This window comes from Thioclava sediminum (genome assembly GCF_002020355.1).
GTDB classification, from domain to species: Bacteria; Pseudomonadota; Alphaproteobacteria; order Rhodobacterales; family Rhodobacteraceae; genus Thioclava; species Thioclava sediminum.
The window spans coordinates 54774-110048 of record NZ_MPZV01000005.1 but is presented as its reverse complement, the minus strand read 5'-3'; the positions used below and the strand labels follow the sequence as shown (position 1 = coordinate 110048).

Sequence of the window (55275 nt, the reverse complement as noted above, 5' to 3'; positions counted from 1 at the left end):
CCTGCGCCCCAAGAAAACGTTCGATGTCCACGGCGGCTTCCTTGAACGTCGGCGCGCCTTGCACATCGCCTTCCGTGATGCCGTGGATTGACATGTTGACGGGATCAAAGAAGTCGTCCGGGTCTATGAGCGAGTACCATTCAGACGCGAGGGTGCCGTTCTCGAAGGCGGCGACTCCGATTGAGCAGATGGACGCCATGTCGGCGTTTGCGGTTTCGACGTCAATGGCAACGAATCTCATAGCGGCATCTATCCCTCATTGGTCGAGCTGGAAATGTAGCGATGCAGGTTTCGTTAGCCAACGCACTCTGTTGATCAGTCCAAGAATTTGCCTTCACCAAAGCCGCCATCCATACAGACCACAGAATCGATTCCTGCGGGCTCGAAGCCGTCATGCGGTGGCGCGAAGAAGGGCAGCCCTTGTTTGCTCCCCGCGCGACGTCCCTGCCGGCCCAAAGCGGACCTTGGGACTGGACGACCACGCTGCGGCGCAGCTTCATCGAAGCGGTCGTTCATACGTTGGACAGCATTTTTCGATGGTCAATGTCAGCTGTGCGGACATAGTAGTCGTTCGTCTCTACATCGGTTAGCTGCTCTATCCGATTGAACGCAAGATTGTCATATCAACTGGGAAGTTCGTCGATTCTTTTAACTGAGGCCAGACCGTCGTCCCAATTCGCGCGACTGGAGAGGCAAATATGCGCGGTGGGTCGTATGTCGATCGGGCTATCGAGTGAGCCTGCTGGGGCGACGAGGGAGCCATCATGCGATTGAGAGAACGGCAGTGCCGACCCGCAATCTGCACAGAAGCTCTTCACGTGTTGTGTCCCGGGAACGCGGAATACCCTGATGTTTCCCGTCCCGGACATCCAGGTGATCTCAGCCGTCGATGAAAACAGGTTCGCAGAATGAGCCGTGCCGCTATCTTTGCGGCAGCGCCCGCAATGGCACAGGAAGAAGCTCTCGAACTCTCCCGATATGCGAAACGTTACGGCTCCACACAGGCACTTTCCGTTCACCTCGTTATCCATTTGCAGTCCCCTCAACACGCTCCGACTGGGTCGTCTTCCGGCGCAAAGCCTCACAAGGAGCAACGTGAGCGTCAACAGCTCACGCAATCCGAAACGCCGATGCCCGACATGTCGACGGTCGGTGGGCGCATTCAGCGTCAAACGGAATAGCGCTGTGAAAGCTGACGTCTATTGCGAATTCACCCAACTCTTTAGGGTGATCGCGCCAGCTTTTTCGGCCCTGCCTTGGCTACAGCCTCAGATATCCTCGATCCACTTTCTTGGACCGGTCCCTCGCTGACGCAATTCATCCTCGGGATTGAACATCTTGCATGACTTCAAGGAAAGGCAGCCGCAGCCGATGCAAGCGGTCAGCGTCTTTCGCAATCGCTGAAGTTGGGCAATCTGTTCGTCGACCCGGTGCGTCCACTTCTCTGACAGCACCGCCCAATCGTCTCCGGTTGGAACATGGTCTGTTGGAAGCTTGTCGAGTTCGGTTTTGATCTCTTCAAGCGTCATGCCGAAGGTCTGAGCGAAACTGATAAAGGCGAGGCGCCGCAGAACGTGGCGCGGGAAGCGTCTGTGCCCGGAGCCCGCCCGCTCGGACGAGATGAGCCCGCGCTCTTCGTAGTAGCGCAGCGCCGAAGAGGCGATGCCGCTGCGGCGTGATATTTGATTGATGGTCAGCGTCGTTTCCATGGCTCGGTTGCTTCTCGAATTTCAGCATTGACCTCAAGTTAGCTTGAACTTTTAGAACGTCGCTCGTCCGACAGTCAACGGAGAGAAACCATGCGACAGAGTCACGCTTATCCTTCGGCTCAAAAGATGCAGGCTTTTCGCATACCAGGAGAGGTCGGCAGCCGGTGCGACCGTCTGACCGTGGGGAGCGCATCATGATGCCCGAGTCGCCCCCGCAAGCTTTGCAGCTGCGCGATGAACTTCATTGCTTACTTCGCCGCCATGGAGCGACGTCTGTCCTTCACGCCCTGTTGTGGACGTTGCTGCAGTCACGGCGGAGACCCAAATCGATCGCCACGACTACCCTTCGCTCGCATATCCGTAGCGACATTGGCCTGCCACCCGCACCGCCGGACGCGAAGCGATATGACGGATTGTGCTAACAGGAGATCAAGATGCCCATAGAAATCGACAACGGGACTGCCCCCGCGAAAAAGCTGGCGGACATGATTGAGTGTCACGGCCTCATCCTCTTCACCGAACACTACGAGGCCTGCGTGGAGTTCTATCAAACCAAGCTCGGCCTGCCACTCTGGTATGAAAAGCCGGGGCTGACCTGCCTTCGCTTCGGCGACGGATATCTGATGATCGAGACCGGTGGACGCGCCGAAGACACCCGGAAAGGCATTTCTCAGAACCCGGTTGCGTTGCGCTTCAACGTCTCAGACGTGAAGGCTGCGGCCCGCCTACTGGAGGCTCAAGGCGTCCCAGTCGAAGTCAAAATGCACGACTGGGGCACGACCGGCACGTTCCTCGATCCCGACGGCAATGTGTGCAGTCTGAAGAACGCCGACGATCCCTTCTTTACTGATGAGCAAGGGCAATGAGCTACCTGCACGTGGTGGCAGCCGTCAAACGTCCTGTCTCGTAAGGGCAGGACACCTATGGAAGGCGAGGTAACTGCGCAGGCACGAAAACACTGCCGCGCAGATACAGCAGCTTGGCGTGCTTGAAGAGCCACGCAGAACTGGGCGGACCGCCTTCGGCACCTTGCGGTCATTCGTCAGGCTGGCCATTGCTGCGGCGCAGGTTCGCCAGACCGGCCATTCGTCCATCGCGCAGCATTTCCACAGGATGGAGGTCGGCTGTGCGTACGAAGCTGCCGTTTGCGCATGCAGCATCTACGTTGGCTTCTACTGCAGTTGGATCGTTCAGCGGGGCCGGGTTAACGTCACTGGCACCGTTCCGCCAGCCTCTACGAAACACACGTCCTGCAGACCGGCGCGCCGCTTGCAGGCGACTGTCCGCACCAGGGTGCCCAATGCGTGGAGACGCGGACGGCGGAGTTGGGTGGCGGCAAGCCCGAGACTGCCGCGTTTACCGATCAGCTTGTAGCTCTAATCGAAAAAATGTCTTTGGCGTGCGCTTGATGGAAGACTGAATATTGAAGTGGCGGGTGCCCTGATCACTCCGCCTGGAGCGCATCGCGGAGATTGATTGACTCGTTGCTACCCATTTTGAAATGGTATCGAAGCGTCTTGCCCGCAAAATCATCCATGAGGTTTACAGCCAAAGAGGCAACTTCCTGAAACCTGACTGGGCGATCAATGACACGAGGCAAAACAGACGCGTCGGTATTCACGTGGGATATGTATTGGTTTCTGTGCTCTACCTTCAACTTGTTGGCCGCGTCTCGGTATTTTTTTACTTTCTCTTTGAGCGCCTTAGAGCGCTTTTGTTCGAGTAAGTTTTCCCGGTTTAAGGCGCTGAGTAGCGTTTGGAATGACCGGTTATTTTTCGAGTCATCGTCCAGCGCGGTTAGTCGCATTACGATATCGCGGACAGCGCTATCCAGCAGCATGAACTCGATCGACATATGCTCTCGCGACCATTGCCCAAGTCCCTCCAGCCTGGCCCTCACCTTGAAGCTGTAGATCAATATCATAAGCCAAAGAATGTCGTCTTTCAGGCCAGACAAGATTTCGGAAGAGCTATCAGATCTACTCGCCATTTTTCGAGATCGTTTCCTAGGCTTCAACGTTCCAACCTGACCCGCAGGCGCCGCGCCCGTTCACGAAAGGCTTCTTCACCGCCCTCGAGAATATCGCATACCGCTTTGCGGATCCCTGCATTTTCCAAGCCGCCCGCCTTATAGGTGATAGGCGGCAGCCCCCCGATCTGATGCGGGCCAACCTCTGCGACAATGATCTGATCCGCGTCGGTGTTGATAACAAGATTCGCGTTGTGGGTGACCATGATGACCTGCCGTTTGGATTTGGCGGCGATGAACAGTGAGACGAGTTCATCGAAGACAGACTTAGGATCGAGGTTTTCCTCTGGCTGGTCGATGATAAGTGGCCGGTCGTCTGCGTCGTCCAGAGCGAGGTACAGAAGTAAAAGCACAATCCCCCTCGTCCCAGGCGAGAGTTTACGGATGTCGATGCCGTCATAGACAATCTCATAGCGTACCGAGATATGGTCAGTCGCAAACAACCAGTGGGCAAACTCCTTGAGCCAGGCACGAAACTCAGCCTGCTGCGTTTGAGCAATGGGCGCGTGTCGGATCAAGTCTTGCAGGTACGTTGAGATGAACGCGGCCATCGCGGCTTGCACGTCCGCGGCCGTCCCACGCTCCCAAGCGGGCTTGAGCGCAGTGTTGGCCAACTGAATCAGCGATCCACGGCCATTGAAGGGACCGGCCTTTCTGCGGTCGAGAAGCTGCTCTTCCGCAATCGCTCCCCAGGCTTCGACATCAACGATACGGCGCACGGAAAAGCCGAGTTTTTGCAAGGTTCCCGATGAGGCTGCCAGACGGTTCATGAGTGGCGCGTAGAGACCGGCTAGCGCTGTTTGTTCATTGATGATGGCTTCAAACACACGGCCATAAGCCGCATCACGTTCGGCTTGCAGGTCTTTCTTGCGGGTCGCGGCGCCCTGCGCATCGGTGAGACGGACTTGCAGGTTCTGGAGAGCGCTGTTTTCCTGCCCAATGCGGAGTGAAAGCGCCGAATACTGATCCCGGACCAGCTTGTCCGCGCTGACCAGGGCTTCGAGCCGGGTCATCTCGGCTTGAAGGACGTTGAGGGTGAGCGTGGAAAGATCGGCGCTGTCGGCTATGGGTGGCGTGGGGATGCCCGGTGGCAGGGGAGGGCCATTAAGAGCAGCAATCTGCTGATCGGCCCATGTGACGTAGCCCGCCAGACTCTTGTCGACATCGCCTTTATACACCAGCAGGAATTCGTCCCACTGTTGATCGTTCATATGGCCCTGCTGATGGCGTTCCCTGGCCTGCCGCAACAATTCGGGCGCCTTGGTAGCTCGGGTGCTTTTCACCTCATCCTGCAGGGCGAGGAAGGTCCGCCGCTGATTGCCGAATCCCTGGATCTTGCCGCGTACCGCCTGCACCGCCTGACTGAGTTGCGTGTGCCGTTGTGCCTGAGCTTCGGTGCCCTTGACGACGAGTTTGGCGAGATCTTCATTGTAGCTTTTGATCAGGCCGGTTTTCTGTGTCACCTGCGCAGTCAGAGTCGCGACAGAACTTTCCTTTTCCAGTTCCGTGGCGATGCGATCGGAAATGTCGGCGATAGCTTCGGCTTCTCGCTCACGGGCTTGCTGGAAGCGACTTGTGCTGTGGCTGCGCAACTCGGCGAAGTCGATCGCACCGTCCCGTTGATCGTCGGAGTGGGATTCGAAAATCACCCGTTCGATCTCGGCGATGAGACCGTCCGAGAAGCCGCCGGAAGAGCAGAGCTCTTCCACGAATTGCTGCGACAGATATCGGGCGCGCGGAAAGGACAGATGATTGTTGGCGTCCCGACCATCGAGCGCGCGCGTGATGGTGGCGCCTCCGCCCCAGGTCAACGTGGCCGTCGCGTTGCCGACCAGCTTGCGGGCGCGGACAAGGAAGGAGGGACTAGCATTCTCACTGGCGCTCCATCCAGATGGCGTGATGGCATCGCATCCAGCAGCTATCATATCGGCGAGTGCCGTTTTTCCGGAACCACGAGCCCCGATGATCGCTACCAAGCCGGGGTTGAGAGGGATTTCGGGAGTCGCGGCCCAGTCTGCATCGGCGATGGAGATGTGCGAAATGACCTGCGAAGGCATAGCGGTTCGCGGCGGCTCCGTTCCAACGTAAGCGCGGCCTTCCGGATCGATGCAGGCTTGGCGCAGTGCATCGAACTCAAGGCCGCCCTTGATCCAAGAGAAGCGCTCTTCCGCCGGCTGCCCGACGGTTTTCTGGTCATGTGCGTCACTGCCATGCAGGCATGGCTTACAACCGTCATAGTCCTCGCGTAGATTCTCAACACTGACGCCCCTTTTGCCGAACCAAAATTCGCGTTGTGCTGGGCTGCTTGAGAAGATGATATGGGCGAACCGCTCGATCTCTTGGCGCATCGTCGCATCGGCCGCCTGCCGTATCCCAGAAGTTCCGTCTCCCGCAGCGCCGGCCACAGCGACCAGAATGTTGCCCTTGGCCCAGTCGCTGTCTCGTAGCACTTGGCGCAATTGCGCAAAATTGACCTTAAACTGCGTGGCTCCGTGGCGCAGTGCCGCGCCATCGTCAACGATGGCGGTGTCGGCGCGTTTGCCAAGAGCAATCAGGTCGTTGCGAGTACAGTTATAGGTGTCGCCATGCGCCTGGAACTGCAATCTTTGGAGGATGCGATGCAATTCGGCCAAATGATTGGGATCTTCCGGACTGACCAGCAGGTGGATATTTACGAATCCGGTCTTGGCGGCAATGTCGAGCCGCAGTTCGACATTTGGAAAGATTAGCTGGACGTTGGGCAAGCGCCCTGCCTTCTTGCGTCGCAACACCTCCTCATAGGTGTCTGTGACATAGTAGTCGGTGACAGCTATGGCACCGATTGCGGGCGTGCAGCTTTCCAGAGATGATAGGTAGGCCTCCCAAGGATCGCCACCGCCGAACTGATTGTTCAGGATTGTCCCCGGTGCATGGATGTGTGGCTCCCAACGCCGCCACTGCGAACCTCTGCCGATCATTGCCCCCCCGCGTGTGTCGGCAGAAATAGATTGTCTATGCACTGTCCGAATTCATTTGTTTCAAGAGATGTTTAACATCTGCAAGTTGCTTTATAATAATGCTTCCATCAAGCTTGTTGTTATTCGTCATCAAGATTTTCAAAAGCCTCAATAATTGCTCGCGATCGCCGAGGCAGGGAGGCTCCAAGTTCATCCGTATCGAGCGCGAACTTCCGGAGGTGAAATGTGCCTGGGACTTCACGCATCTCGAAAAAGCGAACGGGACGGTCCCGCTTTGCCAAGGACTGAACGACTGTAAATTTGACGGAGGATTTGCAGCGAATGCCGAAGACGACTTCTTCGAGTTCAAGCGGTGAATCCTGTGCGCCGCGTTTACCGATTAGGCGCCATTCCCGCTCATAACGCCAACTCGCAGCCTTGCGCAGCAGGACGGCTTCGTCGACGCGCTGTCGTGCGGCGCTGTCGTTCTCCATCATGGCTACATCGCTGGCCAGCACCTTGCGGCTGCCTCCATAGCGAATCTTATTGAGGTCGGCTTTCGCCTCGGCTGGAACAGAGTAGCCAGCACAAATCCCGTTATGCTGATCGCCATAGTGGCTCCACATCAACGGGCACGTGGCGCGGACCCCAAACGAAACGATGCCACGGTCGTAGCGGCGAAGCAGTTCGTCTTCGAGATATTGGCGCAGCAGCGATTGCAGGGGATCGGCTATTTCATAGCTGGAATCGGTTGCGTAATAGCGGATTTCGTCAAGCAGCCGAGCGGCATCCTTCCGACTATGCCGCGCGATATGATCGATGGTTTTGGGGCCTCGGTATTTGAGGGATTTTGCAGCAGCCTGCATCTCGGCGAGGATACGTTGCTCGCGCAGACGGCTTAGAACCTGCTCGAGCTGATCGTTGGTGAGGTCTGCATCGAGAGATGGACGGCAATCGAGTGGGTCGTTGAAGTCACCAGGGTCTGAATAGTACAGCTCGTCCGCGACCAGCATGTCGAGCAAACGATGGCTGAAACCCCGATACTTATAGAGCAGTCGGGGTAATTTCTTCGGCTCAGCCATGATCGACCTCAGTCCTTCAATATTTTGATTTCCACGTCGAAGGAGACGTCCCCGCTTCGTGTGCTATCTCTAGCAAAAGTGTTCAGCCGACTCCGCGAGAAAATAGTCTATGTCGCAGCATGTTAAATGGCAAAAGAGATGTGCTTCCCTGAGCGGCAGGAAACATCTGCCGCGAGTTACGCCCATGCTGGATGCTTCCGCCGGGCGAAGAAGGAAGCCGCCCTTTCCGGCATGCGGCGAAAAATCAGCATCAGGCACGAGCGTCGGCTAACCCAGATTGCCGCGGTTGCAATGCTGCCGCGCCGCATGTCCGCAATCCGCCCTGACCACCGAGCGGGTAGCGTCCGGCCCAAAGCTGCCTTTCGTCATTGGTCGAACGCTGCAACGCAGCTTCCCAGAACCGGTCATTCGGACAGGTATGTCGCATTATGGAACGTAGCGGCCGTAATCGCGCTTGCTTTGAAAGCACCTGGTTGTTTCTGGAAATGCGGCTGCTGAAACCTCACTGGCGCGAAGCGGAGCGGGACCAGGCAAGACGGCTATCGCGTGATGCGGTCGGCAGATGTTGAAAACATCACGACTGACTTTCCTTCAACCTGCCTCAACCCACAGCTTTCCAGCATCGCGCGCGACGGAGCGTTGTCTCGTGCGACAAACTCCATCGTCGCTTCCGCTCCGAGTTCAGTGACAGCAGCAAGGTTGCAGAGCGCGTCCATATGCTTGCCGATGCCCAGCCCCCGCAGCGCGGGATCGACTGCGATCAGGCCAACCCATGCTGACCTGAAAAAGGGGCTGTGTCGATTGTGGGTCATGGCCGCGAACCCGGCCGCAACGATACGGCCGTCGCTACTCTGCAACGCGATGAGCTGCGCGGGAAAAAGCTTGCCAAGCAGAGCGTCCGTCGAGAAGGGAGAAATGCCCTGATCTGCCAGGAATGACTGGACATCGCGAGCCCTCTGCGGTGTCAACGCCTCGTCGGGCACACGCGACAGGTCCTCTGGAAGTCCGCTATCTGTTATTTTTGCGCAGACACCGCGGATGGTATTTGCATCCGCCATGAACAGATCCCAGAGATGTAGCTTCGGATCGAAGCTGCTCAGCTCTTCGCGCGCAGTCTCAACCGTCTGCGCATCGACACCGCGAAGCGTGATCATGCCTTCGTCAACCATGCTATTGCGTAACCGGTCCCAACCCAACTGCGCCGGATCATCGCTCGAAAAGGTGCGGGCGTGGACCACCGCGCCAGGCACGTCGATGAGCTCGGCCACCTGCTCATCTCGGGCTTTTTGAAGCGCCTGTATCTTTTCATCGCCGAAATAGGGAGACAGGACAGCAGTCATTGCCAAGACATCCTATGCCAATTTATCGACCAAGATCGCGTTGAGCGTTGAACCCGAGCGACGCAAGATGGCAAGCTCTTGGAATTCCTGCGAGTTCCAAAAACCTTTCGCACAACTGCGGTCTGGAAACTCGATGATGAACGCAGCATCAGGAATCGCGTTCTCACCTTCCATGCTCTCGGGGTCGCCGCCTCTCACCAGAAACTGTCCACTATGCTGCGCTACGACGTCGGGGATCTTCGAGAAGTATTCGTTCATCCAGTCTCGACTGTGAATTTGCATCTGGCCGATTATGAATGCTGCCATTGTCGCACGTCTTGTCGCTGAGGAGATCGATAGAGAAATACGCCGCCATCAAACCCCCAGGGATGTCAAACCACGCAAAACTTCGTGGCATCTTCGGTGCGGGTCAAAGATCGGACATATGTGCTGCGCGCCAAATCGGTAAACTTGAGCTCGAAGTGACTTGCGGCAGCGTAACACAATTGCCCCCTTGGGCGGAGCAGTTTATCGCGCACTCGCGGATCGCTCGAAGCCGACCTCCATCGTCTATGCCGCATGCCAATTTCATTTAGGGGGCGGAGACACGCACGAAACCGTCGAATATTCTGTCTTGCCTCCCGCCGGGTCGGCCTGTCTGCAAGGGGTGCGGGCCACACCGGTGAGGGCGTGACCCTGGCTTGCCCATCAGCCCGCGTCAGACAAGGCTACGGCATCGGGGCCGGCAGGATAATGCAAGCGGTCGCCAGCATCAGTCGCAGCACACCAGACCGCCTCGGCCACGTCGCTTTCCCGCGTCACCATTTCGGGCGCCGCAAAAGCTTCGAAAACCGGCCCGGCATAGCTGGCGTAGCTCTCCGGGATCAGATCCTCGATACGAAACTGGCTGTTCTCGGCAAACCGGGTTGTCGGGCCATAGCCCGGCTCGACCAGTCGCGCCTTCACGCCGAAATGTCCGAGCTCATGTGCCAGCGAGCCGGTGAACCCCTGGATGGCTTGTTTGCTCGCGGTGTAGAGCGCAGCGAGCGGCATCGGAGCGAGCGTGGTGCTTGAGGTGACGTTGACTATCACACCTGAGCGGCGTGCGCGCATCTGCGGGATCACCGCCTGGGTCATCGCGATCGTGCCGAAGGTGTTGGTCTCGAAAATCTTGCGGATCAGCGGCATCGGCGTCGCCTCGACGGCGCCCACGAGGCCGATCCCGGCATTGTTGACCAGAACGTCGATCGGGCCGGCGGCCTCGATCACGGCTTTGATGCCGTCCGGGTCGATGATGTCGAGCGGCAAGACCCGGATGCGCTCGGACGCGGGCAAGGGGCTGGCTTGCGGGTTGCGCATGGTGGCGATCACGTTCCAGCCTTTGGTGTGGAAGTGACGCGCGGTTTCAAGCCCGTAGCCGGACGAGCTACCGGTGATGAGAATGGTCTTCATGTCGGTTTCCTGTGAAATCTGTTGACGACCGAGAAATAGCGGGCGCAAATCGAATTATCTGCAATAGATAGTCCAAAAAAGGTTTGCGATAGTCCAAATGAGTGCCGCAATGCCCACCGCAACCTCCGATCCGCTTGCTCAGGTGATCGCGCTTTTGCGCCCCCGTGCCATCTTCTCTAAAGGCATAAGTGGCGCCGGGCGTTGGGCGGTGCGCTATTCGGCTTTCGGTCAGCCGGGGTTTTGCGCCGTGACCGAAGGAAGCTGTCGCCTCGCTGTCGATGGCGAGACGCCGGTGGTGCTGGAGGCTGGAGATTTCGTGCTGCTGCCGGCCACCCCGGCCTTCACCATGTCCGGTCTCGAACCGGCACCGCCGGTCCTGATCGATGCCTTGCAAGCCGCAAGCGGGCAAGCAGACCCGCGAGGAGACGTCCGTTATGGCCGACGCGACGGGCCCGCGGATGTCCGGCAGTTCGGCGGTTATTTTGCCTTCGCCTCCCCCGACGCCGCGCTGCTGGTGTCGCTGCTACCCCGGATGATCCACATCCGCGGCGTTCCGAGACTGACGGAGCTGGTGCACATGGTCGGCGAGGAGGCGGCACAGGAGAATGCCGGGCGGAGCCTCATTCTGGCCCGGCTGGTGGAAATCCTGCTGATAGAAGCTCTGCGCTCCGTGCCCAGAGACGCGGCGCAACCGGGGCTGCTGCGCGGGCTGGCCGATGACCGGATTGCAGTCGCGCTGCGGCATATGCATGGCGATACGGAGCGAACCTGGACCGTCGAGGGACTCGCCCTCGCGGCGGGCATGTCCCGCTCCACCTTTTTCGAACGTTTCGCCCGCATCGTCGGAATGCGCCCGATGGAATATCTCCAGACTTGGCGCATGGCCGTCGCCAAGGATCTCCTCTCCGCCGGCACGGTCCCTCTCGACGAGGTGGCGCAGCGGGTCGGCTATGGCTCCGCCAGCACCTTCAGCACCGCGTTCAGCCGCCATGTCGGCATGCCACCGGGCCGATACATGCGGCGTGCAGTCGATCTCCAGCCTCGTGACAGCGGACCATTGCGCCCGCCATTGCTGTGAGGCCGACAAGGAGGGGTATCTGGCTTGAAGTCACTCAAGAAAGCCAGTCTCCGTCATTCTCTATCCACGTTGCTCCCGGCCCAAAGCTGACCCTCAGCCTTTGTCCGACCGCTGCGCTGCAGCTTCATGAGACTGGCCATTCCTCCATCGTGCAGCATTTTCGAGGATGAAGGTATGCAGAGCGAACGGAGCAGCGCCGCGCACAAGGAGTTCGCCGCCGACCACCAGGCCTGCAAGGCCAATAGTCGCCAAAATAACGGAGTTCATTCTCTTGGATCCTGTTGCGCCAATTCCATGGGGAGGGGAGCGTCTTCGGGTTGGTCCGCATCCAGTTCGGCCTGATCCGCACCGAGGGCGACCGTTTCAGGTGTCGAAGCGCGGGCCATCGGTTTGGATTGGAACGCCACCTTGTTTTCACTGGAGACGGCAGGAGCATTCCTTAGCCTGTAGGTCGCGAAAGCAAACAAAAGGATGTGTGCAGCGCCGGTGACAGCGAACAGGCTGAGAGCCCCGAATGCGGTCATCGACATACCGGCAACCGTAGGGCCGATGATCGACCCGATCCCGAACACAAGCAACAGACCACCGCTCACCTGAATATATGTTCCGGGCTCGGCATGGTCGTTTGCATGGGCCACGATCACGGGATACATCGCAAAAACCGTCGCTCCAAACAGAGCGGAAAGGCTAAGCACACCGGCTGGAGTGGTCGCGCCCGAGACCAGAAAGAGCGCATCAGAAACAAGGGCTAAGCCGGTGATACCGATCAGCACTTTTCTTCTGTCAAGACGGTCCGAGGCGATCCCGACGGGGATTTGCATCGCAGCGCCTGCCAGAATCGGAATGCTGGCGAACAACGCAATATGGCCCAGCGTCAGGCCGATCCGGGCCGCATAAACGGCGGCCAAAGTTCCGAAAGAAGCATTTGAGACACCAACCATCAACACCGCAAAGACTGCGATGGGTGAATTTTTCCAAAGTCCCCGCAGATTGAGCGAGACCTTTGTAAGCGGCCGCGGGGTCGTTGTCGCGCTTATGGCTGTCGGCAGAAGCGCCAGACAGTAAACCATCGCGGCCAGAACGAAGAAGAAAAACCCGCTGGCATCCCCGAGTGTCAGCACCATCTGGCCTGCCGTCGTCGCAGCGAGATTTACCATCGTATAGATGCCGAACACCCGACCGCGCGAGGATGCCTCGGTCCGCTCGTTGAGCCAACTTTCGACGATCATTGCCGCTCCTGCAAAACAGAAACCGGACAGCGCCCGCACCGGGATCCAGACCCTTGGTGTGATAAGGATGAGAGAAATAAGAACGGCAATGGCGGCAATCGCGCACATGGCCCCAAATGCCCTGATGTGGCCGACACGTGCCACAAGGGCAGGCGTGCGCAAGCATCCCGCGATATAGCCGATTGCCCACCCTGTCCCAAGGAGGCCGAGCGACGCTGCCGTGAAGCCTTCGGCCTCGCCGCGGACAGGCAGGATCAAGGCATTGACGCCACCCGCGAACAGCAAAAACGCTGAACCCAGAAACAGGGCGCCGAGAGAGAACAAGCTCTTCACCATGCGACCGAACTGCTCCTTCTTGGTTCTTCATTGAAAATCTGGATTCGGAGGGGCCAACGTCAAGAAATTCGGTGCTTTCCGTAGAAGAATATCTCCAAAATTGAGAACTGCGTCAGTGCAGGCATGACGGACAGTCTGCCGGTGGCCACGTCGACCTGTCGGCACGGCATCCTAGGTCATCTCGGGGTCGAACCAGATCGCCAGCGAGCCCCGCGACCATCGCGACCGCCGGTAGGCTCAACCCAGCGACGCCGCCACCGGCTTACTGTAGGCTGGCCAGCTCTTGGTTTGTAGGTCGGGCGCATGGGGTCCATCCGCTTCGGGAGTTTCTTCGGGACTCTTCGGGGATTTCCGTCGATTTATGTCCAGAATTGGCTTCCCAGTCAGCAAAGCAGTCGAAAGCTCTTCTCCGCCGTAGAGCGGGGATAGCGCATTCAAAACAACAGCTTATCATCTCGGAAGCTTGGAGCGGGTAGCGGGAATCGAACCCGCGCGTTCAGCTTGGGAAGCTGACAGGCTACCATTACATCATACCCGCATGGTGCGAGCGCAGAGGTATTCCAGCCGAAAGCCACGGTCAAGAGGGATCGCGCGCGTCCTCGGGTGCGCTCACAAAAAAGCGCCCGGTGAGGAGGACCTCACCGGACGCCAGGCGCCGCGCGAAAATTAGGGAGACGAGGCGCGGGGTCGATTTACATCTTCGGCTGAAGCACGGTGTCGATCACGTGGACCATGCCGTTCTTCTGCTTCACATCGGCGGTCTGAACCGTCGCGACATCGCCTTTCGGGTCCTTCAGCATCACCATGCCGTCCTTGACCATCGCGGTCAGGTTACAGCCGCCGAGCGTCTCAATCGTGGCCATGCCGTTGCCCTTTTGAACGGTCGCCATGATGTTCTCGGCGGTGATCACGCCCTTGGCGACGTGGCAGGTCAGGATATGCGTAAGCATTTCCTTGTTTTCCGGCTTCACCAGAGTGTCGACGGTGCCCGCGGGCAGCTTGTCGAAGGCGGCGTTGGTCGGCGCGAAGACGGTGAACGGGCCGGGGCCTGCCAGCGTGTCGACGAGGCCCGCCGCTTTCACCGCGGCGACCAGCGTGGTGAGGTTCGGAGCGGCCGAGGCGTTGGCTGCGATCGGCTTGCTCTCATACATTTTCGCGCCACCGACCATCGGGTTTGCCAGCGCGGGCAGGGCAAGGCCCAGCGTTGCAGCTGCGGTGAGCGATGCGGCGAATGCGCGGAATTTCATGGACATAGGTTTTCCTTCCCTGTTGAGCGACGGTTGTTCCCGCCAAAGCACAAGGGTTACGGCGCGCCGGGGGCGAGCCGATCACTTATGTCTTATCACGAAACCGTGTGCAGCCTGATCCGGCCTGAAATCGGACGTTTCGCAGCGCCCCGAGGCGAGGCCCGAGGGCCCGCCTCAGCCGCGCCTGCGGCGCCTGCGTCCGCCATCCTCGCCCGATCCGCCGGTGTTGAAGCTGACCTCCGGGAGCGGCGCGATCTTGCGCAACTCGGGGAAGGGGGCGGTGGCGTGCGGGAGCGCGTTCGCGGCGACGAAATGCTCCTGGAAGCGCGGCTCGATCGCGGTCTCGACCTTGGTGATCTGATGCACCTGCGCCTCGATCTCGCGCCGCGCCTTCACCGAGCACAGCGCCATATGCGCGCCGGTGCCCGCCGCGTTGCCCGCCGAGGTGACGTGATCGAGCGGCGCATCCGGGATCATCCCCAGCACCATCGCGTGCTTGGGCGAGATATGCGCGCCGAACGCGCCCGCGAGCACCACGCGGTCGACCGTGTCCACGCCCATCTCGTCCATCAAGAGGCGCGCGCCCGCATAGAGCGCGGATTTCGCCAGCTGGATCGCGCGGATGTCGCCTTGGGTGACGGTGATGCGCGGGCCTTCCTCGCCGCCGTCATAAATCACGTATTCATGGGTACGCCCGTTCGGCTCGCAGCGCGGCGTGCCGACCTGCTCAGCCGAGCCGATCAGCCCTGACGTGTCCACGATCCCGGCCATCCGCATCTCGGCCACGGCCTCGATGATGCCCGAGCCACAGATGCCGGTGATCCGCGGCGTGCCGAATTCGGGATCGGTCGACCAGTGCTCGTTGCCGATGATCTTGAAGCGCGGCTCCTTGGTCTCGGGATCGATCTCGATGCGCTCGATGGCGCCCGGCGCGGCGCGCTGGCCGCTGGAGATCTGCGCGCCCTCGAAGGCGGGGCCGGTGGGTGAGGAACAGGCCAGAACCCGTTGTTTATTCCCAAGAAGTATCTCGGCGTTGGTGCCGACATCGACGATCAGAGACAGGTCGTCGCGCTTCTGCGGAGCCTCCGACAGCGCCACCGCCGCCGCGTCCGCGCCGACATGGCCCGCGATCAGCGGCAGGATATAGGCCCGTGCGCCGGGGCTGGCCTCGATGCCGATCTCGCGCGCGGCGAATTCGAGGCTTTCCGAGGTAGCCAGCGCGAAGGGCGCCTGACCCAGCTCGACCGGGTCGATGCCCAGCAGCAGGTGATGCATCACCGGGTTACAGACCACGACCGCCTCGACGATCTCACCCGTCTCGACCTTCGCCTCTTCCGCCAGCTGCCGCGCCAGATCGCCCATCGCGTCCCGCACCGCATTGGTCATTTCCTGATCGCCGCCGGGATTCATCATCACGTAGGAGACCCGGCTCATCAGGTCTTCGCCGAAGCGGATCTGCGGGTTCATCACACCCGCGCTCGCCAGCACCCGCCCGTCATCGAGCGCGACCAGATGCCCCGCGATCGTGGTCGAGCCGAGGTCGATCGCCAGCCCGTAGAGCGGCACCTCGCGCACGCCGGGGAAGATGCCGGTCACGCGCGGCCCGTCTCCCGCATCGTGGATCGCGACGGTGACCTTCCACTCGGCCTTGCGCAGCGCGGGCTGCAGCATCCGAAGCACATCAAGATCGGCGCGCACGCCCTTGATCTGCCACTGCTTTTCGAGCGCCTGCGAGAGCCGCTGTAGGTCGCCCTCGGGGCGGTGCATATCCGGTTCCGCGACTTCGACATAGACGGGCCGCGTCGCCGGATCCATTTCCATCACGCGCTCTGAGGCCGCCTTGCGCACGACCTGTTTGTGGACCTGACTTTCGGGCGGCACGTCGATCACCACGTCGTCGAGGATCTCGGTCTGACAGCCCAGACGCCGCCCCGGTTTCAGCCCGCGAATCCGGTCATAGCGTTCCTCGACCGCGTTGAGCGGGCTGACCGCGTCCGGCTCCACATGCAGGCCGAGTTTCGGGAAATCCCCGAAGGAGGGCGTGCATTGGCATTTCGAGCACACGCCGCGCCCGCCGCAGACGGAATCGAGATCGACCCCCAGCTTGCGCGCCGCCGCGAGCACCCTCGTGCCACGCGCCACGCGCCCCCGCTTGCCAGAGGGGGTAAAGATCACCTGCACGTCGTCGGCCATATCGCGCTCCCGTTTTCCTTGCCCCCGTTCTAGGGCCCAAGCCGGGCAGAGCAAAGCCCGCAACCGACGCGCCTGCATGAGAAATCGTCATCATCATCATGCAAGCGATGCGCGCCGCCCATTGCTCTCCCCAGCGCCGCGTTCTATCTAATCGGGCCATGAAGATACTCTTTCTAGGCGATGTGATGGGCCGCGCGGGCCGCGCCGCGATCACCGAAACCCTGCCGAAACTTCGCGAGGAGTGGCGCCTCGATTTCGTTGTGGTCAATGGCGAGAACGCCTCGGGCGGCATGGGGCTGACCGGTGATCATGCGAAGCTTCTGCTGGATGCGGGCGCGGATGTGGTGACGCTGGGCGATCACGCCTTCGATCAGAAGGACATGCTGCGCTTCATCGAGAGCGAGCCGCGCATCATCCGTCCCGTGAACTACGCCAAGGAAGCGCCCGGCAAGGGCGCGCGGGTGTTTCAGGACCGGCGCGGGCGCAAGGTGCTGGTGGCGCAGGTTCTGGGCAACGTGTTCATGAAACGCGCCTTCGACGATCCCTTCTCGGCCATCGAGGCAGAGCTGAAACGCTACCCGCTGGGCGGGGCGGTGCAGGCAGCCCTGGTGGATGTGCATTGCGAGGCTACGTCGGAGAAGATGGCGATGGGCCATTGGTGCGACGGGCGCGCAAGCGTCGTCGTGGGCACCCATACCCACGTGCCTACGGGCGATGCGCAGATTCTCGAGAAGGGCACGGCTTACCTCTCCGATGCGGGCATGTGCGGCGATTACGATTCCGTCATCGGCATGGCGAAGGCCGAACCGATGCGCCGTTTCGTGACCGGAATGTCGAAAGAACGCTTCTCGCCCGCCCGCGGTCCGGTGACGCTGTGCGGCTTTTATGTCGAGACCGATGACAAGACCGGGCGCGCGACCCGCTGCGAAGCGGTGCGCACCGGCGGCAGGCTCGCACAATCGGTGCCAATCTGAGCGTCGTTCGCGTCCCGAGTTGCCCGAACCTCATGCCGTTACGTGGAAATTTCCTCTGCCGCGGGCAGAGCGCGCTTGCTCGTGCAACACGTGTCGATAGTATCGGGCCGATGCGCTTACGCGAGAGCCTGACATGATCCAACTGCCCTTCACCGGCACCGAGACCGCCGTCGCGGCCCTTCTCGTCGTGGGGTGGATGTTCGTCATGTTCGTCCGCGAGACATGGCCGCCAGAGGTCACCGCCATGGCGGGCGCGGCCCTGATGCTGATCTTCGGATTCGTGCCCTATGAGAACGCCGCCGCGATTCTGTCGAACCCGGCGCCCTGGACCATCGCCTTCATGTTCCTGATCGTCGGCGCCCTGGTTCGCACCGGCGCGCTCGACGCGATGACGCGCTATGCGGAATCGCGGATCGACCAAAACCCGAAGCTGACCGTGCTGTTGATGTTCGGGGTCACGATGTTCGCAAGCGCCGTGATGAACAACACGCCGGTCGTCGCGGTGATGATCCCGGTCTTCATTCAGGTCGCGCGCAAGCTGAACCTCTCGCCGTCGCGGCTCTTGATGCCGCTGAGCTATGTCACGGTGATGGGCGGCATGATCACATTGATCGGCACCTCGACCAACATTCTCGTCGATGGCGTCGTGCGGGGCCGGGGGATGGAGCCCTTCACGATCTTCGAGATCGCGCCTCTGGGCTTCGCGATCTGTCTGGTCGGCGGGACGTTCCTCGCGATCTTCGCGCCGAAACTGATCCCCGAGCGGCAATCGCTCTCCTTCATGCTCGGCGACCGTCCGAAGATGAAATATTTCACCGAGGTCGCGATCCCGGAGGAAAGCGGGCTGATCGGAGAGTCGGTGCTGGAGACCGACACGTTCAAGCGCGAAGGCGTGCGGGTGATCGACGTTCTGCGCGGCGATGCGTCGCTGCGCCGGGATCTGGCATCGGTCCAGCTGATGGCGGGCGACCGCGTCGTGCTGCGCTCCGAGATGGAAGAGCTTCTCGGGATGCAGAAGAACCGCGACCTGCGCATGGTCGACAAGCTGTCCTCGGTGCAGACCGAGACGGTGGAGGTGCTGATCTCGCCCGGCTGCCGGATGATCGGGCAGCGTCTGGGTGACATGCGCCTGCGTCGCCGCTACGGCGTCTATACGCTGGCCGCGCACCGCCGGAACCAGAATATCGGGCGTCAGCTAGACGATCTGATCGTGGTGGTGGGCGACACGCTCCTGCTCGAAGGCGCGCCCGAGGATATCGCGCGTCTGGCTGCCGATATGGACCTCGTGGATGTGTCCAAACCGCAGGCGCGCGCCTATCGTCGCTCGCATCTGCCGCTTGCCATGGGCGCGCTCGGCGCGGTGGTGATCTTCGCAGCCCTTGGCGTGGCCCCGATCCTCGCGCTGGCGATGGTGGCGGTGGCGGGCATCCTCGTCACCCGCTGCATCGATACCGACGAGGCCTTCACCTTCATCGAGGGCCGCCTGCTTGCGCTGATCTTCGCGATGCTCGTGGTCGGCGCGGGGCTGGAGCATTCCGGCGCAGTCCAGCTGATCGTCTCGGGCGTGGCGCCCTTCCTGAAGATGCTGCCGCCGCAACTCGCGCTGATCGTGGTCTATTTCCTCGGTCTCGTCATGACCGAGTTGCTGTCGAATAACGCGGTGGCGGTGATCTACACGCCGATTGCGATCTCGCTGGCCGCGGCCCTCGGGCTCGATCCGCGGCCCTTCGCGGTGGCGGTGATGTTCTCGGCCTCGGTGGCCTTCGCGACGCCGATCGGGTATCAGACTCACATGATGATCTATGGCCCCGGTGGCTATAAGTTCACCGATTTCCTGCGCGTCGGCATCCCGATGGATATCGTGACCGGGTTGACCGCCTGCCTGCTGATCCCGCTGATCTGGCCCTTCTGAGGAGGTTCCCCCATGCGCTTTGCCGCTCGTCTCGTCGCCCTGTCGCTTCTCGCACCGCTCGCGCTCGCCGCCTGTGTGCCGGGGCAGGGCACCCGCGCACCCTCCTGGCCCGACCGGGTGACCTTTCAGGGCACCGTGATGCGTGTCTCCTTCATCGACGGCACGGTCTGCCACGCGAATATCTCGGGCCAGTATACCGGCGATCTGGCCGGGTGCCCGCATCCGATGCGCTATCAGGTGACCCGGTTCGAGCCGAGCTATCTCGGCGGCGTCGGTGTCGGCAATATCTTCCAGCCCTATGCCGAGGTCACGCTGAAGGACGCGCAAGGCCGCCGCTGGAGCTTCAAGACGCCCGAGCCGATCCCCTCGCGCAGCCAGCCCGACGGGGTCCTCAAGCTGCCGCATTGATCGGCAATGGCGGGCGCCCGGCACCGCCCGCAACCCATCTATCTTGAATCATCCCCCCGTTGCGCACTATACGGGGTCGATTTCGCGACTATTCCGAACGGAGATACCCATGGCAGGCCACTCAAAATGGGCCAACATCCAGCACCGCAAGGGCAAGCAGGATGCGGCGCGCTCGAAGATGTTTTCCAAGCTCTCGAAAGAGATCACGGTCGCCGCAAAGATGGGCGACCCCGATCCCGAGAAGAACCCGCGCCTGCGCCTCGCCGTGAAAGCGGCCAAGTCCCAGTCGATGCCGAAAGATGTGATCGACCGCGCGATCAAGAAATCGCAGGCGGGCGACGGCGATGACTACACGGAGATCCGCTACGAGGGCTACGGCCCCGAAGGCATCGCGGTGATCGTCGAGGCGATGACCGACAACCTCAACCGCACCGCGTCGAACGTGCGCTCCACCTTCACCAAGAACGGCGGCAATCTGGGCACTACCGGCTCGGTGTCCTTCATGTTCGACCGGATGGGCGAGATCATCTATCCCGCCTCCGTGGGCGATGCCGAGACCGTGCTGATGGCCGCCATTGAGGCGGGCGCCGAAGACGTCGAGAGCGACGACGAAGGCCACTGGATCTATTGCACGATGGAAGACCTCTCGGATGTCTCCGACGCGCTGGAGAAAGAACTGGGCGAGGCCGAGGAAGCCAAGCTGATCTGGAAGCCCCAGAACCGCACCGAGGTCGATCTGGAAACCGCCCAGAAGCTGATGAAGCTGATCGACACGCTCGAAGACGATGACGACGTGCAATCCGTCACCGCCAATTTCGACGTGCCCGAAGAGGTCGCAGCGCAGCTGTAAGCGACCCGCACCGAAAATCGTCAAAAGCGCCCTCCGGGGCGCTTTTTGCGTCTCGAACGGCCTCAAACCGCCCGAATTCCGGCCCCCCGGTTTACATTCCGGTCCAGAACCCCCAATTTGTCGCGTGACGCTCCGAGAACCCGCGTAATCCCGTGGCCTCGGCAAATTCATCTCCCCGCGAAAGGATATCACCATGACCCAAGCAAAGGCTGGCGACACCCTGCATCTTCATTACACCGGCAAGCTCGACGACGGCTCCGTCTTCGATAGCTCGGAAGGCCGCGACCCGCTGTCCTTCACGCTCGGCTCCGGCCAGATCATCCCCGGCCTCGACAAGGGCGTGACCGGCATGGAAGAGGGCGAAAAGCGCACCGTGCGCGTCGAGCCCGCAGAGGCCTATGGCGAGCATCACCCCGAGCGCATGCAGTCGGTCGACCGCGCGAACATCCCCGACGACATCCCGACCGAGCCGGGCACCCAGCTTCAGGTTCAGACCCAGGACGGTCAGACCGTGAACGTGACCGTCGCCGAGGCGAACGAGAAAGAACTCGTCCTCGACGCGAACCACCCGCTCGCCGGCAAGGCGCTGACCTTCGACGTGGAACTCGTCAAGATCGACGCGTAAGCCTGCGTTTGCTTCTAGAGCTTGAGAAGGCGCCCTAGTGGCGCCTTTTTTCATGCGCGCGAGCGTGCGCCGCGTCGCAGGAGCCTGCTCAGGCCGCCAGTTCGTTTCGCGCTGCGGGGGCCGTGACCTTCCTGCGCATTGCGGGCCCGGCACAGCGCGAGCAGGTCTGCATCGCTGCTCTCCGGATCGGCCCCCAGATAGGCGGCAAGTTTCGTCCGCAGAACGGTGAGATCCGCGGTCTTGGTCACCTTCGTGTGGTCCGTGCGCAGGGGCATGTCGAAATCACCCCAACCGAAAAACTGCCAGATGGCCTGAAACTGTCGCTCCGGGTCTTCGGTCAGGTCTTCATAGGTGAGGGCGAAAACGGGCTGGTCGAGTTGCGCGAGAACCGCATCGAGATGGGCTTCGTCCTGATCGATCCGAAAGATTTCGTGGGCAAGGTCCGCCCCGGTGATCTCGTCGACCGGATCGCCGCTGCCGGCTTTGTGGTTCGGCGTGCGTTGCGCCTCTCCGGCTTTCACATGGGCGACGCCGCTCTTTCGATGCACGAGACGCGAGACCGCCTGCGCGACGCGGTCGCTGCGAGAGATGCGCAGATAGGCGCTCGATCCGAAGATTTTTGCATAGGCGTCGATGAACTGTGCGTGAGCCGCCACCGGCTCCAAAGCCTCATAGGCCGGTTTGCCGAAAAAGGCTTCCGCGATCGGAGCAAGCTGGTTAGACATCACGTTGATCGCCGAAGTTCCGTTTTCGCCACGCCCCATTTCAGCCGCGGCGAAGAAATCCGCAGGCGTGATCTCATTGCGGGGTTTGCTGCGCATCAAAAGCAGGAAAAATTCGCCCGCTTTTCCCAAACCCGCGCGTTGCAGATAGTCGCAAAGCAGCGAACTGCCGGTCCTCTGGGTGGAAAAGACGAGCAGGCAAGCCGGTCTGTAGCTATCGTTGGGCGCCATTACTCACCTTTTTGTCCCGGGGCGTTTTCGCACCTGTATCATGGACGGTCTCGAGGCGCACGACCAGCCCGGTCCAGCGGGTTCGGCTTTCCGGCGTGCGATAGGGAACCAAACCCTCGGCGCCCCCCTTTCCCCACCGACGTGTCTCTGTTACGCGGCGCGCTCCATCCCAGTGACACCACCTGAATCCCGAGAGAAGGAGCCGCCATGCGCATTTCCGTCGACGTGCAGATGCAATACCAGTTCCCGCAGCCGAATACGGTCGCGCTGGTGCTCGAAGCGGCGCAGGCTCCGGGGCAGGAGATCGTCGACGCGTCGATGAACCTCGGCGATGCGAGCGTGGGCCGGATCGCGGGCGATTGCGGCGTGGGCGAGCGGATCTGGGCGCAGGTCGGCACGCAGATGACGCTGCATTATCAGGCGCTGATCGACATCACGCGTCCGGCGATCGACCTGACGCAGATGCGGGCGGCACAGCTCCACGAGCTGCCCGCCGAGGCCGCGCCCTATATCCGGCCCTCGCGCTACGTGCAGTCGGACAAGTTTGTCTCCTTCGTGAGCAAGCGTTTCGGCGATCTGCAGGGCGGGGCGAAGGTGGCCGCGATCCGCGACTGGATCGAGAAGAACCTGTCTTATGTGCCCGGCGCGTCGGATAGCGACACCAACGTGCTCGAGACCTTCGCGGGCCGGGCAGGGGTGTGCCGCGACTACGCGCATCTGTTCTGCGCGATGGTGCGCGCGGCTCAGATCCCGGCGCGCATGGCGTCCTCCTACGGGCCGGATGTGTGGCCGCAGGATTTCCACGCCGTGGCCGAGGTCTGGCTCGATGGCGCGTGGCACCTCGTCGATGCGACCGGCATGTGCGGGGCCGAGAACATGGCGCTGGTCGCGGTTGGGCGCGATGCCTATGACGTGGCCTTCATGGAATCGCAGGCCCCCGCGATGCTGATCAACCAGAGCGTCTCGGTGATCCGGGTCTGAGCGCCTTTCTTCAGGCTTTCAGCGGATAGCGATCGGCCTCCTCGAAGGCGTCGATCACCTTCGTCCCCGCCTTGAGCCGCGCCGAATGCTCTGCGCCGGCGGGGATGTCGTAGCTGTCACCGGGGCGATAGACCCGGGTCTCGCCTGCGATGGTCAACTCCGCCTCGCCTTCGATCACCGTGCCCCACTGGGCCTTATGCGCATGGGGCGGCAGGTCGAAATCGGTGAGGAAGTGCAGGAACACCACCAGCCCTGCCTCCGAGCGGATCGCGTGGCTGCGCACCTGATCTTCGGGAAACGGCAGATCGAGGGCGGGGAAGGCCTGAATGAAATCGGGTAGCTCCATGGGCGTCTCTCCTCCTGACAAGCCTGCGGGACATCCATCACTATGCGCGCCGCGCAGGCCGCGGGCAACGCGCGCTCAGGCCGGGGAGCCGCTCTGGCCGGAACGAGCCGCGCGCAACGCCCTGTAACCGGCCCCTTACAACAACACCGCTTTCGCCGCCTGCCGCAGCGCTTTGGTCAGCGGCGCGAGCGGGGCTTTCAGCCGCCTCGCGCTTTGCCAGTAGAGCGGCACGTCGATCGGCGCCGGGCCCAGCCGTTCCAGCGCGCCGCTTTCCAGATGCGCGCGCACCAGCGCCTCGGGGTTCAGCCCCCAGCCCATGCCGCGCAGACAGGCCTCCACGAAACCTTCGGTCGAGCCGATACGATGCGCGCGCAGCCCCATCGGCATGCCCGCGATCATCGAGGCCCAGCGGTCCTGCAGCCGATCCTTGGCGTTGAACTGCAGGGCAGGGGCCGCGCGCAAGGAGTGCCGGTCGATCCGGTCCGGGAAATAGCGCGCGACGAAATCCGGGCTCGCCGTCGCGATATAGCGCAGCCGCCCGAGGCTCACGCTGTCGCAGCCCGCAATCGGCCCCTCGTCGGCAGTGATCGCGCCCGCGACCTCACCGCGGCGCAACAGCCCCGCCGAATGGTCTTGATCGTCGATCACCAGATCGAAACGCACACCCTCGATCTCGGCCAGCGCGGGCAGCACCCAAGTCGCCAGACTGTCCGCATTCACCGCGATGCGCAGAACCGGCGGGGTCTCGGAGGGCGCAAGCTCGGTTTCCAGAAGCGCCACCTCGCGCAGATGGGCGATCAGCCGCGCGCCATCCTCGGTCGCGCGGCAGGGCGTGGCGCGGATCACCAGAACCGCGCCCATGCGTTCCTCCAACTGGCGGACCCGTTGCGAGACGGCCGATTGCGATACCCCGAGCCGTGCGCTGGCGGCCTCGAAGCTTCCGGTCTCGATCACGGTGGCGAGCGCATCCAGCGCGGCATAGTCGAACATAAGTTTTACTTATACAGAGTTAGTTTAATTAAGTTGAACTTATACGCTCGCCCCGGCACTGAGAAGCGTTTCTGAGCAGACCGGAGGTGAGGCGGATGGAATTGGTGGCATTCTGGGCGGGGCTGAAACTGGGGCTCGGGCTGATCGTGGCGATCGGCGCGCAAAACGCTTTCGTGCTGCGTCAGGGGCTGCGGCGTGAGCATGTCTTCGCGGTGGCGCTGTTCTGTGCGCTTTCCGATGCGGTGCTGATCGCGCTTGGCGTGTCGGGCTTCGCGGCGGCCTCCATGGCGCTGCCATGGCTGCCGGAGACGCTGCGCTGGGGCGGTGTCGCTTTTCTCAGCTGGTATGCGACCCGCTCCGCTTTGGCGGCGATCCGGGGCGGCGAGCATCTCGACCCGAGCGCAGGCAGCGCGCCGTCCCTGCGCGCTGTGCTGGTGACGGTGGCCGCTTTCACTTGGGCGAACCCGCATGTCTGGCTCGATACGGTGGTGCTGCTGGGTGCGGTCTCGGCGCAGTTCGCGGGCGCGCGGATCAGCTTCGCCACCGGCGCGATCGTGGCCTCTTTCCTGTTCTTCTTCGCACTGGCCTATGGCGCGCGACTTCTGGCACCGCTTTTCGCCAAGGAGAGCGCATGGCGCGTGCTCGATGCGCTGATCGCGGTGCTGATGGGCTCGATCGCCTGGAAGCTCGCGGCGGGCGCATTATAACCGACACAAAGCCGCCCCTTGCGCGCGGTGCCGAACCAGCGTCCAAGAGGTGTCATGACCGCGCAAGACAAACCCAACAAACCGCTGATCGGCATCCTGTGGATGCTCGCCACCACCGCCTGTTTCGTGATGGTGAACATCATCGTTCACTGGCTGGGCGATCAGGTGCCCGCCGCGCAATCGGCCTTCGTGCGCTTCATGTGGGGGCTGATCTTCTTCGCGCCCGCGCTGGCCCGCATCCTGCGCCAGAACTTCCCGCCTCAGGTCTGGGCGCTGTTCGGGCTGCGCGGGGCGCTGCATGCGGTGGCGGTGGGGCTGTGGTTCTTCGCGATGAGCAATATCCCGATCGCCGATGTCACTGCGATCAACTATCTCAACCCGATCGTGGTGACGGTGGGCGGCGCGCTCCTGCTGGGCGAGGGGCTGGCATGGCGGCGCGTGACGGCGGTGGTCGTCGCGCTGATCGGCGCGCTGATCATCCTGCGCCCGGGGATGCGCGCGATCGAGCCGGGCCATCTCGCCCAGCTTGGCGCGGCGCTGTTCTTCGGCGGCGCCTATCTCGCCGCGAAGCGGCTGACCGATTATGTCCCCGCGGGCACGGTGGTCGCGATGATGACGCTGGTGGTGACGGTGGCGCTCGCCCCGGTGGCGATCTGGAAATGGGAGCCGATCACGCTGTCGGAGACGCTTTGGCTGGGCGCGGTGGCAGTGTTCGCGACGGGCGGGCATTACTGCATGACGCGAGCCTTCGCCGCGGCGCCTGTGACGGTGACGCAGCCGGTCATCTTCCTGCAACTGGTCTGGGCGGCGATTGCGGGCTGGTCGATTTTCGGCGAGCGCCCGGACCCTTACGTGATCCTCGGCGGTGCGATCATCATCGCCTCGGTCAGCTACATGACCTTCCGCGAGGCGCAGCTCAAACGCCGGGTGACGCCGCCTCCGCCTGCCACCAAGATCTGACAGTGCGGCGCTTTTTGCAAATGTCGGATGCCTCCGGCGGGGATATTTGAGCCCAGCCGAAGGGGCGCGCGCGCCTTGGTTTCGGCTTGGTCAAAATATCCTCCGCGAAGCGTCCCTCAGCTCGCCTCGGCGCTGCGCTGGGGGTCGATGAGCCGCGTGATGACGCCCTCGCGGGTCACGACACGGCCATCGGTGAGCGGCACCGCAGGCTCGTAGCGCAGCCGCTCCATCACGTCGCGCACGGGCGCGTCGGCGGGCATCGGCTCGCCGGTGGCATCGCCGGTGGGCGTGCCGACGGGATCGGCGATGTCTTCTGCGGTCAGCACGCCGAGCGGGTTCATATGGGCCACGAAATCGGCCACATAGCCGTTGGCGGGCTTGGCGATGATGTCGCGCGCGGTGCCGCATTGCACGATCCGGCCGCCTTCCATCAGCGCGATCCGGTTGCCGATCTTGAAGGCTTCGTCGAGGTCGTGGCTGACGAAGATGATCGTGCGCTTGAGCTTGGTCTGCAGCTCCAGCAACTCGTCCTGCAGCTTGGTGCGGATCAGCGGGTCGAGCGCGGAGAACGGCTCGTCCATCAGAAGGATCGGCGCGTCGGTGGCGAAGGCGCGGGCGAGGCCCACGCGCTGCTGCATGCCGCCCGACAGCTCTGCCACCTGACGGTCGGCCCAGTCCGACAGGCCCACCAGTTCCAACTGGGTGTCGACCTTCTTGCGGCGTTCCGTCTTGCTCATGCCGGCGAGTTCGAGGCCGAGGCCGACATTCTCGCGCACGGTCCGCCAGGGCAGCAGGCCGAATTGCTGGAAGACCATCGCGATCTTGTTGAGGCGCATTTTGCGCAAGGTCGCGGGGTCGGCATGGGTGACGTCGACGAGACGCTCGCCGTCATGCACCTCGACCTGACCGCGCACGACCGGGTTCAGCCCGTTCACCGCGCGCAGCAGCGTCGATTTGCCCGAGCCCGAGAGGCCCATCAGCACGAGGATCTCGCCTTCGGGCACCTCGACCGAGCAGTCATGCACGCCCAGCACCTGATCGGTACGCTCCTGAATCTCGGGGCGCGAGAGCCCTTCATCCATCAGGGGCAGCGCCTCTTGCGGGCGGTCGCCGAAGACGATGGAGACATTGTCGAATTTGACGGCGGTTTTGGCTTTGGTCTGGGTCATTTCGAACCTCCGCGGCGCAGCATGCGGTCAAGGATGATGGCGACGACGACGATCACGAAGCCGGACTCGAAGCCGAGCGCCGTGTTGACGGTGTTGAGCGCGCGCACGACTGGCACGCCGAGGCCGTCAGCGCCGACAAGCGCGGCCACCACGACCATCGAGAGCGAGAGCATGATGGTCTGGTTCAGACCGGCCATGATCTGCGGCGTGGCGTAGGGCAGTTCGACCTTCCACAAGAGCTGGCTCTTGGTCGCGCCGAAGGATTGGGCGGCCTCGGTTAGCGTATCGGGCGTCGAGGAAACGCCCAGATGGGTCAGGCGGATCGGCGCGGGCAGCACGAAGATCACGGTCGCGATCAGGCCCGGCACCATGCCGATGCCGAAGAAGACGATGGCCGGGATCAGGTAGACGAAGGCCGGCAGCGTCTGCATCAGGTCCAAGACCGGCTGCAGCACCGAATACAGGCGCGGACGGTGGGCGGCGGCGATGCCGATCGGCACGCCGATCCCCATGCAGACCACGCAGGCGGCGATCACGAGGGTGAGGCTCTCGGTGGTTTCCTCCCAGTAGTCCTGGTTGAGGATGAACAGGAAGCCCACGATCACCAGCAGGGAAATCTTCCAGCTGCGCTGCAGCAGGTAGGCGATCACCGCGAAGGCGAGGATCACGAGAAGGGGCGGGGGGCCTTGCAGCACCCAGAGCGTTGCGTCGATCAGGGCCTTCAGCGCCACGGAGAGCGCGTCGAAGAGCGGTGCGGCGTGGTCCTGCAGCCAGTCGATCACGATCTTGGCCGTCTTGCCCACGGGGATTTTGGTATCGGTCAACCAGTTCATAGCTGTCCTTGCGGTTTGTTATTTCTGGCGCGTCTCGATGCGGTCGAAGGCGACTTGCGATTGCGCCTTGCCGGTTTCGGGGTCGAGCTTGGTCACGCGCAGGACCAGCCCGGCCTTGGGAGAGAATTCCTTGAGGAAGGCGGTGCGCAGCTTGCCCATCGCGATCCGTTCGACGACCTGCCAGACATCGTAGCGGCACGCGCCGATCTGCACCGAGCCGGTGCCGCGATAGGCGTAGGAGATGGTGCCGCGATCCTTGGTCTCGCCGTCGACTTTCAGGCTCACCGGGGTGCGCCAGTTGCCCAGCTGCGGCAGTTGGTCGAGCCGCGTGGGGTCGTCGTCATAGATGAGCGCGAAGCTGCGCCCGTCCATTTCCTGCAGGCTCACCGCCAGCGGATGGTCGTAGCGCTCGCGCTTGGGCGGCCGGCCGAGTTCGGGATCGTCGACCCGGTAGGAGGTCAGCGTGCCGTTCTCGTAGCGATAGGCCTGCGCCATTTTCGGGCTGTTGCGGGTAAGCGTGACGCCCGCCGCGTGCAGGGCCTCGGCATCTGGGCAATCCGCGGCGCGCGCCGGGGTGAGGGGCGCTGCGATCATCCCCGCGAAGAGAAGGGCCGCGCCGGTGAGGGCGCGGACCGAGGGGAAGCGGGGGCGGAGGGTCATGCCCTGTCGCCCGCGCGAATATTTCGCCCAAAGGCTCACGAGTTCAGCGCTTTCTCGACCGCTGCCTGCGCGTCGCCGCCGTCCTTCGCGGTCACACCGTCGAGCCAGGCTTTCCAGGCATCGGGATTGGCTTTGAGCCAAGCCTTCGCGGCGTCCTTGGGATCGTCGCCATCGTCGAGGATCTTGCCCATGATCTCGTTTTCCATCCCGAGGGTGAACTTCAGGTTGGAGACGAACTTGCCCGGGTTCGGGCATTCGTCGACATAGCCCGCGCGGACGTTGGTCATGACCGTCGCACCGCCGTAGTCGGGGCCGAAGAAGTCATCGCCGCCCGACAGGTAGGTGATGTCGAAGTTGGAGTTCATCGGGTGGGGTTCCCACGCGAGGAAGATGATCGGCTTGTCGGCCTTGTCGGCGCGCGCGACCTGCGCGAGCATGCCCTGCTCGGAGCTTTCCTTCAGGTCGAAGTCCTTCAGGCCGAACGCGTCCTTGTCGATCATGTCGAGGATCAGCGCGTTGCCGTCATTGCCCGGCTCGATGCCGTAGATCTGGTTGTCCAGCTCGTCGGCGTGCTTGGCGATGTCGGAGAAGTCCTTGATGCCGGCCTTGGCACCGGCGGCGTTGGTCGCGAGCGTGTATTTCGCGCCGGTCAGGTTGGTGCCGAGCGTCTCGACCGTGCCGTCCTTGGTGTAGGGATCCACGTTGGCGGCCATCGAGGGCATCCAGTTGCCGAGGAACACGTCGACATCGCCCTTCGAGAGCGCCTCGTAGGTCACCGGGACCGAGAGCACCTTGGTGTCGGTCTCGTAGCCGAGCGCTTCGAGGATGGTGGTCGCGACGGCGGTGGTCGAAGTGATGTCGGTCCAGCCGACATCGGAGAAGGTCACTTTCGAGCAATCGGCGGCCTGTGCGGGCGCGATGCCTGCCAGCCCGAGCGAGAGCGCAGCCCCCATTGCGAGGAGCGTGGAACGAAGTTTCATGCTTTTTTCTCCCTGTGCAGCGTTAAGAAAAACCGCGGGATGCGGTTGTTGATTGACGAGTCAATAAACATGTTCTAGCTCGACATGCAAGCAAGCCACCCGGAAGGAGGCCGATCACATGCCGAAGCTTGGAGCAGAGCCTATACGGCGCGCTGCCTTGGTCAAAGCGACTATTGAGACAGTGGGCGAGGCGGGATCGCTCGACGTGACGGTCGCGCAGATCGCCCGGCGCGCAGGTATGTCCTCGGCGCTGGCGCACCATTATTTCGGGTCGAAAGACCGGATTTTCCTCGCCGCGATGCGGTCGATTCTGTCGATCTACGGCGCGGAAGTGCGCGGCGCGATGGCGATGGCGCAGACCCCGCATGAGCGTGTTCGCGCAGTTGTGATGGGTTCTTTCGCGGCGGGCTCGTTCCGGCACGAGGCGATCGCCGCGTGGCTGAACTTTTACGTTCTCGCGCAGTCGAGCGCCGAAGCCCGGCGCCTGCTGCATATCTATCAGCGCCGTCTGCGCTCCAACCTCATGCACGGGCTGCGGCCGCTGGTCGGCGACCGTGCGGGCTCCGTGGCCGAGGGTTTGGGCGCGCTGATCGACGGCGTCTACATCCGCGCGGCGCTGGTCGCGGGCGATCCCGACCGCGAGGCCGCCTGCGAACTGGTGCTGGCGCATCTGGAAAAAGAATTGGAGGTCCACCAATGAGGGCACAGCCGAAAGCAAGCCATTTCGTGAATGGCGACTGGATGGAAGACACCGACGGCGACGAGCTGATCGTCACCTATCCCGGCACCGGCGAGGTGATCGCGAAGCTGCATGCGGCGACCCCTGCGGTGATCGACGCCGCGATTTCCGGGGCGGTTGAGGCGCAGAAGGACTGGGCCGCGCTGCGCCCGGTCGAGCGCGGCCGCATCCTGACCCGCGCCGTCGCGATCATCCGCGAGCGTGGCGAGGAGCTGGCGCTGCTGGAAACCCTCGACACCGGCAAGCCGATTCAGGAAACCCGCGAGGCCGACTGGCCCTCGGGCGCCGAGGCGCTGGAGTATTTCGCAGGTCTCGCTCCCACGCTGACCGGCGAGACGATGCCGCTGGGCGGCGATTTCGCCTATACGATCCGCGAGCCGCTGGGCGTCTGCGCGGGCATCGGCGCGTGGAACTATCCCAGCCAGATCGCCTGCTGGAAATCCGCGCCCGCGCTGTCGACCGGCAACGCGATGGTGTTCAAGCCTTCCGAGATGACGCCGCTGGGCGCGCTGAAGCTGGCCGAGATTTTCATCGAAGCCGGGATGCCCGCGGGTGTCTTCAACGTGGTGCAGGGCTTCGGCCCGGTGGGGGCGGCGCTGTCCACCGATCCGCGTATCGCGAAAGTCTCGCTGACGGGCTCGGTGCCGACGGGCGCGAAGGTCTATCAGGCGGCTTCGGCAGGCATGAAACACGTCACGATGGAATTGGGCGGCAAATCCCCGATGATCGTGTTCGACGACGCCGATATCGAAAGCGCGATCGGCGCGGCGATGCTGGGGAATTTCTATTCCTCGGGGCAGATCTGTTCCAACGGGACGCGGGTCTTCGTGCAGAAGGGCATCAAGGAGAAGTTCCTCGCCCGGCTTAAAGAGCGCACGGAGACCATCGTCGCGGGCGATCCGCTCGATGAGGCGACGCAGTTCGGTCCGCTGATCTCGAAGGCGCAGTTCGACAAGGTCATGTCCTACGTCGAGAGCGCGAAATCCGAAGGCGCGCGGCTGGTCTGCGGTGGCTCTGCGGGCAATGAGGGGCCGCTCTTCGTGCAGCCCACGGTCTTCGCCGATGTCACCGACGACATGACCATCGCGCGCGAGGAGATTTTCGGCCCGGTCATGTCGGTGCTGGATTTCGAGACCGAGGAAGAGGCAATCGCGCGGGCCAACGACACGCAGTTCGGCCTCGCCGCGGGTGTGTTCACCGGCGATCTGGCGCGCGGGCATCGTGTGGTCAGCCAGCTTCAGGCGGGCACGACCTGGATCAACGCCTATAACCTGACGCCGGTGGAGATGCCCTTCGGCGCGGTCAAGCAATCGGGCTTCGGGCGCGAGAATTCGCGCGCGGCGGTGGAGCACTATACGCAGCTCAAATCCGTCTATGTCGGCATGGGACCGGTCGAGCGCCCTTACTGAGTTCGAATTTGGGGAGGCTGGGGGCGCTGCCCCCGGACCCCCGGAGTATTTGAGGCCAGATGAAAATGAGTGTTTCGGCAGAATTTGTGATCGTAGGCGCGGGCTCGGGTGGCTCGGCGCTGGCGTATCGGCTCGTGGAAGCGGGCCGCGACGTCGTGGTAATCGAGCATGGCGGCTCGGATGCGGGGCCGTTCATCCAGATGCCCGGCGCGCTGAGCTATCCGATGAATATGGGGATCTACGACTGGGGCTTTCAGTCGGAACCCGAGGAGCATCTGGGCGGGCGGCGTCTTGCGACCCCGCGCGGCAAGGTGCTGGGCGGCTCGTCGAGCATCAACGGCATGGTCTATGTCCGGGGCCACGCGCGCGATTTCGACCATTGGGAAGAGAGCGGCGCAACCGGCTGGGGCTATGCCGACGTGCTGCCCTATTACAAGCGGATGGAGCATTGGCATGGCGGCGAAGAGACCGAGTGGCGCGGCCGTTCGGGGCCGCTGCATGTGACCCGCGGGCCGCGCGCCAACCCGCTGTTCGACGCGTTCGTCGCGGCGGGCAAGGCGGCGGGCTATCCGGTGACCGAGGATTACAACGGCCAGCAGCAGGAAGGCTTCGGGCCGATGGAGGCCACGATCTACAAGGGGCGTCGCTGGTCGGCGGCCAATGCCTATCTGCGCCCGGCGCTCAAGACCGGCAAGCTGCGGATCGTGCGCGGTCTGGCGCGGCGCGTGGTCTTCGAAGGCAAGAAGGTCGTCGGCGTCGAGATCAAGCGCAAGGGCCAGATCGAGGTGGTCCGCGCGAGCTCCGAGGTCGTGCTGGCAGCCAGCTCGATCAACACGCCGAAGCTGCTGATGCTGTCGGGTGTCGGCCCGGCAGAGCATCTGCGCGAGCATGGAGTCGAGGTGCTGGCGGATCGCCCGGGTGTGGGTGCGAACCTGCAGGATCACCTTGAGATCTATATGCAATTCGCCGCGAAACAGCCGGTGACGCTGTTCAAATACTGGAACCTCTACGGCAAGGCCCGGGTGGGCGCGCAGTGGCTGTTCACCAAGGGCGGGCTCGGCGCGTCGAACCAGTTCGAGAGCTGCGCTTTCATCCGCTCGGATGCCGGGATCGACTATCCGGACATCCAGTATCACTTCCTGCCGATCGCGGTGCGCTATGACGGCAAGGCCGCCGCCGAGGGGCATGGCTTCCAGGCGCATGTCGGGCCGATGCGTTCGAAATCGCGTGGGCATGTGCGGCTCAGCTCGGGCGATCCTGAGGCCAAGCCCGAGATCAAGTTCAACTATATGAGCCATCCCGACGACTGGGCAGAGTTCCGCAAATGCGTGCGGCTGACGCGGGAAATCTTTGCGCAAGGGCCGATGGCCGCGCATGTGAAGCACGAGATCCAGCCCGGCGCTGCGGTCGAGACGGATGAGCAGATCGACGCGTTCATCCGCGAGCATGCCGAGAGCGCCTATCACCCCTGTGGTACGGCGAAGATGGGGGCGGCGGGCGATCCGAGCGCCGTCGTCGATCCGGAAGGGCGCGTGTTCGGGGTGGAGGGGCTGCGGGTCGCCGACAGCTCGGTCTTCCCGCGCATCACCAATGGCAACCTGAACGCGCCCTCGATCATGGTGGGCGAGAAGATGGCCGATCACCTGCTGGGCCGCGCGCCGCTCGCGCGCGAGAACCTCGAGCCGTGGATCGCGCCGAACTGGCAGGTGGCGCAGCGCTGATCTAACCGTTCTTGCGGCGCGAGAGGTCGAGGGCATAGCGCCCCGGCCCTTGCGCCGCGAGGATCAAAAGCCCGCCCGCGATTGCCCAGTTCTTCACGAAGATCGTCACCTGCCACGGGTCGGCGCGCAGCTGCCAGTGAAACCAGCTGGTGAAGATGCAATAGGCGGCAAGGATGAGGGCCCAGCCCCGCACCTTCGGACCGAAGATCAGGCCGAGCGCCGCGATCAGGTTGAACAGCGCCACGGGCCAGACCAGCCAGCCGGGCAGGCCGAGCCAGCCGATCATCTCCTCCACCATTTGCGGGTCGCTGACCTTCTGCACCGCGCCGCCGAAGAACAGCAGCGCGATCAGGATACGGCCGATCAGGTTGAGCGCGTCGGACATGTGGGACTCCCAAGTTTCGCGTTTACTATTCAGCTACGAAATCTGTTGCGTGCGAGATCAGTTCCGCCGATATCTGGGGCATGTTAAGGATTTGTTCACTCCTCGTTCTTCTCGCGATGCCAGCCGCATCGCAGCTTTCGGCAGCGACGGTGAGCGGCCTGCCGCGCGTCGTCGATGGCGATACGCTGGTGGTCGCGAATACGCCGGTGCGGCTTTTCGGGATCGACGCGCCGGAGGCGAAGCAGAGCTGCAAGACGGCGCAGGGTGTGCGCTGGGCCTGTGGTCGGGCGGCCACGGCGGAGCTGCAGCGGCTCGCGGGGCAGGGGGTGCGCTGCTCGGGCGATGAGGAAGATCTCTACGGGCGGCTGATCGCGGTGTGCCGGGCAGGCGGGCGCGACCTGAATGCCGAGATGGTCGCGCGCGGGGCGGCCTTCGCCTATCGGAAATATTCGCGTGATTATGTGTCGCAGGAGGAGCGGGCGCGGCGCGCTGGGCTCGGCGTCTGGCAGGGCGCGGCGGAGCGCCCCGCAGAGGTCCGTGCAGCCGCCAAGGTGCAGACTCCGCCGGGAAATTGCGCGATCAAAGGCAATATTTCCGGGCGCGGGCGGCTCTATCATCTGCCGGGCACGCGCGCTTATGCCGCCACGCGGATCAACGAGGCCAAGGGCGAGCGATGGTTCTGCTCGGAAGCCGATGCAAAATCGGCCGGATGGCGTCGCGCGGGCGGCTGATTTGATGCGCATCAAGGTGGGCCGAGTCGCGCTGGCCTAATGTCGACCCGACAGCAAGGAAAGGGAGCGACATGGCCAATACGCCGCACACGCTGCAAGAAGAATTCCCGACGAAACTCGATCGGATTCACGAGTTGAAAATCTCCAACGCGCATTTTGCAAAATTGTTGGACGATTACGACGCGCTCAACGATCGCGTGCACCGGGCCGAGACGAATGTGGAGCCGATGGACAGCTTGGCCGAGACCGACCTGCGCAAGCAACGCGCCGCAGTGAAGGACGAGATCGCGCGGATGCTGGGCACCGCCGACGCCTGAGTTGTAGGGTAACGAGTGATTTTGGTGGGACGCCTCGAGGCTTCGGCCCCGGGGCGTTTTTCTATGCGATGTCGTAGGGCAGAAGGCCGCGATGGTCGGGATCGACATGCAGCCGGCGTTCCAGCGGCGGAACCGAGCGCTGGTGGCAGTCCTTGCGCTCGCAGATTCGGCAGGAGATCCCGATCGGCTGGTAGGCCTTGGGATTGCCGAGCTCCATATCGTCGGCATAAACGAGCCCCTTCGCGTGGCTCACCTCACACCCAAGACAGATCGCGTAACGACGCACGGGCGCAGTGAAGCTGCCCCCCGATTTCGAGACGTCGCGCGCGAGGCAGAGGTAGCGCACGCCATCGGGGGTCTCGGCAAGTTGCCGCAGGAATTTCGTTGGTGTCTCAAAGGCTTGGTGGACGTTCCAGAGCGGGCAGGCGCCGCCGAACCGGGCGAATTGCAGCCGGGTCGCGGAGTGGCGCTTGGTGATCGTGCCGGCCTGATCGACGCGGACGAAGAAGAAGGGGATGCCCTTCGCGCCGGGCCGTTGCAGCGTCGAGAGGCGGTGGGCGACCTGCTCGGTCGAGGCGGTGAAGATATCGCAGAGCCGCTCCAAGTCGTGGCGGGTCTCCTGCGCCGCCTCGAGGAAGGGGCGGTAGGGTAGAAGCGCGGCGCCCGCAAAGTAGTTGGCCAGACCGATCTTGGCGATCGCGCGGGCGGTGTCGGACTGGAAGCGCGCGAGGTCGAGCGTGGCCTCCAGCAGATCGTTCTGGGTCAGCAGCGCCACTTGATGAAGTAGCTGGAAGGCCTGCGTTGGGCGGCCCGCATGGGCGTTGATCAGAAGGCGATTTCCGTCACGCTCGCGCAGCTGCGAAATGTCGGAAAACTGCACGTCGATGCCCCGTTTCGCGAGGGTGTCGATTGCATGAGGAATAGGCTCCAACCGGTTGCCATCGCGGCAGGAATAGCGCTCGGCGGCGCGGTCGACGGCGTCGATGTAATTGTCGCAATAGTGGAAGAAGTCGCGGACCTCCTCCCAGGGGGAGACCACCGTCTGCGCGCCCTCGCGGCCCAGGGCTTCGTCGAGCGAGGCGAGGCGTTCATGGGTTTGGCGATAGGCGCGGTGCAACTCGAGGAAAGACCGCGCCAGCGCCGGGGCATTGGACGCCGCGAGCCGCAGATCGGCCAAGGGCGGCGCGCCATCGGAGAAGATCGGATCGGCCAGCGCCTCGCGCATGTCCGAGACCAGCCGCTCCGCATCGCCTGCAGAGAGCTCGGTCACGTCGAGGCCGAATTCGCTCGCCAGCGCCAGCACGACCTGCGCCGAGACCGGGCGGTGGTTGTTCTCCATCTGGTTGAGATAGGGCAGCGACACGCCGAGCCGCTCGGCGAAGGCTTTCTGGGTCAGGCCAAGCCGCGTGCGGGTTTCGCGTAGTTTCACACCGGCATAGAGTTTCTGAGTCGCCATCTGCCCCTCCCTTTGCAAAGGAATTTGTAGCTTTGCAAAAATCCTGCGTCAAATTCTCCCGGGTCAGAGGCGGCTTCGCGGGTGCAACCGGGGATAGGCTTCGATCAGCAACGGGCTTCGCAGTTATGCAATTCGCTATCCGTTGCTTGCCAATTATTTGCAAATTTTCTCGAATCCCCTTTGTAAGATTGTTGCGTTCGGAATAGTGTGCCGGGAAATTATGCGGAGGACCCTCATGAGAGACATCCTGAAGGAGCTGGAGCATCGGCGCGACGAAGCCCGCCTTGGTGGCGGCGAGAAACGCATCGAGGCGCAGCACAAGAAGGGCAAGCTGACCGCGCGCGAGCGGATCGAATTGCTGCTCGACGAGGGCTCTTTCGAAGAGTTCGACATGTTCAAAACCCATCGCTGCACCGATTTCGGGATGGAAGAGAGCAAGCCCTATGGCGACGGCGTCGTCACCGGTTGGGGCACCGTGAACGGGCGCATGGTCTATGTGTTCAGCCAGGACTTCACGGTGTTCGGCGGCTCGCTGTCGGAAACCCATGCCGAGAAGATCTGCAAGATCATGGATATGGCGGTCCAGAACGGCGCGCCGGTGATCGGGATCAACGATTCGGGCGGTGCGCGGATTCAGGAAGGCGTGGCCTCGCTTGCGGGCTATGCGGACGTGTTCCAGCGTAACATCATGGCCTCGGGCGTGGTGCCGCAGATCAGCCTCATCATGGGCCCGTGCGCGGGCGGTGCGGTCTATTCGCCCGCGATGACGGATTTCATCTTCATGGTGAAGGACACGTCGTACATGTTCGTCACCGGCCCCGACGTTGTGAAGACGGTCACGAACGAGCATGTGACGGCCGAGGAGCTGGGCGGCGCCTCCACCCACACCAAGAAGAGCTCGGTCGCCGACGGCGCCTATGAGAACGACGTCGAGGCGCTGTTCGAGACCCGCCGTCTGATCGATTTCCTGCCGCTGTCGAACCGCGAGAAGGCGCCCGTGCGGCCCTTCTTCGACGAGGTGGACCGGATCGAGGCCTCGCTCGACACGCTGGTGCCGTCGAACGCAAACACCCCCTACGATATGAAGGAACTGATCCTGAAAATCGCGGATGAGGGGGATTTCTTCGAGATCCAGAAGGATTTCGCGGGCAATATCATCACCGGTTTCATTCGTCTCGAAGGTCAGACGGTCGGTGTGGTCGCGAACCAGCCGATGGTGCTGGCGGGCTGTCTGGACATCGATTCCAGCCGCAAGGCCGCGCGCTTCGTGCGCTTCTGCGACGCGTTCGAAATCCCGATCCTGACGCTGGTCGACGTGCCGGGCTTCCTGCCGGGCACCAGCCAAGAATATAACGGCGTCATCAAGCACGGTGCGAAACTGCTGTTCGCCTATGGCGAGGCGACTGTGCCGAAGGTCACCGTCATCACCCGCAAGGCTTACGGTGGCGCTTACGACGTTATGTCTTCCAAGCACCTGCGCGGCGATTTCAACTACGCCTGGCCGACTGCGGAAATCGCGGTGATGGGGGCCAAGGGCGCGGTCGAAATTCTCTATCGGTCCGAGCTGGGCGAACCCGAGAAGATCGCCAAGCGCACTGCCGATTACGAGGACCGGTTCGCGAACCCGTTCGTGGCGGCCGAGAAGGGTTTCATCGACGAGGTGATCCAGCCGCGCTCGACGCGCCGCCGGGTGGCCCGTGCCTTCGCGGCGCTGCGCTCGAAGAAGTTGTCCAACCCGTGGAAGAAGCACGATAACATCCCGCTCTGAGGAGGCGCATGACGGGCAGGCCGAGGATCACGACGCTCTTGCCCGGCGCTCTCGCCGGGCTGGTGCTGGCATTGCCCGCATCGGCTCAGGAGCTGCGGGAGGTGCCGCCGGTGCCCGATTACGGCACGGTCATGCATCCGGGCAATCTGGGTGAGGATCTGGGGCCGGGCGATGGGCCGGAGGGGACCAAGGGCGATGCGATCCCTGTTCCGTCCGGGCAAAAGGTCTGGTGGATCGACGTGATCCATAACGAGGCCGGGCCGGACGGGCTGACCTATCGCTTTCGCTTCCTCGCGCCGCAGATCGGAGGGCGCAGTCCGCTGTCCTCCGATATCGCGCTGAAGGATATCGAGGCGCTGTGCAACAGGTGGGTGGTGCCGCGCCTGCCGCAGCCCGGTCCGGAGCCCGCGCAGGTGATGGTGAGCCTGTCGGACCAGATCGTGCCGTTCGGCGATGCCGCCCCCGAGGTGGTGCAATATTTCGACAGCTTTTCCGTCGAGGACGGAAACTGCGTTTGGGAGTTTTTCTGATGGCTTTGGCCGGAACCGCAGATCACAGCTTGGAGGGCATGATGCCGGGGCGCGCGCAAGCGCAGCCGCTCACGGCTAAATCGCGCTTTCGTGAGCGGGATTTGCAGGCTAACCTGCCCTTGGGGAAAGCAATTTCGGTCCCCGCATTGAAACGGGTCGTGCCAAACCTCGCCGAGATCGGGGCGGGCGCCCCCTTGGACAGGAGAACGACATGTCGAAAGCTCTCATCGCGCTTGGCCTCGTGGCCTTCGTCGCAGCCTGCGCACCCAAGCCTGAGCCCGCGCCGGTGGCCGTCACCACCGAGCCGACCTACACCGGCAAGTACAAATAATCTGCGTGCGGGGCGGGGCGGCAGCCGTCGCCTTGCCCCCGCGATCCCTGCGGGAGCCGTGGCGCTGTGTGATACGCCATACGGTTACCTAGCGGCAATTATCCTTCCAGAGTACGCTCTTAGCCATTCCAACAATGAATGGGGGAGAGTGAAATGGTCCGAATTTCTCTGGGCGCGGTTGCCTGCGCGGCTTTGCTTGTGGGCTGTGCGCCCAAGCCGGAGCCTGCACCTGTCACCGTGGAGCCGGTCTATACCGGCAAATATGGCGGCCCCGTCGCCAGTGGCGGCTCGTGCCGACCGACTGGGCGGCTCGTCGACTCGCAATACCCGGCGTCCGTGCCCGACTGTCCGCTCGAATGCGGACCGCTCGAGACCGCGACTGCCGCAACAGCGCAGCGACCGGCACAATGTGTGCCCGAGCCGCGCGGCGGATCAATGCGTCAGCCGACGGGAACGCCTCGCTCGACAACTCCGAACGACCCGACGCGCGGGTAACAGTGTTGCACCGCTAACGCTCAGCACGCGCCGTCCCAACATCTTCAAAGGGGAGGGCGCGTCATGCTGAAGCATCGCGGTTTCCCGTCGCGGTTACCCTCGACGGATTATCAATTCACCATTCGCCGCGCCAACAAGAAGGGCGCGACGAAACTCATCCGGCGTGAACGCTATGCCGATCGCGGTCATGGCGATCGCAAGGCCGATGCCGGCTTCATGGCCGCGCTCTGGGCGCAGTTCGGCGAAGAGCCGTTCGAGCGCGGCAATCTCGATGCGGGCCGGTTGAGCTGGCTCTTTGGGCGCGAAGTCGTTGCCGCCGAGGATCCGTTCGATCCCGAAAGCTACGAGGCGCTTCTCAAAATCGACGTGAAACGCGCGGAAGCCTCCTTCCCGGAGGTCTTCGCCGATCCCGATGCCTTCACCTTCGATGATGACGAGGATGAGGATTGGGCATGATTTCGCTGATGTCCTGCGCGAAATGGCGGCATGCCGCCGAACCTCATGGTTGCAAGGATTTCGCCTTTGCAATCGCCGATGCGCGCGGTCACATTGAGCGGGCAAGCCGTACTGTCCCCAACACCCGCGGCTTGTTTAATATCCCTACCCCTTCCCTATTCCTGCGGCCTGATCTTATGGTCGGGCCGCAGCTTTTTTCTTTCGGGGGTCAAGGGGGGCACCGCCAAGATGTGAAGGGGAGCGGCGATAGCTCGCCGATGGGGCTTCAGCTCGCGTTTTCGCCGTTGGCTTTTCACGGCGCCGCGATAAACTCGCGTCCAATCATAACCGCTATTGGAGGCAGTTTCCCATGCGTAAAACCCCGATCCTTCTTGTCCTTGCCGGTCTCGCTCTCGCAGGCTGCATGCAAACCGACGGCCAGCGCGCCCTCGCCGGTGCAGCCGGCGGCGCGATCATCGCGGATGCGACCGACAACAACGCGCTCACCGGCGCGGCTCTCGGCGCGCTCGCGGGCACCTATTGCGACGACGCGGGCGTCTGCCAGCGCTCGTACTAAGCACATCTGCGCGGCTCTGACCGCGTCCGATCGCTATTCGACCGCCATCGGGGCTGCGCGCTCCGGTGGCGGTTTTTCTTTTGTCTCACATCATGAACACGACACGCGGGGCGGGGGGATGCCCCTCCCGCACCGGAAGGGAAGGGCCTGACATGTTCAAGAAAATCCTGATCGCCAACCGTGGCGAGATCGCTTGCCGCGTCATCAAGTCGGCGCAGAAGATGGGGATCAAGACGGTCGCCGTCTATTCCGATGCCGATGCGCAGGCGCTGCATGTCCAGATGGCCGATGAGGCGATTCATATCGGCCCGCCGCCCGCGAACCAGTCCTATATCGTGATCGACAAGATCATGGATGCGATCCGCCAGTCGGGCGCCGAGGCGGTTCACCCAGGCTACGGCTTCCTGTCGGAGAACAAGAAGTTCGCCGAGGCGCTGGAAAAAGAGGGCGTCGCCTTCATCGGTCCGCCCTCGGGCGCGATCGAGGCGATGGGCGACAAGATCACCTCGAAGAAGCTCGCGAAAGAGGCGGGCGTGTCGACCGTGCCCGGCTACATGGGCCTGATCGCGGATGCCGATGAGGCGGTGAAGATCTCCGACGAAATCGGCTACCCGGTGATGATCAAGGCTTCCGCCGGTGGTGGCGGCAAGGGGATGCGCATCGCGTGGAATGCCGAAGAGGCGCGCGAGGGCTTCCAGTCGTCCAAGAACGAGGCCGCGAACAGCTTCGGCGACGACCGCATCTTCATCGAGAAATTCGTGACGCAGCCGCGTCACATCGAAATTCAGGTGCTCGCCGACAAGCATGGCAACTGCGTCTACCTGAACGAGCGTGAATGCTCGATCCAGCGCCGCAACCAGAAGGTCATCGAAGAGGCGCCGTCGCCCTTCCTCGACCCCGAGACGCGCAAGGCGATGGGCGAGCAGGCCGTGGCCCTGTCGAAAGCGGTGGATTACTGCAGCGCGGGCACGGTGGAATTCATCGTCGACGGCGAGAAGAACTTCTACTTCCTCGAGATGAACACCCGTCTTCAGGTGGAGCACCCGGTCACCGAGCTGATCACCGGCATCGACCTCGTCGAGCAGATGATCCGCGTGGCCGATGGCGAGAAACTCCCGATGAAACAGGAAGATATCGGCATCAACGGCTGGGCCATCGAGAGCCGCCTCTATGCCGAAGATCCCTATCGCAACTTCCTGCCCTCGATCGGGCGTCTGACCCGCTACCGCCCGCCGGTGGAAGGCAAGACCGCTTCGGGCGGCATCGTGCGCAACGATACCGGCGTCTTCGAGGGCGGCGAGATTTCGATGTTCTACGACCCGATGATCGCCAAGCTCTGCACCTGGGCGCCGAGCCGTGGCGAGGCCATCGAAGAGATGCGTCTCGCGCTCGATATGTTCGAGGTCGAGGGCATCGGTCACAACCTGCCGTTCTGTGCCGCGGTGATGGATCACGAGCGTTTCGTGACCGGCAACATCACCACCGCCTTCATCGAAGAGGAATATCCCGAAGGGTTCAACGGCGTGACGCTGGACGAGGGGATGCTGCGCAAGGTCGCGGCGGCCACGGCGGCGATGGAGCGCGTGGCCGAAATCCGGCGCACGAAGATCTCCGGCACGCTCGGCAACCACGAGCGCAAGGTCGGCGTGGATTGGGCGGTCTCGCTTCAGGATGAGGATTTCAAGCTCAAGGTGAACGCGGATCGCCATGGTTCGACCATCATCTTCGAGGATGGCGAAGAGATGCGCGTCGAGAGCGACTGGACCCCGGGCGACCCGCTGGCCGAGCTGAGCGTGAACGGAGCGCCGCTGGTGCTGAAAGTCGGCAAGATCCCGATGGGCTTCCGCATCCGGGTGCGTGGCGCCGATCTGAAGGTCCATGTCCGCACGCCGCGCCAGTTCGAGCTCGCGCAGCTGATGCCGGTGAAACTGCCGCCGGATACTTCGAAATTCCTGCTCTGCCCGATGCCGGGGCTCGTCGTGAAGATCTCGGTCGAGGAAGGCGCGGAAGTGCAGGAGGGTCAGCCGCTGGCCACCGTCGAGGCGATGAAGATGGAGAACATCCTGCGCGCCGAGAAGAAGGGCACCGTGAAGAAGATCAACGCCGAGGCGGGCGCGAGCCTTGCCGTCGACGACATCATCATGGAGTTCGAATAAGTGACGCCCGCGCCGTGGCATAGGGAGGCCGGGCGACCGGCTCACCCCGCCACGGCGGGGCGCGATCTATTGGCCTGTGCGCATCGGGGGAGCGGTCAGAAGCCGCGCTCTTCGCGGATCTCGTCGCGCCGGATCGGCATCTTGTCGATCGAGCGGACGATCTCGCGCGCGTCCCACGGGGCGGGCTTGCGCAGGTTCACTGTGCCGTCCTTGGCGATGATGACGAGGGAGAACCCGCGCGGGCGTAGCGTGCGCCGCACGTCGCTGGCCGGATCGGGGGTGGTGTCGGTGATGACGACGACGTCGCGCCGGGCCAGCTCCGCCCAATGGTCCTTCAGATATCGGATCTGTTCCTTGAAGGCCGGGTCGAGCGGGCTGTCGGCGAAGACGACGATGGGTCGTTTCTGCCAGACGAGCGCGTCCAGATCCGCATCCGCCCCATCGACCGGTGCGAAGGGGGGCGTGACCTCGGGCTCTGCCACGGCGAGATCGACGGTGCTCTCTTGGGCCGCGGCCGCAAAGGGCGTCAGCGCAAGAAATGCAGCGAGTCCAAGGGATAATAGACGGGTCATGGGCTCCTCTCTCGTTCCTGATATATGCGCGGAAGGCCTCTCGCACCATGCCGGGCCCTGCGAATTTTCGCCAAATGCGTCCTTTAAGCGCGCCGCAAGGACTCGCGGTGCAGACTGGCGCCGGGTTTTCGGGGCTGCGGCGGGGTGCCGCTTGGACCCGGGGCCGTGGGGGCCGGGCATGGATGTCATTCTGCATATCGGGGCGCATCGCACCGCGACGACGACGTTTCAGGCGTGGATGCTGCAAAACGCCGACGCGCTGGCCGCAGGCGGGATCGCCTATTGGGGGCCGGACCGGACACGGGCGGGGCTGTTCTCGGGGTTGGTGAAGCGCCCCGATCTGGTGACGCCGGAGGATGGGACGGCGCTGTCGCGGCTGCGAACCGCGCTGGCGTTCGAGCTGGATCGGCTCGCCGATCAGGGGATGTGCCATCTGGTGATCTCTGAGGAAAATCTGCTGGGCGCGATGCCGCAATGCGTGGACATGCTGACGCTCTACCCGGATGCGGCGGGGCGGCTGGAGCGTGTGCGGCAGGTGCTGGGCGGGCATCTGACGGGCGTGGCGCTGTCGATGCGGCGCTATGATATGTGGTGGTCCTCGGTGCTGTCGGTGATGGCGGGGCGGGGCGCTGGCCTGCCCGATGTGCGTGGGCTTGCGCGGCTTGCCGATCATCCGCGCGGTTGGCCGGCGGTGATCGCGCAGGCGCAGACAGCCCTTGGGGCGCCTGTCACGGTGTGGAGCCATGAGGCGCTGGGGGCGGAGCCGCAGGCCCAGCTTCAGGCGCTTGTGCCGGGCGAAGGCCTGCCTGCCGGGCTGTTCGATGCCCGCAGGCAGCGCAACGCGGCTCCCGGCCGCGCGGCGCTGCGCGGGGGGCTGATCCGCGCCGGGCACCGCGTCGCGGCCGGGCAGGGGCGCTGGATGCCTTTCGATCAGGTGCAGCGCGCGCAGATGACCGCCCGCTATCTGGAGGATCTGACCTGGCTGCGCCGCGCGCCGCCGGGACTGAATTTCGTGGAAATGACGGCCGAAGACGCGGGGAAGACACCCGCCGCGGCGACAGTGGAAGAAGGATTTGGCCATGACGGACAAGAAAGAGGACTGGCGTAACCTCGCCGAGAAGGAACTGCGTGGCAGGCCGTTCGAGGACCTGACCTGGAACACGCTCGAAGGGATCGCGGTCAAGCCGCTTTACACCGAAGAGGACGTGGAGGGGCTCGACCATCTGGGCACCATGCCGGGCCTGTCGCCCTTCACGCGCGGGCCGCGGGCTACGATGTATGCGGGCCGTCCGTGGACGATCCGGCAATATGCGGGTTTCTCGACCGCCGAGGAGTCGAACGCCTTCTACCGCAAGGCGCTCGCCGCCGGGCAGCAGGGCGTGTCGGTGGCCTTCGACCTCGCCACCCACCGCGGCTATGACAGTGACCATCCGCGCGTCGAGGGCGATGTCGGCAAGGCGGGTGTGGCGATCGATAGCGTCGAGGACATGAAAATCCTGTTCGACGGCATTCCGCTCGATCAGATTTCGGTCTCGATGACGATGAACGGCGCGGTGATCCCGATCCTCGCCAACTTCATCGTCACCGGCGAAGAGCAGGGCCATGACCGCAGCGTTCTGTCGGGCACGATCCAGAACGACATCCTCAAGGAGTTCATGGTCCGCAACACCTATATCTATCCGCCCGAGCCTTCGATGCGGATCATCGCGGATATCATCGAATACACCTCGAACGAGATGCCGCGCTTCAACTCGATCTCGATCTCGGGCTACCACATGCAGGAGGCCGGCGCGAACCTCGTGCAGGAGCTGGCCTACACGCTGGCGGACGGGCGCGAATACGTGCGCACCGCGATCAAGGCGGGGATGGATGTCGACAAGTTCGCGGGCCGTCTGAGCTTCTTCTTCGCGATCGGGATGAACTTCTTCATGGAGGCCGCCAAGCTGCGCGCGGCGCGCCTGCTGTGGAGCCGGATCATGGAAGAGTTCGAGCCGAAGAAGCCGCAAAGCTCGATGCTGCGCACCCACTGCCAGACCTCGGGCGTCTCGCTGGCCGAGCAGGATCCCTATAACAACGTGATCCGCACCGCTTATGAGGCGATGTCGGCAGCGCTTGGCGGCACGCAGTCGCTGCACACCAACGCGCTCGACGAGGCGATCGCGCTGCCCACCGAGTTCTCGGCCCGGATCGCGCGCAACACGCAGCTGATCTTGCAGGAAGAGACCGGGATCACCAACGTGGTCGATCCGCTCGCGGGCTCCTACTACGTCGAAAGCCTCACGGCGGAACTCGCCGAGAAGGCCTGGGAGCTGATCGAGGAAGTCGAGGAGATGGGCGGCATGACCAAGGCCGTGGCCTCGGGCATGCCAAAGCTGCGCATCGAGGAAACCGCCGCCCGGCGTCAGGCGCTGATCGACCGGGGCGAGGATGTCGTGGTCGGGGTGAACAAGTATCGCCGCGAGACCGAGGACGAGCTGGATATCCTCGACATCGACAATGCGAAGGTGCGCGACAACCAGATCGCGCGGCTCGAGAAGATGCGGGCGAGCCGCGATGAGGCGGCCTGCGAGGCGGCGCTGACGGAACTGACGCGCCGCGCCTCCGAGGGTGGCAACCTGCTCGAAGCGGCGGTGGAAGCTGCACGCGCCCGGGCTTCTGTGGGAGAGATTTCGATGGCGATGGAAAAGGTGTTCGGACGTCACCGCGCCGAGGTGAAGACTTTGGCTGGTGTTTATGGCGCGGCCTATGACGGCGATGAGGGCTTCGCGCAGATCCAGAAGGACGTCGAGACCTTCGCCGAGGAAGAGGGACGCCGCCCGCGGATGCTGGTGGTGAAGATGGGTCAGGACGGCCACGACCGCGGCGCCAAGGTGATCGCGACCGCCTTTGCCGATATCGGCTTCGACGTCGATGTGGGCCCGCTGTTCCAGACGCCGGAAGAAGCAGCGCAGGACGCGATCGACAACGACGTGCATGTGGTCGGGATTTCGTCGCAGGCGGCCGGTCACAAGACGCTGGCTCCGAAGCTGATCGAGGCGCTCAAAGAGAAGGGCGCCGAGGATATCATCGTGATCTGCGGCGGCGTGATCCCGCAGCAGGATTACGACTATCTCAAGAAGGCGGGCGTGAAGGCGATCTTCGGGCCGGGGACGAACATCCCGCTGGCCGCGCGCGAGATCCTCGACATCGTGCGTCAGGCGCGGGCCTGAGGGCGCGGGCCTGAGGGCGAGGGCCTGAGGGCGCGGGAGAGGTGGCACGGGCGAGGGGGCTCTGCCCCCGCGCTGACGCGCCCCCCGGGATATTTTGACCAAGGCGAAGTTCGGGCTTTGCTTTGAATTTGGGCGGCGCGCGGGGGAACTCTGCGCGCCGCCAGTCATTTCAAAACATTACAACGATTTAATCACAGGGCGGATTTGCGCGGGTGCATTTCCGCCGCAGCGCGGCTAGACTTGAACCATGGACAAGCCCATCTCCCTTTGGTCGCGTATCGCGCAGGCGCTCTCCGCTCTCGGGCGGGGGGAGGCGCTGTCGACGGTCTTCGACAATCTGCGCCAGCCGCCGGAACGCTCGGTTGCTTTCACCATCGCGGTGATTGCGCTGGGGGCGAAGATGGCGAAGGCGGACGGGCAGGTCACGCGCGACGAGGTGGCGGCGTTCCGGCGGATTTTCCAGATCCCGCCGGAAGAGGAAGCCAATGCCGCGCGCGTCTTCAACATGGCGCGCACCGATGTGGCGGGCTTCGACGCCTATGCCCGCAAGATCGCCAACATGTTCGGCCCCGGCGCGGATGTGCTGAAGGACGTGCTCGAAGGCCTGTTCTTCATCGCGCTGGCCGATGGCGATTACCACGAGGGCGAGGATGCCTTCCTGCTGGAGGTCGCGCGGATCTTCGGGCTCGAGGAATGCTGTTTCCGCGCGATGCGTTCGGCCTTCGTGGAGGATGCCGATCCCGATCCGTGGACCGTGCTGGAGGTCGAGCCCGGCACACCGCTTCCCGAGGTGCGCAAGGTCTGGCGCAACAAGGTGCGCGAGGCGCATCCCGACCGGGCGATTGCCCGTGGTCTGCCTGAGGAGGCTGTGCAGCTCTCCGAGGCGCGGGTGATCGCGCTCAACAAGGCCTGGGAGGAAATCCGCGCCAGCCATGCGGAGGCGTGATGCGGATCGCCACCTGGAATATCGAGTGGTTCAACAGCCTTTTCGCGCGTAACGGGACGCTTCTCGACGATAGTGAATGGTCGGCGCGCTACAACGTGACGCGCAGCCAGCAGACCGGGGCGATCGCGATCGTGATGAGCGCGCTGGAGGCCGATGTGCTTCTGGTTGTCGAGGCGCCCGACGACAATCATCGCCACAAGACGGTGGATATGCTCGAAGGCTTCGCGGAGCGGTTCGGGCTGCGCCAGCGTCGCGCGCTTCTGGGCTTTTCCAACGATACCCAGCAGGAACTGGCGCTGCTCTACGACCCCGATGTCGTAACGGCGCGGCATGATCCGCAAAGTTCGGAGGCGTGGCCGCGCTTCGATGGCAGCCTGCGGATCGACCTCGATATCGATGCGCGGATGGATACGGTCACCTTTTCCAAGCCACCGCTCGAAGTCACGCTGGGAACGCAGAGCGGGGAAGTGCTTCGGCTGATCGGCGTGCATGTGAAGTCGAAAGCCCCGCATGGCGCGACGAGCCTCGAGACAGCCACCCGCATGGCGATCGAGAACCGGCGCAAGCAATTGGCGCAGTCGATCTGGATCCGGGGCCGCGTGGAGGAGCATCTCGCGGCGGGAGACAGTCTGATCGTGCTGGGCGATTTCAACGACGGTCCGGGGCTTGATGAATACGAGAAGCTGTTCGGACGCTCGGGCGTGGAGATCGTCGCGGGCGAGGGTGGCCCGGAAGCGGAACGGCTGCACGATCCCCATGCGCGGCTGTCGAAAGCGCATCATACGGCCGCAGCCCCCAGTTCCGCGCGGTTCTACCTCGTCGATCAGAAGCAGTATTTCTCGGCCATGCTGGATTATGTGATGCTCTCGCCCGATCTGGCAGCCCGGGCGAGGAAGTGGCGTATCTGGCACCCGTTCGACGATCCGCATATCTACCGCGTGCCCGAATTGCGCGAGGCGCTTTTGCAGGCCTCGGATCATTTTCCCGTCTCGGTCGATATCGACTGATCGGGGGCGTGATTTTCGCGCCGCTTCAGCGTAGGATCGGAGCTATGAAACAGCCGCTCGTCATCGCTCTCTCGCTCGCCCTTCTGGCAACGCCCGTCTCCGCGCAGGAGGAGGGCGGCGACGCTGGCGGCGATGTCGATCGCGGGCTCTCGTTGCTGCAGGAAGGGGCGCAGTCGCTGTTTCGGGGGCTCATGGGCGAAATGAAGCCGCAGCTCGACGAGATGCAGAAAGGCTTGGGGGAGGCCGCAGCCCAGTTGGGGCCGAAGCTGCGCCAGTTCCTCGCGCTGGTTGACGACATGTCGAATTACGGCGCGCCCGAGCGGCTGCCAAATGGCGATATCATCATGCGGCGCAACGCGGACGCGCCGCCGCCGCCTTTGATGACCGAGCCGCCGGAGGATGCGCCGCAAAAGGACGCGCCGAACCAGGGCGGGCCCATCGAGATCCCGGAGGGCGGCATCGAGCTTTAATCGGTGATGATCGGCTCGGCCTTCAGCGCATTCGCAAGCGAGCGGAAGCGCGACTCGGCAACCTCGCCCATCAGCGCCTTGCCGCGCTTGGTCAGTTTCAGTTCCAACTCGCCCTTCTTGGCCGAATATTTCAGCTCGCCCGCATCGGCAGGGCTGTGGGTCGCGAACATCGAACCGAAGCGCATCGCCTTGCCCAGAACCTCGGCCTCCTGAATCTGCTCTTCCGTCAGCAGCGGCAGGAACGGCTCCAGCCGCGAGCCGCCGCGCGAATTCTTGTAGCGGTGCAGCAGCGCCACGCCGAGCCAGATCCGCTCGGGGTGGGACATGGCTGAATAATTCGCGCGGGTGACGTTCTCGAAACAGGCCTCGGCGCGGTAATCGGGATGGGTGCGCCACGTCGTGTCATGCAGCAGGCAGGCCGCGCGCACGAGGCGGAATTTCTCGGGCGGAAGGGGCCCGAAGATCGGCTCGATGAAAGCGTGGAGCTTCTTGCCGAAGCCGGGCATCCGGCTCATCACGCGCTCGGTATGGCGCGCGGCTTCCACCAGCGGATCGCGGCGGCGCAGCCGTTCGGGCATCTGCTCATAAAGCAGCCCTTCGCGGATGCCGTATGCAGAGACGTCGATCTCCTTGGGCTGGAAGGTGGCGATCAACTCGCGCAGCACCTGACTTGCCAACGGGACGAGTTCCATCCGCGCGGCAGAGGTGCCGGTCTTGGAGCGCAGCTTCTCCATGTCCGATTTGCCGATCCACTCGATCGTCTCGCCCAGCTCGTCGGGCTTCATCCGGTATTCGTGCTGCACCAGCAGCGGGTAGTCGCGCCGCTCCATGTCGAGACGTGCGATGGCGCGCCACGAGCCGCCGACGAGGTAGATGCGTTCGTGTCCGGTGCCGACCTTCTCGGCCAGCTCCTGCATTGTCGCCTGAATATGGGCGGTGATGGCCTTCTTGCCGCCCGGGATCTGCTGCAGACGGAAGGGGCCAAGCTGTGAGGTGGCGCGACGCCAGACCTTGCCGCCGCGAATCTCGGCCAGCTCCATCGAGTTGCCGCCGATATCGCAGACGAGGCCCTCTGCCTCGGGCCAGCCTAGGAGCACCCCTTGTGCCGAGAGGCGCGCCTCTTCGAGACCGTCGACGATATGGACCTTCAGCCCGGTGTCTTTCTCGATCTTGCGGTGAAACTCGGGGCCGTCCTCGGCATCGCGCATCGCAGCGGTGGCGACGCAGGTGAGCGGGCCGATGTCCATCCCCTCGGCGAGCGCGGCGAAGCGTTTGAGCGCGGTCAGCCCGCGTTCGCGGCCCTCGGGATTGAGCCTGCCGGTCTCCGCCAGACCTTGGCCGAGGCCCGCCATGACCTTCTCGTTGAAGAAATAGGCGGGGCTGCGCGCCGCGCCGTCGAAGACGACCATCCGGATCGAGTTGGAGCCGATATCGACGACCCCGACGCGCGAGAGCGCGCGCACGGACGGGTCATCGAAGAGAGGCTGGCCGAACGGATCCCAATCGTCGCTGTCATCAACTGCCGGCGCCGCTTTGTCTTTGCTCATCTGCCCGTCCGTTCGAGTCGTTCGCACCCAAAGCTAGGGCTAGTCGAAGCTATGGGCAAGTTCGGGAACGTCGCTTGCCCCAGCGGAACCCCGGCCCGAGAGCGAGGGGTATTCCATGAAGAACCGGTGGCAGGAGAACAGGTCCTCGCGGTCGTCGGGCAGGTGGCGGATGAACTTGCCGTCGGGCTGCAAAATCCAGCTCTGCGCCTCGTCGGCCATGTTCGCCGCCATGATCTGGCTGACGATCTGCGCCTTCACCGTGGGGTTCTTGGCCTCCACCAGCGTCTCGACCCGGCGGTTGAGGTTGCGCCCCATCCAGTCGGCGGAGGAGAAGAACACCCGCGCGTCGTTGGAGGGCAGAGCATGGCCGTTGCCGAAGCACACGATGCGCGAATGCTCCAAGAACCGTCCGACGATGGATTTGACGCGGATATTCTCGGACAGGCCCTTGATGCCGGGGCGGATACCGCAGATGCCGCGGATCACGAGCGAGATTTTCACCCCCGCCTGCGACGCCCGGTAGAGCGCGTCGATCACGTCGGATTCGATCAGCGAATTCATCTTCGCCCAGATCGCCGCGGGTTTGCCCGCCTTGGCGTGTTCGATCTCGCGGTCGATCAGGTCGAGCAGGCGCGGCTTCAGCGTGATCGGCGAGATGGCGAGGTTCTCCAGACCCTCGGGCTGCACATAGCCCGAGAGGTAGTTGAAGACCTTCGTCGCATCGCGCCCCAGTGCCGCGTCGCAGGTGAAGAAGCTCAGATCGGTGTAAATCTTCGCCGTGATCGGGTGGTAATTGCCCGTGCCGTAATGGGTGTAGGTCACGAGATGGTCGCCCTCGCGGCGCACGACGGTCGAGATCTTGGCGTGGGTCTTGTAGTTGATGAACCCGTAGACGACATGGGCGCCCGCGCGCTCCAGACGGCGCGACTGGCGGATATTTGCGGCCTCGTCGAAGCGGGCTTTCAGCTCCACGAGCGCGGTCACGGATTTGCCGTTCTCCGCCGCCTCACACAGCGACGAGACGACTGGGCTGTCTTTCGACGTCCGATAGAGCGTCTGCTTGATCGCCAGTACGTTGGGATCGTTCGCCGCCTGGTCGATGAAGCGCACCACCAGATCGAAGGTCTCGTAGGGGTGGTGCAGCAGGATGTCCTTCTGCTTGATTGCGGCGAACATGTCGCCCTCGTGGTCCTGCACGCGTTCGGGCACGCGCGGGGTGAAGGTCGGCCAGAGCAGATCGGGCCGCTCGTTCAGGATGAGTTCCTTCACGTCGGCAATGCCGACGAGACCCTTTTCTTCGACGACCTCGTCGGGATCGACATGCAGTTCTCGCATCACCAGCGCCTGCAGGTCCTCGGGTGCGCCGGGAGAGACCGACATCCGGATAACCTGCCCGCGGCGACGGCGCTTCAGCGCGGTCTCGAACTCGCGCACGAGATCTTCGGCCTCGTCCTCGACTTCCAGATCGCTGTCGCGCAGCACCCGGAACGAGCACGAGCCCACATCCTTGTAGCCCGGGAAGAGCGAGCTCAGATGCAGCATCAGAAGCTGTTCGAGCGGCAGGAACCGCGCCTCGCCCGGAAGGCGCACGAAACGGTCGATCTGCGCCGGGATCGGCAAGAGCGCCTGCAACCGGCGCTGATCGCTTTCCCGCTCCAGCTCCAGCGCGAGGCAGAAGCCGGTATTCGGGATGAAGGGGAAGGGGTGCGCGGGGTCGATCGCCAGCGGCGAGAGCACCGGGAAGACGTTGTTGAGGAAGTGATCCGAGAGGAAATCGAGATCGCGCTTGGTCAGCCGCGAGCGGCTCACGACATGGATGCCCTCGCGCTCCATCTCGCGCTTGAGCGCCGACCACGTCGCCTGCTGGGTGTCCATCAGTCGCCGTGCGTTGGCGTTGATCTTCTCCAGCTGCTCGGCCGGGGTGAGCCCGTCATCGGAGGCGTTCACGTTGCTTTCGCGCACAAGCTCCATCAGGCCCGCCACGCGCACGGTGTAGAATTCGTCGAGGTTGGTGGCCGAGATCGACAGGAAGCGCACGCGTTCCAGGAGCGGCACACGCGGATTGCGCGACTCTTCCAGAACCCGCCAGTTGAAGGCCAGCCAGCTCAGTTCCCGGTTGAAAAATCGGCCCGGTCCGCTGATCTCCGACTCGGGCAGCGCGATTGGCGTGGGGAAGGGGGTCTTGAGGAAATCTGCTTGGGTCATGGCGCGCTTATCGTTGGATTTTGTAATGGCTCCGTGACAGTTTGCGCGGCTCAGTCGAGACTGTCCAGAACCTCCGCCGCCAGTCTTTGGGTGATCGCACGGCGTTGTGCGAGCGCCTGCCGATCGAGCGCCGCGACCAGTTTGCGCGCGGTCGCGAGAGAGCGGTCCATCCGCGTGACCAGCCAGCCGATCAGGTTGGGCGGCACGGTCAGTTGCCGGTCGGAGAACAGCTTCACCAGCACGGCCGCCAGCAGCGCGTCATCAGGGGGCGTGATCCGCACCGTCGCGGTCGCCTCCATCCGGCTGATCAGATCGGGCAGGGTCATTCCCCAGTCGCGCGGCGGCGTGCGCGCGGTCAGCAAAAGCCGCCCGCCCTCGGCCTGCATCAGATTGTGAAGGTGAAACAGCGCGCGCTGGCCCGCCTCATCCGCGCCGATCCTCTCGGCGCGTTCGATCACGGCGGCCCCTTTCGCGACGAGGGCAGGGGCCATCTCTTCGGTCAGATCGCGCGCGGGCAGAATATCGGCACCCTGTTCATCGGCCCAGATCGTCGCGAGATGCGTCTTGCCCGCCCCTTCCGGCCCGATCAGGATCATCCGGCCCAGCGGCCATGTTTCGGGCGCATCGAGGGTCGTCACCGCCAGCGCATTGGCTGGCGAGATGAAGAAGTCTTCACGCCCCTGCGCGGAACGCAGGTGCAGCGGGAAGGTCAACTGCTCGGCCATTCTCAGCTCTCGTGTTCGGTCGTCTCGGTCTCGCCCGTCACTTCCCCGGTCTCCTCGTTGATGAGAGAGATCGGCGAATGGGCTGTCGGCTCGCGCTCCGTTTGCCCTCGGTAAAGCGCCCCTTGCAGATATTGGTCGATGAAGAAGCGCGCAACCACTCCGATCACCGCAGCGACGGGAACGGCGACCAACATGCCAACAAAACCGAACAAAGTGCCGAAAGCGGACAGCGCGAAGATCAGCCAGAGCGGATGGAGCCCGACCGAATCGCCCACGAGTTTCGGGGTGACGAAATTGCCTTCGAGAAACTGACCGAGCACGAAGATGCCCGCGACGATGCCGATATTGAACCACTCGCCCCAGAACTGGAACAGCGCAAGGCCGATGGCGAGCGCGCCGCCGATGATCGCCCCGATATAGGGGATGAAGGTCAGCGCGCCTGCGACCGAGCCCACAAGCAGCCCGAAATCGAGCCCCGCCGCCATCAGTGCGATCGCGTAGAAGCCGCCGAGCACGAGGCAGACCGTGACCTGACCGCGCACGAAGCCCGAGAGCACCCGGTCGATATCGCGGGCGATGGTGCGGATCGTATGGACGTGATCGCGCGGCAGCCAGCCATCGACCTTCGCCACCATCCGATCCCAGTCGAGCAACATGTAGAAGGCCACGACCGGCACCACGACGATGAAGATGATGACGTTCACCAGCGTCATCGCCGAACTCAGCAGGGTCGCGGCCAATTCACCCCCCCGCGCCTTGATCGCGGTGCCGAGCGTATTGAGCGTGTCGTTCACGACCGAGTTTTGCAGGAGATTGGGGAAACGCTCGTTCAGGAAGGTCTGCAACGAGGAGAGCAGATCGGGGGCGAGGGCGACCAACTGCGCCAGCTGCCGCGCCAGCATCGGCACCACGGCGAGCGCGAGGATGACGAAAATCAGCACCGTCGCCAGCCCGATGATCGCGGTCGAAGCCGCGCGGCTCAGGCCAAGTTTCTCCAGCCGGTCTGCGAGCGGGTCGAGGAAATAGGCTATCGCGCCACCCATGATGAAGGGCAGGATGACATTGCCCAGCCACCACAGCGACAGGATCAGCACCAAGGCGGCGACGGACCAATAGGTGACTTGCTGGCGGGCAGGCAGGGCCATGCGCGGTCCTTCGTCAGTGATGCGTTCGCTTTAACGTGGCGAAATGCGGTGGGAAATCAAGTGCGGGCGCACGCGCCCCTTCCTCTTGGCGGAAATATCCCGGGGGAGGCGCGGATGCGCCGGGGGCGGAGCCCCCTCATAGGCGACACCCGCAACCTGCGCCACCATCTTGCCCAACGCCCCCGTTTCCTCTAGGCCAAACGCAACGTCTGACACCAACCCTCGAAGGACCGCTCATGCGCCTGTCCCGCTATTTTCTTCCCGTTCTCAAGGAAACCCCCGCCGAGGCGCAGATCGCCTCGCATCGGCTGATGCTGCGTGCGGGCATGATCAAGCAGCAGCAGGCCGGGATCTATTCCTGGCTGCCGATGGGCTTCAAGGTGCTGCGCCGGATCGAGCAGATCGTACACGAAGAGCAGGCGCGCGCGGGCCATCTCGCGA

Annotated in this window: 53 protein-coding genes and 1 tRNA gene (2 of these 54 running past the window's edge); 26 read left to right on the top strand and 28 right to left on the bottom strand. The window is 63.4% G+C overall.

What is annotated here, in order from left to right:
- The 3 genes from BMI91_RS18170 to soxR form a co-directional block, all read right to left on the bottom strand.
- A protein-coding gene (locus BMI91_RS18170) for an exonuclease domain-containing protein (protein ID WP_078606148.1) crosses the window boundary here: on the bottom strand, window positions 1-241 show its 5' portion. It extends 620 nt beyond the left edge of the window; only the first 241 of its 861 coding nucleotides appear in the window; the start codon lies at window positions 239-241; the stop codon falls past the left edge of the window.
- A 382-nt stretch (window positions 242-623) separates the two neighbouring features.
- Window positions 624-1031: a GFA family protein gene (locus BMI91_RS20380; protein WP_078606147.1), complete on the bottom strand. Its 408-nt coding sequence runs from the start codon at window positions 1029-1031 to the stop codon at window positions 624-626.
- 237 nt (window positions 1032-1268) lie between these two features.
- Window positions 1269-1709, bottom strand: a complete 441-nt coding sequence (soxR, locus tag BMI91_RS18160; RefSeq protein WP_078606146.1) for a redox-sensitive transcriptional activator SoxR — start codon at window positions 1707-1709, stop codon at window positions 1269-1271.
- A 434-nt stretch (window positions 1710-2143) separates the two neighbouring features.
- On the opposite strand from soxR, the gene BMI91_RS18155 reads away from it, so the two are divergent.
- Window positions 2144-2575: a VOC family protein gene (locus BMI91_RS18155; RefSeq protein ID WP_244176681.1), complete on the top strand. Its 432-nt coding sequence runs from the start codon at window positions 2144-2146 to the stop codon at window positions 2573-2575.
- Window positions 2576-3153: 578 nt separating this feature from the next.
- Here the strand turns inward: BMI91_RS18155 and BMI91_RS18150 are convergent.
- The 6 genes from BMI91_RS18150 to BMI91_RS18125 all read right to left on the bottom strand — a co-directional run bounded on the left by BMI91_RS18150 (window position 3154) and on the right by BMI91_RS18125 (window position 10527).
- Entirely contained in the window at window positions 3154-3633 is a 480-nt protein-coding gene (locus BMI91_RS18150) for a hypothetical protein (protein ID WP_158522196.1), read from the bottom strand.
- Window positions 3634-3722: 89 nt separating this feature from the next.
- Entirely contained in the window at window positions 3723-6695 is a 2973-nt protein-coding gene (locus BMI91_RS18145) for a TrlF family AAA-like ATPase (RefSeq protein WP_078606144.1), read from the bottom strand.
- A gap of 119 nt (window positions 6696-6814) precedes the next feature.
- Complete coding sequence (locus tag BMI91_RS18140; RefSeq protein ID WP_078606143.1) at window positions 6815-7756, bottom strand: DUF2971 domain-containing protein; 942 nt, start codon at window positions 7754-7756, stop codon at window positions 6815-6817.
- Between the two features lie 539 nt (window positions 7757-8295).
- Complete coding sequence (locus BMI91_RS18135; protein ID WP_078606142.1) at window positions 8296-9096, bottom strand: GNAT family N-acetyltransferase; 801 nt, start codon at window positions 9094-9096, stop codon at window positions 8296-8298.
- Between the two features lie 12 nt (window positions 9097-9108).
- A complete protein-coding gene (locus BMI91_RS18130) occupies window positions 9109-9402 on the bottom strand; it encodes a DUF1330 domain-containing protein (protein ID WP_078606141.1) in 294 nt (97 codons plus the stop codon).
- Window positions 9403-9783: 381 nt separating this feature from the next.
- The gene (locus BMI91_RS18125; protein ID WP_078606140.1) at window positions 9784-10527 is read right to left on the bottom strand and encodes an SDR family oxidoreductase; all 744 of its coding nucleotides are present in this window, start codon (window positions 10525-10527) and stop codon (window positions 9784-9786) included.
- A 109-nt stretch (window positions 10528-10636) separates the two neighbouring features.
- Between BMI91_RS18125 and BMI91_RS18120 the strand changes: the two genes are divergently transcribed.
- A complete protein-coding gene (locus BMI91_RS18120; protein WP_078606139.1) occupies window positions 10637-11605 on the top strand; it encodes an AraC family transcriptional regulator in 969 nt (322 codons plus the stop codon).
- A gap of 93 nt (window positions 11606-11698) precedes the next feature.
- Here BMI91_RS18120 and BMI91_RS20090 read toward each other — a convergent pair whose 3' ends face one another.
- The 5 genes from BMI91_RS20090 to BMI91_RS18100 form a co-directional block, all read right to left on the bottom strand.
- On the bottom strand, window positions 11699-11872 hold the full coding sequence (locus BMI91_RS20090) for a hypothetical protein (protein WP_158522195.1): 174 nt from the start codon (window positions 11870-11872) through the stop codon (window positions 11699-11701).
- Window positions 11869-13170, bottom strand: a complete 1302-nt coding sequence (locus BMI91_RS18115) for an MFS transporter (RefSeq protein ID WP_078606138.1) — start codon at window positions 13168-13170, stop codon at window positions 11869-11871. Before BMI91_RS18115 ends, BMI91_RS20090 begins: the two co-directional genes overlap by 4 nt.
- A gap of 464 nt (window positions 13171-13634) precedes the next feature.
- A tRNA-Gly gene (locus tag BMI91_RS18110) sits at window positions 13635-13708 on the bottom strand.
- Window positions 13709-13862: 154 nt separating this feature from the next.
- Window positions 13863-14417 carry a fasciclin domain-containing protein gene (locus BMI91_RS18105; protein ID WP_078606300.1) on the bottom strand — a complete coding sequence of 185 codons (555 nt, stop codon included), beginning with the start codon at window positions 14415-14417 and terminating at the stop codon, window positions 13863-13865.
- Window positions 14418-14591: 174 nt separating this feature from the next.
- Window positions 14592-16610, bottom strand: coding sequence for an ASKHA domain-containing protein (locus BMI91_RS18100; protein WP_078606137.1), 2019 nt, complete (start codon window positions 16608-16610; stop codon window positions 14592-14594).
- A 158-nt stretch (window positions 16611-16768) separates the two neighbouring features.
- On the opposite strand from BMI91_RS18100, the gene BMI91_RS18095 reads away from it, so the two are divergent.
- From BMI91_RS18095 to BMI91_RS18075, 5 genes are all read left to right on the top strand, one after another.
- Window positions 16769-17584, top strand: a complete 816-nt coding sequence (locus tag BMI91_RS18095; protein WP_078542693.1) for a TIGR00282 family metallophosphoesterase — start codon at window positions 16769-16771, stop codon at window positions 17582-17584.
- 133 nt (window positions 17585-17717) lie between these two features.
- The gene (locus tag BMI91_RS18090; RefSeq protein ID WP_078606136.1) at window positions 17718-19496 is read left to right on the top strand and encodes an SLC13 family permease; all 1779 of its coding nucleotides are present in this window, start codon (window positions 17718-17720) and stop codon (window positions 19494-19496) included.
- A gap of 12 nt (window positions 19497-19508) precedes the next feature.
- A complete protein-coding gene (locus BMI91_RS18085; protein WP_078606135.1) occupies window positions 19509-19904 on the top strand; it encodes a hypothetical protein in 396 nt (131 codons plus the stop codon).
- Between the two features lie 109 nt (window positions 19905-20013).
- Window positions 20014-20754 (top strand): YebC/PmpR family DNA-binding transcriptional regulator, encoded by a 741-nt coding sequence (locus tag BMI91_RS18080; RefSeq protein ID WP_078522874.1) that lies wholly within the window; start codon window positions 20014-20016, stop codon window positions 20752-20754.
- A 193-nt stretch (window positions 20755-20947) separates the two neighbouring features.
- A complete protein-coding gene (locus BMI91_RS18075; protein ID WP_078522873.1) occupies window positions 20948-21379 on the top strand; it encodes an FKBP-type peptidyl-prolyl cis-trans isomerase in 432 nt (143 codons plus the stop codon).
- Between the two features lie 50 nt (window positions 21380-21429).
- On the opposite strand, the gene BMI91_RS18070 is transcribed toward BMI91_RS18075, so the two are convergent.
- Entirely contained in the window at window positions 21430-22332 is a 903-nt protein-coding gene (locus BMI91_RS18070) for a Stf0 family sulfotransferase (RefSeq protein WP_078606134.1), read from the bottom strand.
- A gap of 207 nt (window positions 22333-22539) precedes the next feature.
- Here BMI91_RS18070 and BMI91_RS18065 point away from each other — a divergent pair, with 207 nt between their 5' ends.
- Window positions 22540-23313, top strand: a complete 774-nt coding sequence (locus BMI91_RS18065) for a transglutaminase-like domain-containing protein (RefSeq protein ID WP_078606133.1) — start codon at window positions 22540-22542, stop codon at window positions 23311-23313.
- 10 nt (window positions 23314-23323) lie between these two features.
- Here BMI91_RS18065 and BMI91_RS18060 read toward each other — a convergent pair whose 3' ends face one another.
- Window positions 23324-23659, bottom strand: a complete 336-nt coding sequence (locus BMI91_RS18060) for a cupin domain-containing protein (protein WP_078606132.1) — start codon at window positions 23657-23659, stop codon at window positions 23324-23326.
- 135 nt (window positions 23660-23794) lie between these two features.
- Window positions 23795-24649 carry a LysR family transcriptional regulator ArgP gene (locus tag BMI91_RS18055; protein WP_078606131.1) on the bottom strand — a complete coding sequence of 285 codons (855 nt, stop codon included), beginning with the start codon at window positions 24647-24649 and terminating at the stop codon, window positions 23795-23797.
- A gap of 95 nt (window positions 24650-24744) precedes the next feature.
- Between BMI91_RS18055 and BMI91_RS18050 the strand changes: the two genes are divergently transcribed.
- Window positions 24745-25356: a LysE/ArgO family amino acid transporter gene (locus BMI91_RS18050; RefSeq protein ID WP_078606130.1), complete on the top strand. Its 612-nt coding sequence runs from the start codon at window positions 24745-24747 to the stop codon at window positions 25354-25356.
- Window positions 25357-25410: 54 nt separating this feature from the next.
- Window positions 25411-26316, top strand: coding sequence for a DMT family transporter (locus BMI91_RS18045; protein WP_244176680.1), 906 nt, complete (start codon window positions 25411-25413; stop codon window positions 26314-26316).
- A 116-nt stretch (window positions 26317-26432) separates the two neighbouring features.
- Here the strand turns inward: BMI91_RS18045 and choV are convergent, their stop codons facing one another.
- Genes choV through BMI91_RS18025 form a run of 4 tightly spaced genes read right to left on the bottom strand, consistent with a single transcriptional unit; the run spans window position 26433 to window position 29958 of the window.
- Window positions 26433-27485 (bottom strand): choline ABC transporter ATP-binding protein, encoded by a 1053-nt coding sequence (choV, locus tag BMI91_RS18040; protein ID WP_078606129.1) that lies wholly within the window; start codon window positions 27483-27485, stop codon window positions 26433-26435.
- On the bottom strand, window positions 27482-28318 hold the full coding sequence (choW, locus tag BMI91_RS18035; protein ID WP_078547496.1) for a choline ABC transporter permease subunit: 837 nt from the start codon (window positions 28316-28318) through the stop codon (window positions 27482-27484). Before choW ends, choV begins: the two co-directional genes overlap by 4 nt.
- A gap of 18 nt (window positions 28319-28336) precedes the next feature.
- Window positions 28337-28978, bottom strand: coding sequence for a hypothetical protein (locus tag BMI91_RS18030; protein ID WP_078601822.1), 642 nt, complete (start codon window positions 28976-28978; stop codon window positions 28337-28339).
- A gap of 35 nt (window positions 28979-29013) precedes the next feature.
- The gene (locus BMI91_RS18025) at window positions 29014-29958 is read right to left on the bottom strand and encodes a choline ABC transporter substrate-binding protein (RefSeq protein ID WP_078606128.1); all 945 of its coding nucleotides are present in this window, start codon (window positions 29956-29958) and stop codon (window positions 29014-29016) included.
- A gap of 118 nt (window positions 29959-30076) precedes the next feature.
- Between BMI91_RS18025 and betI the strand changes: the two genes are divergently transcribed.
- The 3 genes from betI to betA all read left to right on the top strand — a co-directional run bounded on the left by betI (window position 30077) and on the right by betA (window position 33827).
- Window positions 30077-30658, top strand: a complete 582-nt coding sequence (gene betI, locus BMI91_RS18020; protein WP_078606127.1) for a choline-binding transcriptional repressor BetI — start codon at window positions 30077-30079, stop codon at window positions 30656-30658.
- On the top strand, window positions 30655-32106 hold the full coding sequence (betB, locus tag BMI91_RS18015; RefSeq protein ID WP_078606126.1) for a betaine-aldehyde dehydrogenase: 1452 nt from the start codon (window positions 30655-30657) through the stop codon (window positions 32104-32106). Before betI ends, betB begins: the two co-directional genes overlap by 4 nt.
- A 65-nt stretch (window positions 32107-32171) precedes the next feature.
- Entirely contained in the window at window positions 32172-33827 is a 1656-nt protein-coding gene (betA, locus tag BMI91_RS18010; RefSeq protein WP_078606299.1) for a choline dehydrogenase, read from the top strand.
- 1 nt (window position 33828) lies between these two features.
- On the opposite strand, the gene BMI91_RS18005 is transcribed toward betA, so the two are convergent.
- A complete protein-coding gene (locus tag BMI91_RS18005) occupies window positions 33829-34212 on the bottom strand; it encodes a DoxX family protein (RefSeq protein WP_078606125.1) in 384 nt (127 codons plus the stop codon).
- A 116-nt stretch (window positions 34213-34328) separates the two neighbouring features.
- On the opposite strand from BMI91_RS18005, the gene BMI91_RS18000 reads away from it, so the two are divergent.
- A complete protein-coding gene (locus tag BMI91_RS18000) occupies window positions 34329-34943 on the top strand; it encodes a thermonuclease family protein (protein ID WP_244176679.1) in 615 nt (204 codons plus the stop codon).
- Between the two features lie 71 nt (window positions 34944-35014).
- On the top strand, window positions 35015-35260 hold the full coding sequence (locus BMI91_RS17995; RefSeq protein WP_078542708.1) for an HP1242/YdcH family protein: 246 nt from the start codon (window positions 35015-35017) through the stop codon (window positions 35258-35260).
- Between the two features lie 61 nt (window positions 35261-35321).
- Here BMI91_RS17995 and BMI91_RS17990 read toward each other — a convergent pair whose 3' ends face one another.
- The gene (locus BMI91_RS17990; RefSeq protein WP_078606123.1) at window positions 35322-36716 is read right to left on the bottom strand and encodes a helix-turn-helix domain-containing protein; all 1395 of its coding nucleotides are present in this window, start codon (window positions 36714-36716) and stop codon (window positions 35322-35324) included.
- A gap of 235 nt (window positions 36717-36951) precedes the next feature.
- Here BMI91_RS17990 and BMI91_RS17985 point away from each other — a divergent pair, with 235 nt between their 5' ends.
- From BMI91_RS17985 to BMI91_RS17965, 5 genes are all read left to right on the top strand, one after another.
- Window positions 36952-38484 carry an acyl-CoA carboxylase subunit beta gene (locus BMI91_RS17985; RefSeq protein WP_078522856.1) on the top strand — a complete coding sequence of 511 codons (1533 nt, stop codon included), beginning with the start codon at window positions 36952-36954 and terminating at the stop codon, window positions 38482-38484.
- Window positions 38485-38492: 8 nt separating this feature from the next.
- Window positions 38493-39014, top strand: coding sequence for a DUF6497 family protein (locus BMI91_RS17980; protein WP_244176678.1), 522 nt, complete (start codon window positions 38493-38495; stop codon window positions 39012-39014).
- 889 nt (window positions 39015-39903) lie between these two features.
- Window positions 39904-40296 carry a hypothetical protein gene (locus tag BMI91_RS17975; RefSeq protein WP_078522855.1) on the top strand — a complete coding sequence of 131 codons (393 nt, stop codon included), beginning with the start codon at window positions 39904-39906 and terminating at the stop codon, window positions 40294-40296.
- Between the two features lie 349 nt (window positions 40297-40645).
- Entirely contained in the window at window positions 40646-40852 is a 207-nt protein-coding gene (locus BMI91_RS17970; protein WP_078571734.1) for a hypothetical protein, read from the top strand.
- 152 nt (window positions 40853-41004) lie between these two features.
- Window positions 41005-43008, top strand: a complete 2004-nt coding sequence (locus tag BMI91_RS17965) for an acetyl-CoA carboxylase biotin carboxylase subunit (protein WP_078547480.1) — start codon at window positions 41005-41007, stop codon at window positions 43006-43008.
- 95 nt (window positions 43009-43103) lie between these two features.
- Here BMI91_RS17965 and BMI91_RS17960 read toward each other — a convergent pair whose 3' ends face one another.
- Window positions 43104-43580, bottom strand: coding sequence for a DUF4174 domain-containing protein (locus BMI91_RS17960; protein WP_078606122.1), 477 nt, complete (start codon window positions 43578-43580; stop codon window positions 43104-43106).
- Between the two features lie 178 nt (window positions 43581-43758).
- Between BMI91_RS17960 and BMI91_RS17955 the strand changes: the two genes are divergently transcribed.
- From BMI91_RS17955 to BMI91_RS17935, 5 genes are all read left to right on the top strand, one after another.
- Window positions 43759-44688 carry a hypothetical protein gene (locus BMI91_RS17955; protein ID WP_078606121.1) on the top strand — a complete coding sequence of 310 codons (930 nt, stop codon included), beginning with the start codon at window positions 43759-43761 and terminating at the stop codon, window positions 44686-44688.
- The gene (gene scpA, locus BMI91_RS17950) at window positions 44660-46789 is read left to right on the top strand and encodes a methylmalonyl-CoA mutase (protein WP_078606120.1); all 2130 of its coding nucleotides are present in this window, start codon (window positions 44660-44662) and stop codon (window positions 46787-46789) included. The genes BMI91_RS17955 and scpA overlap by 29 nt, the downstream gene beginning before the upstream one ends.
- Window positions 46790-47048: 259 nt before the next feature.
- Window positions 47049-47735, top strand: coding sequence for a tellurite resistance TerB family protein (locus BMI91_RS17945; protein ID WP_078606297.1), 687 nt, complete (start codon window positions 47049-47051; stop codon window positions 47733-47735).
- The gene (locus BMI91_RS17940; RefSeq protein WP_078606119.1) at window positions 47735-48742 is read left to right on the top strand and encodes an endonuclease/exonuclease/phosphatase family protein; all 1008 of its coding nucleotides are present in this window, start codon (window positions 47735-47737) and stop codon (window positions 48740-48742) included. Before BMI91_RS17945 ends, BMI91_RS17940 begins: the two co-directional genes overlap by 1 nt.
- 44 nt (window positions 48743-48786) lie before the next feature.
- Window positions 48787-49212 carry a hypothetical protein gene (locus BMI91_RS17935; protein ID WP_078606118.1) on the top strand — a complete coding sequence of 142 codons (426 nt, stop codon included), beginning with the start codon at window positions 48787-48789 and terminating at the stop codon, window positions 49210-49212.
- Here the strand turns inward: BMI91_RS17935 and BMI91_RS17930 are convergent.
- From BMI91_RS17930 to BMI91_RS17915, 4 genes are read right to left on the bottom strand one after another with little or no spacing between them, the layout of a single operon-like run.
- Window positions 49209-50759: a Ppx/GppA family phosphatase gene (locus BMI91_RS17930; protein ID WP_078606117.1), complete on the bottom strand. Its 1551-nt coding sequence runs from the start codon at window positions 50757-50759 to the stop codon at window positions 49209-49211. The two genes, BMI91_RS17935 and BMI91_RS17930, sit on opposite strands and share 4 nt — an antisense overlap.
- A gap of 39 nt (window positions 50760-50798) precedes the next feature.
- Window positions 50799-52964 (bottom strand): RNA degradosome polyphosphate kinase, encoded by a 2166-nt coding sequence (locus BMI91_RS17925; protein WP_078606116.1) that lies wholly within the window; start codon window positions 52962-52964, stop codon window positions 50799-50801.
- A gap of 50 nt (window positions 52965-53014) precedes the next feature.
- On the bottom strand, window positions 53015-53689 hold the full coding sequence (locus tag BMI91_RS17920; protein WP_078571742.1) for a P-loop NTPase family protein: 675 nt from the start codon (window positions 53687-53689) through the stop codon (window positions 53015-53017).
- Window positions 53690-53691: 2 nt separating this feature from the next.
- Window positions 53692-54834 carry an AI-2E family transporter gene (locus BMI91_RS17915; RefSeq protein WP_078606115.1) on the bottom strand — a complete coding sequence of 381 codons (1143 nt, stop codon included), beginning with the start codon at window positions 54832-54834 and terminating at the stop codon, window positions 53692-53694.
- 236 nt (window positions 54835-55070) lie between these two features.
- On the opposite strand from BMI91_RS17915, the gene proS reads away from it, so the two are divergent.
- Window positions 55071-55275: the 5' portion of a proline--tRNA ligase gene (proS, locus tag BMI91_RS17910; protein ID WP_078571744.1), read on the top strand. Its footprint extends 1133 nt past the window's final position; 205 of the gene's 1338 nt are visible here — the first part of the coding sequence; its start codon is at window positions 55071-55073; its stop codon lies beyond the right edge, outside the window.

Excerpts from the sequence above, each read along its gene's own strand:
- BMI91_RS18005 (WP_078606125.1), bottom strand. The coding sequence starts at position 34,212 with ATGTCCGACGCGCTCAACCTGATCGGCCGTATCCTGATCGCGCTGCTG.
- BMI91_RS18055 (WP_078606131.1), bottom strand. The coding sequence starts at position 24,649 with ATGTTCGACTATGCCGCGCTGGATGCGCTCGCCACCGTGATCGAGACC.
- BMI91_RS18125 (WP_078606140.1), bottom strand. The coding sequence starts at position 10,527 with ATGAAGACCATTCTCATCACCGGTAGCTCGTCCGGCTACGGGCTTGAA.
- BMI91_RS18060 (WP_078606132.1), bottom strand. The coding sequence starts at position 23,659 with ATGGAGCTACCCGATTTCATTCAGGCCTTCCCCGCCCTCGATCTGCCG.
- BMI91_RS18000 (WP_244176679.1), top strand. The coding sequence starts at position 34,329 with ATGCCAGCCGCATCGCAGCTTTCGGCAGCGACGGTGAGCGGCCTGCCG.
- BMI91_RS17975 (WP_078522855.1), top strand. The coding sequence starts at position 39,904 with ATGCTGAAGCATCGCGGTTTCCCGTCGCGGTTACCCTCGACGGATTAT.
- BMI91_RS18105 (WP_078606300.1), bottom strand. The coding sequence starts at position 14,417 with ATGAAATTCCGCGCATTCGCCGCATCGCTCACCGCAGCTGCAACGCTG.
- betA (WP_078606299.1), top strand. The coding sequence starts at position 32,172 with ATGAGTGTTTCGGCAGAATTTGTGATCGTAGGCGCGGGCTCGGGTGGC.
- BMI91_RS18145 (WP_078606144.1), bottom strand. The coding sequence starts at position 6,695 with ATGATCGGCAGAGGTTCGCAGTGGCGGCGTTGGGAGCCACACATCCAT.
- BMI91_RS18030 (WP_078601822.1), bottom strand. The coding sequence starts at position 28,978 with ATGACCCTCCGCCCCCGCTTCCCCTCGGTCCGCGCCCTCACCGGCGCG.
- BMI91_RS18080 (WP_078522874.1), top strand. The coding sequence starts at position 20,014 with ATGGCAGGCCACTCAAAATGGGCCAACATCCAGCACCGCAAGGGCAAG.
- BMI91_RS17960 (WP_078606122.1), bottom strand. The coding sequence starts at position 43,580 with ATGACCCGTCTATTATCCCTTGGACTCGCTGCATTTCTTGCGCTGACG.
- BMI91_RS20090 (WP_158522195.1), bottom strand. The coding sequence starts at position 11,872 with ATGAACTCCGTTATTTTGGCGACTATTGGCCTTGCAGGCCTGGTGGTC.
- BMI91_RS18095 (WP_078542693.1), top strand. The coding sequence starts at position 16,769 with ATGAAGATACTCTTTCTAGGCGATGTGATGGGCCGCGCGGGCCGCGCC.
- BMI91_RS18045 (WP_244176680.1), top strand. The coding sequence starts at position 25,411 with ATGACCGCGCAAGACAAACCCAACAAACCGCTGATCGGCATCCTGTGG.
- choW (WP_078547496.1), bottom strand. The coding sequence starts at position 28,318 with ATGAACTGGTTGACCGATACCAAAATCCCCGTGGGCAAGACGGCCAAG.
- BMI91_RS17980 (WP_244176678.1), top strand. The coding sequence starts at position 38,493 with ATGACGGGCAGGCCGAGGATCACGACGCTCTTGCCCGGCGCTCTCGCC.
- BMI91_RS18090 (WP_078606136.1), top strand. The coding sequence starts at position 17,718 with ATGATCCAACTGCCCTTCACCGGCACCGAGACCGCCGTCGCGGCCCTT.
- betB (WP_078606126.1), top strand. The coding sequence starts at position 30,655 with ATGAGGGCACAGCCGAAAGCAAGCCATTTCGTGAATGGCGACTGGATG.
- BMI91_RS18140 (WP_078606143.1), bottom strand. The coding sequence starts at position 7,756 with ATGGCTGAGCCGAAGAAATTACCCCGACTGCTCTATAAGTATCGGGGT.
- BMI91_RS18120 (WP_078606139.1), top strand. The coding sequence starts at position 10,637 with ATGCCCACCGCAACCTCCGATCCGCTTGCTCAGGTGATCGCGCTTTTG.
- BMI91_RS17995 (WP_078542708.1), top strand. The coding sequence starts at position 35,015 with ATGGCCAATACGCCGCACACGCTGCAAGAAGAATTCCCGACGAAACTC.
- BMI91_RS17985 (WP_078522856.1), top strand. The coding sequence starts at position 36,952 with ATGAGAGACATCCTGAAGGAGCTGGAGCATCGGCGCGACGAAGCCCGC.
- betI (WP_078606127.1), top strand. The coding sequence starts at position 30,077 with ATGCCGAAGCTTGGAGCAGAGCCTATACGGCGCGCTGCCTTGGTCAAA.
- BMI91_RS17920 (WP_078571742.1), bottom strand. The coding sequence starts at position 53,689 with ATGGCCGAGCAGTTGACCTTCCCGCTGCACCTGCGTTCCGCGCAGGGG.
- BMI91_RS18075 (WP_078522873.1), top strand. The coding sequence starts at position 20,948 with ATGACCCAAGCAAAGGCTGGCGACACCCTGCATCTTCATTACACCGGC.
- BMI91_RS17930 (WP_078606117.1), bottom strand. The coding sequence starts at position 50,759 with ATGAGCAAAGACAAAGCGGCGCCGGCAGTTGATGACAGCGACGATTGG.
- BMI91_RS18085 (WP_078606135.1), top strand. The coding sequence starts at position 19,509 with ATGCGCTTTGCCGCTCGTCTCGTCGCCCTGTCGCTTCTCGCACCGCTC.
- BMI91_RS18025 (WP_078606128.1), bottom strand. The coding sequence starts at position 29,958 with ATGAAACTTCGTTCCACGCTCCTCGCAATGGGGGCTGCGCTCTCGCTC.
- BMI91_RS17990 (WP_078606123.1), bottom strand. The coding sequence starts at position 36,716 with ATGGCGACTCAGAAACTCTATGCCGGTGTGAAACTACGCGAAACCCGC.
- choV (WP_078606129.1), bottom strand. The coding sequence starts at position 27,485 with ATGACCCAGACCAAAGCCAAAACCGCCGTCAAATTCGACAATGTCTCC.
- BMI91_RS18100 (WP_078606137.1), bottom strand. The coding sequence starts at position 16,610 with ATGGCCGACGACGTGCAGGTGATCTTTACCCCCTCTGGCAAGCGGGGG.
- BMI91_RS18135 (WP_078606142.1), bottom strand. The coding sequence starts at position 9,096 with ATGACTGCTGTCCTGTCTCCCTATTTCGGCGATGAAAAGATACAGGCG.
- BMI91_RS18155 (WP_244176681.1), top strand. The coding sequence starts at position 2,144 with ATGCCCATAGAAATCGACAACGGGACTGCCCCCGCGAAAAAGCTGGCG.
- BMI91_RS18150 (WP_158522196.1), bottom strand. The coding sequence starts at position 3,633 with ATGATATTGATCTACAGCTTCAAGGTGAGGGCCAGGCTGGAGGGACTT.
- BMI91_RS17955 (WP_078606121.1), top strand. The coding sequence starts at position 43,759 with ATGGATGTCATTCTGCATATCGGGGCGCATCGCACCGCGACGACGACG.
- BMI91_RS17965 (WP_078547480.1), top strand. The coding sequence starts at position 41,005 with ATGTTCAAGAAAATCCTGATCGCCAACCGTGGCGAGATCGCTTGCCGC.
- scpA (WP_078606120.1), top strand. The coding sequence starts at position 44,660 with ATGACGGACAAGAAAGAGGACTGGCGTAACCTCGCCGAGAAGGAACTG.
- soxR (WP_078606146.1), bottom strand. The coding sequence starts at position 1,709 with ATGGAAACGACGCTGACCATCAATCAAATATCACGCCGCAGCGGCATC.
- BMI91_RS20380 (WP_078606147.1), bottom strand. The coding sequence starts at position 1,031 with ATGGATAACGAGGTGAACGGAAAGTGCCTGTGTGGAGCCGTAACGTTT.
- BMI91_RS18050 (WP_078606130.1), top strand. The coding sequence starts at position 24,745 with ATGGAATTGGTGGCATTCTGGGCGGGGCTGAAACTGGGGCTCGGGCTG.
- BMI91_RS17915 (WP_078606115.1), bottom strand. The coding sequence starts at position 54,834 with ATGGCCCTGCCTGCCCGCCAGCAAGTCACCTATTGGTCCGTCGCCGCC.
- BMI91_RS17925 (WP_078606116.1), bottom strand. The coding sequence starts at position 52,964 with ATGACCCAAGCAGATTTCCTCAAGACCCCCTTCCCCACGCCAATCGCG.
- BMI91_RS18115 (WP_078606138.1), bottom strand. The coding sequence starts at position 13,170 with ATGGTGAAGAGCTTGTTCTCTCTCGGCGCCCTGTTTCTGGGTTCAGCG.
- BMI91_RS17970 (WP_078571734.1), top strand. The coding sequence starts at position 40,646 with ATGCGTAAAACCCCGATCCTTCTTGTCCTTGCCGGTCTCGCTCTCGCA.
- BMI91_RS17940 (WP_078606119.1), top strand. The coding sequence starts at position 47,735 with ATGCGGATCGCCACCTGGAATATCGAGTGGTTCAACAGCCTTTTCGCG.
- BMI91_RS18130 (WP_078606141.1), bottom strand. The coding sequence starts at position 9,402 with ATGGCAGCATTCATAATCGGCCAGATGCAAATTCACAGTCGAGACTGG.
- BMI91_RS18070 (WP_078606134.1), bottom strand. The coding sequence starts at position 22,332 with ATGGCGCCCAACGATAGCTACAGACCGGCTTGCCTGCTCGTCTTTTCC.
- BMI91_RS17935 (WP_078606118.1), top strand. The coding sequence starts at position 48,787 with ATGAAACAGCCGCTCGTCATCGCTCTCTCGCTCGCCCTTCTGGCAACG.
- BMI91_RS18065 (WP_078606133.1), top strand. The coding sequence starts at position 22,540 with ATGCGCATTTCCGTCGACGTGCAGATGCAATACCAGTTCCCGCAGCCG.